This window comes from Membranihabitans maritimus (assembly GCF_021729145.1).
Classification (GTDB): Bacteria; Bacteroidota; Bacteroidia; order Chitinophagales; family Saprospiraceae; genus Membranihabitans; species Membranihabitans maritimus.
This window is the reverse complement of the sequence record NZ_JAJSLW010000017.1, coordinates 1-57,671: the sequence shown is the minus strand read 5'-3', so window position 1 is coordinate 57,671 and position 57,671 is coordinate 1. Positions and strand designations below refer to the sequence as shown.

Here is a 57,671-nt window from a genome sequence, read left to right as displayed (position 1 = left end):
ATCCTATTAACAGCCCTGGAACAGGCTGGTATTGAGACTCAATCCCTTTCACAAAATATCAGTCTACTAATCGGAGGGTTAATTTTTGCATTTGCCATAGGTTACGGTTTGGCGTCAAAAGATATTTTCGCAAATATTCTCAACAGTTTTTACAATAGAGAGTTATTCCAGGTTGGTGACTACATTAGATGGAATAATTACCAGGGACAAATTGTAGACATGGATCGGTCGCGATTAACTCTCAGAATGGACGACTCTGAATCCGTCATAATTCCCATGAACAAATTAGCAAAAGAAGAAATTGTACTCATATATCCTTCAGGCGAAAGCAACGAAGAATTATAACAAATATATCGTCAAAAAAAAGTACCATGACCAAGGAGAAAAATCTATATATACTTGATGGGCACGCACTTGTATTTAGGGCTCATTACGCTTTTATCAATCGCCCCCTCATGAATTCGAAAGGCATGAATACCTCTGCGATTACAGGTTTTGTAAGGTCGCTATGGGATATTATTGTCAATCGACAACCTACCCATATTGCCGTTTCTTTTGATGTAAGTAATATAACATTTCGAAATGAAATGTATCCCGAATATAAAGCAAACAGGGATGAGACACCGGAAGATATCCGCAAAGCACTTCCCTACATAAAAAAAATTGTAGAAGGGTTTAATATTCCAATATTCACGTTAGAAAACTATGAGGCTGATGACATTATAGGGACTCTTTCAAAACAAGCTGAAAAAAAGGGATTTAATGTTTATATGGTTACCCCTGACAAGGACTTTGGACAATTGGTAACCGAGCATATTAAAATATACAAGCCTTCCAGGCAGGGAAACGGTGTAGAAATACTTGGTATTCCTGAAGTTCTCAAAAAATGGGACATCTCCTCCGTTGATCAGGTAATCGATATGATTGGTCTTCAGGGTGATAGCGTAGATAATATACCAGGTATTCCGGGTGTGGGACCCAAGACGGCATCCAAGCTTCTTAAAGAGTACAAGACTGTTGAAAATTTATTAGAACATACCGATGAAATCAAAGGAAAACTCAGGGAGAAAATTGAGTCAAATAAAGAACAGGGCTTACTTTCCAAAAAATTAGCCATTATAAATACGGAAGCTCCCATTGTTTTCGATGAAGAGGCAACGGTAATACAAAATGCTAATCGCGAAGAACTGGCAAAAATTTTTACAGAACTTGAATTCAGAACTTTATCCAATACCATTTTGGGAGAGCACAAAGACGGCGTGCAACAAGCACTTTTTGGTGTAGAACCGGTTGAGGCCAAAGATTTGCCCGTAATTGATAAAATTGCACCGAAAAATTATCAAAATGTCAATAAAGAATACCTTTTAATCGAAAATAAAGAAGATAGAGCCGATTTAATTACAACCTTAGCTGGTAGCGAGGCATTCTGTTTTGATACTGAAACTACCTCCCTTTATCCAAGGGCTGCTCAACTAGTGGGAATAAGCTTTTGTATAGAACCCAACAAAGCTTACTTTGTCTTGATACCTGAAGATCATAATGAAGCACAAAAGATTGTATCAGAATTCAAATCAATATTGGAAAATGAAAAAATTATAAAAATTGCTCAAAACATAAAATATGATTCCATTGTATTAAAAAACTATACTATTGATGTTAAAGGAATTTTTCATGATACCATGCTTATGCATTACCTCGTACACCCTGAGTTGAGGCATAATATGGATTATCTGGCCGAAACCTACCTTGCCTACAAAACCATTTCTTATGATGAAATGACAGAAAAGAAAGGGAAAAACCAACTCACCTTGAGACAGGTAGCAAAAGATAAACTCAAGGATTACGCTTCTGAAGACGCGGATATTACCTATCTACTCCACGAAAAACTATATAAGGAATTAGACGAATCAGGCATGAAAAACCTGTACTTTGAAATCGAGGAACCCTTAATCAAAGTATTAGCACAAATGGAATTTGACGGTATTCGTCTTGATTCAGAATTTCTAGGAGATTATTCTAAAGAATTAAATGAAAAAATTCTTAATGTCAAGGACGAAATTTACAAAATGGCCGGCACTGAATTCAACATTGCCAGTCCCAAACAAGTTGGTGAAGTACTTTTTGACCTACTCAAGATACCCTACCGATGGAAAAAAACTAAAAGTGGGCAATATTCAACTAATGAAGCTAAATTGAGCGAACTTTCGAAGGATCACGAAATTGTGTTAAAAATTCTGGATTATAGAGAGTTAACTAAACTTAAATCAACATATGTGGATGCACTCCCCAAATTAGTTAACAAAACATCGGGAAGGATCCACAGTAGTTTTAATCAGGCGCTTGCTGCCACCGGAAGATTGAGTTCTAATCACCCGAACCTTCAAAATATACCAATACGTACTGAGTCCGGACGAAAAATTCGCAAAGCTTTTATTCCGGAAAATGATGATCATGTATTACTGGCTGCTGATTATTCTCAAATTGAATTGAGGTTAATCGCACACATGAGTAATGACGAAGCCATGATTGAAGCTTTCAATAAAAACCAGGATATTCACCGCGCTACAGCCGCCCGGGTGTACGATGTTCCCTATGATGAGGTTACTGACCACCAAAGGCGCAATGCAAAAACCGTAAATTTCAGTATAATTTATGGAGCAGGATCAACGAATTTGTCCCAACAACTTGATATCAAGAGATCTGAAGCCAAAGAGTTAATCGATGCCTATTTTAACCAATATAAAGGTTTAAAAAAGTACATGGATGACACGGTGAAATTCGCCCGAGAAAATGGGTATGTCGAAACTCTAAAAGGTCGAAAAAGAACACTCAGGGATATAAATTCAAAAAATCGAATGGCTCAAAGCGGAGCAGAAAGAATCGCCATCAACACCCCAATTCAGGGCACAGCGGCAGATATGATCAAAATAGCGATGATTAATATCTATGACGCAATGAAAGCAAAAGAATTTAAATCCAGAATGGTTTTACAAGTTCATGATGAATTAGTATTTGATACGTTGAAATCAGAATTGGATGAATTGAGAGACCTGGTAATAAAGGAAATGAAAAATGCAATTCCCGATTTACAGGTACCTATCCTTGTAGAAACGGGTATTGGTAAAGACTGGTTGGAAGCGCATTAATATAGTAAGAATTTACCTTTTTTTATTGCGCTTTCGCTCTATTCCCAATCCGAATAAGGCAAAATCATATTTTACCGGATCTTCCGGGTCAAATTTTTTCAAGTTTTCTGTCAATTCTTTTACCGCTTTCCAATCAGGCTGTTTGCGTTTTAAGAGACCAAGATCAGTCGCTACCCTATGCACGTGTATATCTAACGGGATATATAATTGAGCAGCTGAGTAGTTGGACCAGATTCCAAAATCTACACCATTTTTTTCTGATCTCACCATCCATCTCATAAACATATTAATTCTTTTGCATGCAGAGTTTCTGAGGGGAGATGGTACATGTTTTTTTGTACGTTCTAATGCATATTCCGAATTAAAAAAACGCTGTCTAAAAGAATTCAGTCCTTCCTCCACACTTTCATACTCCTGATTTTGGTTGGAAAATGCCCATTCCAGACTTTCATGTGCTTGATAATATTGGTGAAAAAAATGGATAAAGTATAAGGCATCGGCAGGTTGAAAGGTCCGATGCTTAAATTTTTCCATTCTCTTAAGATCAATATCGGTGTGATTGAGGATAAAGTCGTAGGGTGCATTATCCATCCATTCCATCAATTGGCTGCATTTCGCAATTATGGTTTTTCTAAGTCCCCATGATAATATGGCAGCAAAAAAACCTGCGATTTCAATATCCTGCTTTCTCGAAAATTTCCGCGGAATAAGGATAGGATCATTTTCGCAAAAAGATTTTTCCTCAAATCTAGCGGAATGATGATCCAAAAAGTTTTTTATAGATCTTTCAGGAGATATAATTTACAACGTTTGTTTCACTTCAATTACCTCGTAAGCCTCCAGGTGATCACCAACTTTGATATCATTATAATTCTTTATGGTAACACCGCATTCCATTCCGGATTTCACTTCCCTAACGTCCTCTTTATATCGCTTTAAGGAACTAATTTCAGCTACTTGACCTTCCTTGGAAGGATAAACCACTATACCATCCCTGACGACCCTGACATAATTATTCCTATTAATATTTCCTTCCATTACAAAACATCCGGCCACTGTACCGATTCTTGAAACCTTGAACGTTTCTCGGACTTCTAATTGGGCTGTGATCTTTTCTTCCTTGGTAGGCTCTAGCATTCCTTCCATTGCCATCTTGATCTCCTCGATGGCATTGTAAATAATAGAGTAGGTCTTAATTTCAACACCCTCCTGTTCTGCCAACTTACGCGCCCCCAGAGAAGGCCTTACCTGGAACCCTATAATAATAGCATCTGATGCCGTAGCTAATAGAACGTCAGATTCAATAATTTGACCAACGCCTTTATGAATAACATTCACCTGAATGGACTCAACACTCAACTTAATCAAACTATCGGCCAGGGCTTCTACAGATCCATCTACATCACCTTTGACTATCAAATTCAATTCTTTGAAACTTCCCAGCGCTAATCTTCTACCGATTTCATCAAGACTGATTCGCTTAGAAGCCCTATTTGTTTGTTCCCGAATAATTTGCGCCCTTTTAGCGGCCAATTGCTTGGTCTCTTGCTCAGATTCAAGCACTTTAAATTTTTCACCTGCCTGCGGAGCGCCACTCAATCCAAGTACAAGAACCGGTTGCGAAGGTCCCGCTTCTTTTACACGCTTTCCGAATTCATTGAACATTGCTTTGACTTTTCCGCTATGCTCTCCGGCGACCATTGGGTCACTAATTTTCAGGGTTCCATTTTGCACCAATAATTTAGCAACATACCCTCTACCTTTGTCCAAAGAGGCTTCTACGACAGTCCCATATGAAGGACGATTGGGATTGGCTTTGAGCTCAAGCAACTCAGACTCCAAAAGAATCTTTTCCAGAAGGAGTTCGATATTAGTTCCGTGTTTGGCTGAAATTTCCTGAGATTGATATTTGCCTCCCCAGTCTTCTACGAGGAAGTTAAGGGATGCTAATCCCTGCTTAATACGCTCAGGGTCAGCACCGGGCTTATCAATTTTGTTGATAGCGAATACGATAGGTACTCCGGCAGCTTGAGCATGACTAATTGCCTCTTTAGTTTGTGGCATTATCTCATCATCTGCAGCCACTATTACTACCGCTACATCTGTAATTTTAGCACCCCTGGCCCTCATGGCAGTAAATGCTTCGTGCCCGGGTGTATCCAAAAATGTTATTTTTTTATTTTCTTCACCCACTTCTACTTCGTATGCACCTATATGCTGGGTAATACCGCCCGCTTCCCCACCGGCAACGTTTTGTTTACGTATATAATCAAGTAAAGAAGTTTTACCGTGATCTACATGCCCCATTACCGTAACGATCGGCGATCGATCTTCCAGGTCTTCCGGTTTATCTTCATATTCGTCTTCAATATCAATTTTCTCCTCTGCATCTACAAAAGTAATTTCATGCCCATATTCTTCCGCCACCAACTCAATGATTTCCGCATCCAATCGCTGGTTAATGGAAACAATTACTCCCATGTTCATACAACTGGTAATTACCTCAGTAGCTGAAACATTCATCAGATTAGCCAGTTCTTGAACGGAAATAAATTCCGTCACTTCCAACTTGCCATCTTCTTCTTGCAGTTGCTTTTTCTCTTCCTTCTCCCGTATATTATCGCGTTTGTCACGTCTAATTTTCTGGCGCTTATTCTTGCCACCTTTATTTAGACGGGCCATAGTAGCCTTAATTTGATCTTCAATCTCTTTGTGTGTAACCTCCTTCTGCTCTTCTTGCTGTTTCTTACCTTTCGCAGGTTTTCTGGATTTACTTTGTCCTCTCTTCCCTGATTTTACATTGGAAGCAACCACTTTCGTTCTACGGCGGCGCTTACGTTTTTTAGAACTATCGTCAGCATCCGAACTATCATCACCACTACCCGCTTTTTTGGGCCTGGCATCTTTCTTTTTATTGTCTTTCTTACTTTTCTTTGGCCTTTCAAACTTATCGGTAGAAATTTTACCTAATATTTTCAGCCCTTTTAATTGAGGGGCTTCTGCTTTAATCGTTTCATTGGATTTCGCATCTTCACTTTCTTCATCACTTTTATCACTTTTCCCTTTGGCCTCAGAAGTTTTCTCACTGGAAACAGGCTCCACTGGTTTCTCTTCAGAAGGTTTTTCTTTTTCAGTTATCTTCTCCTCACTAGGTGCTGGTTCCCCGGGTTCTTTGCTTTCCGGTTTTTTCTTTTCTTCTTTCTTATCGTTTTTCTCCTCCTTTTTGGGTTCTTCTTTTGCTTTTTTGGGCTTTTTCTTTTTATCCGACAGATCGATCTTCCCTACTACCTTTATTCCCGGTTTTTCTTCCGTACCTATGTTTTCCTCCTCTTTTTCCGGTTCTTTCTGAGATGCGGGTTCATCTTCGACCGTACTTTCCTTGGATGTTTCCACCTCCGGTTTTTCAACCTCTTCTTTTACTTCTTCTACCGGTTTTTCCTCTTTCACAGGTTCAGGAGCTTTTTCCTCCTTCTTTTCGACTTTTTCTTCTTCTGAAATTGCCTTAGAAGATTTTTCTTCCTCTACTGACTTAGAGGCTGGAGGAATTTCCGAAGATTTAGGTTTATCTACCTCTTCCTCATCTTGCTTGGATTGCCTGCTGGTACCAATAATTAATTGATCCGCTTGTTCTTTAACGGCAATAGAACCTTGAAACTCCTGGACGAGCATAAGGTACATTTCATCGGAAACTTTTGCCGTAGGTCTGTTATCAATATCAAACCCTTTATCCGACAAAAAGTCTACAATGGAACCGGTTCCAACATTTAATTCCTTAGCAATTTTTACTAATCTCTTAGACATTCAGTTATTTATATTTATCCTACAAATTTAACAAAGCAGCGGGAATATCCAGATCATTCTTCTTCAAATTCTGCTTCTAATATTTTTATTACATCTTCCACTGTTTCCTGCTCCAAATCCGTTCGACGTACTAATTCTTCAGTACTCAGGTTCAATACGCTTCTGGCAGTATCACAGCCAATCCCCTTAAATTCATCAATTACCCACTCTTCTATTTCATCTGCAAATTCATCCAAATCTACATCATCTATTTCAAATTCTTCAACATCTCTGTATACATCTATTTCAAAACCAGTCAACTTTGACGCCAATTTTATATTGTATCCACCTCTTCCAATTGCGAGAGATACCTGGTCTGGTTTCAAATAAACCGAAGCTCTTTTATTTTCCATATCAAGATCAATACTTGTAATCTTGGCAGGAGTTAAAGAACGCTGAATAAACAAAACGGTATTATTGGTATAATTAACAATATCAATATTCTCATTTCTCAACTCACGGACAATGCCGTGGATTCTGGATCCTTTCATCCCTACACAGGCCCCAACTGGATCAATCCTATCATCGTATGACTCAACTGCAACTTTTGCCCTTTCACCTGGAAGTCTCACAATGTTTTTGACCGTAATAAGTCCATCTTCTATTTCGGGCACCTCCTGTTCCATCAAACGCTCCAAAAACATATTATCAGTACGTGAAACAACAACAACGGGGTTGTTGTTCCTCACATCTACTTTTTTCACAACAGCCTTTACGTTATCACCTTTGCGAAAATAATCTCCTTTTATCATTTCACTCTTAGGCAAGACGACCTCATACCCCGTAGCATCATCCAAAATTAGCAATTCGCGCTTAAGAATTTGATTCACTTCGCCATTCATCATATCTCCTACCCGCTCTTTATAACGGTTGAAAATATCGTCCTTCTCAAGCTCCAGGATTCTGGATATAAGTGTTTGTCGGGCTGCCATTATAGCCCTTCTGCCGAAATCTATCAAATGAATTTGCTCATAACATTCTTCTCCTATTTCGTAATCTTCCTCAAAACTACGCGCTTCGGTAATTGAAATTTCTTTTTGTTCATCAGTTACCTCACCATCCGGTACAATTTCCCGTACCCTCCAAAGTTCGAGGTCACCTTTAGTCGTATTGACAATTATGTCAAAATTCTCATCTGATCCATACTTTTTCTTAATCAAGGTTCGAAATACATCTTCCAATACCCTCACCATAGTAGGCCTGTCTATGTTTTTTCCTGTTTTAAATTCGGAAAAAGTATCAACTAAATTGACCATTTTTTTAAAATTTAATTTGTACTAAAGATTTTTTAATCAATTCAAATGGTAAAACTTCTTCTACCGATTCCTTTTTTGACTTCTTAACGTTTAACACTACTTCGTCTTCACTTACCCTAATTAATTCTCCGGTTTTTGTATCACCGTTGGTCATAATTACGTTGAGCTCTCTACCAATATTTTTTTTGTATTGTCTCACCATTTTCAATGGCCGCTCCACTCCAGGAGACGATACATCCAACCCGTATTTCTCACCAATCAAAAGTGAATCATCTAAATACGATTCAATGTGACGACTAAAAACCTGACATTTTGCAAGAGTCAGCCCAGAATCACAATCTATATATACGGCAAGATGATTTTTTGAAGTATTGTACACGATCTCGACAATATAACAATCATTATAATCATCTTCACCAATCTTTTGTTCAACTACTTTTCTAACTTTATCTTCAACCATAATATATAATTAAAAAGAGGGAACCTCGGGTTCCCTCTCCTCATATGGTGCAAAAGTACTGAAAAACAATGAAAACCAAAAATTAAATACATATGGAACTGGTTATTAAACTCAACTTAACGAAAAAATATCTGGAACCCATGGTAGACCAATGGCCAGAATATGCTATTATTTTGGGTTCCGGTCACAAAGAGGCCGTCAACCATTTCCACATTCACAAAAAAATTCCCCTTAAAGATATTCCTCAAACACCATCGAATACCCTGCCACATATGGACTCTACCCTTTACCTGGCAACAGTCAACAATCGTCCGTGCTGGATCGTAGGAGGCAGAGTACATTATTATGAAGGCTACTCTATGGAAGAGATAATATACACTGTCCGGTTTTTATCATTTTGCGGGGTTGAAAATTTCCTTTTGACCAATGCTTCTGGAAGTGTCAACCCCGAATTGGTCGAAAGTAGCTTGGTAATTATTAAAGATCATATAAATTGGTCCTTACCCAGCCCGCTCATTGGTGAAAATGAAAAATTCCTGGGCCCCAGATTTCCTGAAATGATTCATGCTTACGATCAACAATACATAAAGGCAATCAAGGACTTCTGCAAAAGCATCAATATTCAAATAAATGATGGCATTTACCTAGGTGTTTCAGGACCTCAACTAGAAACAACGGCCGAATACCGACTATTTCGTCAATTGGGCGCTGATATTATAGGAATGTCTACAATACCAGAGGTAATAGCTATCAAACATATGGGCAAAAAATGTACTGCCATTTCCACAGTCTCAAATAGTGCCTCTAACTTTGAAAATATTCAATCCATTTCTATGGACCACCTTATGGCCAATATTTCTGCAAGAACTGGGGATTTGAAAAAAATTGCCGATTATTGGGTAAATATATGACCGGAAAGGAATTAAAATATAACAACTACCTGCCGATTCTTTGGTTATTGTCAACAGCTTTTACCTACTTACATCTCCCGGTAAATATTCCTTCCAGTATTCAGCTTCCGGAAATAGTATTTTTGTTTTGGCTCCTTTTTGATTTCAGGGCATTGTTGGATCAGAAAAAAATCATTTCCTTTATTACCCTGGCATGGCCTATTCTTTTACTGGGAATATATATGCTAATCAATAGCTTCTTACTGACTAAAGAAGTAAATGCTTTATATGACAGCTTAGTACTCTTTTATTTAATTACCGTTTCGTTTCTATTGTTTTCCCGGGGAAATTTCATCCGGAAAACTCCAAATTTGTGGTTTTATTCTTTACTTGCTTTAGTATTTTTGAATGGTATACCAGCAATAATTGGATTCGTTCTTAGTCAATTCAATATTCCCAATTCTTTAGCTTTTAGTAAATCTAGCCCCTACCCCATTGTTGGAGCATTCGGTCGTCCCCTTGGATTTCATTACACACCAACTATGCTATTTAATAATTTAGTCCTTCCCTTTCTAGGGTTAATTTTTCTTAAAAATCCACCTGAAAAAAAATTAAAATCTATTGGACTTGGGATTACGATTACCGTTATCTTATTAACGTTGAATAAGCATATCTTCACCCTTATAATATCAGTTATTTTTGTTTTATACTTCACCCGTCAATTGACCTTAAAAATGAGCCTCTTCATAGGAATAGGATTACTTTTGTTCCAACAGTTCAATATCTATTTTACCACTATCCCTTCCTCCCAGGAACCACAAGAGCTCCAAACAAATTTAGGTGGGGTCCCAGATTGCGCTGATAGCCCCATTGTATCAATAGGAAAATGGAATCTATATCCCACGTATTACTATGCTATGAGAACAAACCAAATTCCACTTTTGCAAAAGCATTGGTTAACAGGAATAGGACCCGGACAATATATTAGACACCAGGAAAAAATAAATAGAGAGAATCCAGACCAGCCTTGCTTCAGGTCAATAATTTCAGAACCTCATTCTATGTGGGTGGGAACTTTACTAGAAAACGGAATACTAGCTTTTTTGCTGCTAATAATTTTTTTCTACCAATCCCTTCAAAGAATCAGGAATATTCCTGATAGCAATTTCCAGTCAAGGTTCATTGTAGGAATGATCATTTTTATTCTATTGGCAGGTTTGGTCACCGACATCCTTAATTTTAGGCCATTTTGGTTTGTCATTGGTATTTTGTATGCATTGTCCGGAAACAAAAATATCAACTCCTGATTTTCACAAAGTATTCCGATACCAGCGGGAAGAATTACAGGTTAAAAAACACTACCTTAATTTCACAATTTTGCCTATATTATTCTTAAAATACCCTCCATTTTCCAATTCACTAATATTATATTTTTTATAATTCTCACCTTCCGAATCTCTTGAAATGACTTTATAAAGGTAAACACCAGGAGCCAATTCCTGATGATGTTCATCCTTTCCATCCCACACATAATCGGATAAATGCCTACCCGTCCTCATGGGTCCAAATTCCGCTTTGGTTATTTCTCTAACCAACCTTCCATTAGGAGTATAAATCATTATCCGAAAAATCTCAGGTTCTATGGCACCTGTCAACGTATATGCAAACCGCATAGAGGTCGTAAAAGGATTGGGATATGGCAATATTTGGCTAATACTACTTTCAGTGATTACTTCAAAATTCACTGTATAATCGACATTTTCTCTGTTATTGGCAGCATCCCTTGCATTCACAGATAGTTCGTAAATCCCATTCTCCGTAAAAGACGAGTGATAGATCAATTGGACTTTATCGTCCTCCCTGACTAATTCAAACTGTGGGTCCGTTTCCTCTAAACTTGTAATATCCCCGGATGGATCTCTAATTTCAAATGTATAGCTCGGAGGATCAGCTAGATTATAATTTACTAAATCTACTATTTCTGCCACAATTTTTGCCTTAGGAGAAACTATATCGCCATTGAGGATCACCTGATTATCAAATAATACTTCCAACTTAGGAGCTATTTGGTCCTGATCAATATCCACTACAGAAAGAATAGAATTATTGTTTTCATTTACTTCATTGTACTCGTTATCCGGATCAACTGTTATTTTGAAAATAAAGTCACTACTTAAGTTTTCGGGTACCGGGAAGCTAACTTCTTTAATTATTTCAATTTCATCAATCCCTATTTTAGCAATCTTGGTCCAATTAAACCTTTGACCAATAATTTCATATAAAACTGCAATTGAATCACCTTCTATATCCCCTTCAGTATTGACAATAAATGTTGAATTAATCTCTCCTGCTTTTAATTCATCCTTATTTACAATAGGTAATTCATTTGCATTTGAAAGGTACAAATCTGGCTTATAACTCCCGAAAACCCTCCAGAAATCAATCTCCGGAGCTGTTCTTATATCCTCATCAAATAAAGATGCTTCCAGTTCAAAACTCTCTATATTTGATAAACTTAAATCTTCCTGATATCCAATATCGTTCCATGAAAATTGATCATTATTTACTTCACCTTCTACTTTTAAATCAAAGTGAATAGAGTCCTTCCCTTTAAGACCAGAACGGGTCTGCACCTTCGAAATACTCTTCAATGAATGAACTTCTCTGGAATTGACTTTTCCATTGGTCAAATTTGCAGAAAGGGTAAAATCAAGGATCGTTCGGGTCTGGGCATCGAGTAATACTTCAGAAATAACACTCCCTCCTTCTTCGTATATAAATGAATACGTCCTCCTGTCATCTGATGCTAACTCCCGAATTTGGCTAGCTCCTTTTGATTCAAAAAAATTAAAAATATTCACACCATTATTTTCTATAGAATCCTGTGCCCATTGCTGACCCATCGGGTCTGTGCCCCCATTAGTGGTATTCCAAAAAATGACGATATCCCCTTCATCTGCTTCCATATCAATTAATTCCAACATAGAAATTCTATGATTCTTATTTTGGGGCCTGTATGGAAAAGTTTTTAATATTCCATCCCTCGCAATGGTATGGACGCTATTATATCGCCCCGGATATGGATTTTCAACAAAATCGTTTTTTTGGGGTTTGAAAATCGAAACATTAAATCCCGGAGAAACACCACGTGCCAGCACAGGTCCACCCACTTCATTATAGGCCACTGCAGGCTTTCTATTGCCATGAAAAACCGTTACGGTATTTTCGAGATTATCAAAGTCCCAGATTCCATTTTCAACACCCAGTTGAACCAAACTATCTCTTACAAATTGCCCATAATGGGACTGGTTCCATCCTGTTTGGCCATCGATGTAAATAAATGAATTAATGGAAGTATAGATAGAATCTCCTTTGATTTTGGCTCGCCAAAAATATACTACGTTCTCATCAAAATCCACCTCAGGATCAATTTCTACCTTTGCCAGTACTGTAGTTCTTTCGCGGGTAATACCCCCCCCTGAATTAAATGTAGGAACGGTATCTATCTCTATAACATATGTCCTGGCTTCTTCCTCTATATTACCGTTAAAAATTTGGAAAGATGGAGAAGGCATTGGGATAATAGAATTATTATAAGGATACACAAGTTGCATGGAAGAATTGCTGACATACACCTCCAAACCAATCTGGCCGGGAAAAACCAATTCATTGTTTTGCTCCGCTATTCCCGAGGGATATTCGTTAATACTATTATTGGGGTCAGCTTTTAAATAAAAAATATTGCTCCCCTCCATATCATCTCTCATTGGAATTCGGACGTTAAATTCCTTTTTGTAATTATTTACAAGTACCTTAGTTGTATCAATCGTAATTCTCTCCCCAGATGGTAATTGTTGTTCGATAAGGACTGGAACCGAATCAGTAAATTTCCTTCCCAAATTCTCTATGTTAAATGTCATCGATAAATAATCATCCAATAAAGAAGGACGCTTTGGCTCTACCTCATATTCTGTGGCACTAAACCGGAAATCCGGACCATCTGAATGATAAGCCGAAATAGCCGGATCACCGCAAAAAGTAAAAATAGATATTAACTGGTCCTGGGGTCTACCCATTTCTTCATGAGTACTTTTGAGGATTTTACCAACTGGCATCCCATATTCATCCCCCCCTAATTTACCATAAAAAATTCTTGCCAGTTTTTGCAAATTCGTAAGGTATTGTGAACTTGCAGTGCTCAAGAACATGATCGATCCCTTTCCCGGCGCCAGGACAAAACGTTCGGAAAGATTTACATTTGTAAGGAAAATATTACCACTTGAACACCCTAAAGCCATAAATATGGGTAATTTACCTTCATTTTCATATTCTGTTATATCATCAATTTCAAAATCCAGGGATGACGAGGCACTATGCCCCAGGAATGTAATCATAGCAGCGCCTTCATTAATTTGCTGAAAAATCTCCTCTCTTTCGGGAGAATCAGTAGTACCGAAACTACTTTTGTAGTAAGAAACTAAATCCGCAGCAAAAGTATCCTGGACAATGTCTTTTCCAATCCCATCCATAAAATTTGCAATATTGGCATAAATGCTCCGGTCACCTCCATTGAAATGAAGGATTTTTTTCATCCATGACCGATCAGATTCACTACCCGGGTCTGCTTGCACCATTTCATAATTTTTCACCTTTTGCAGGTAGTTTCTAACTTCCTCTGAAGTAGTGGCCGGGATCCGGCCAATAGCTATACGTGGTGAAGGATTCCATTGTTCTGCCACCAGCAAATTATCGGAGCCGTAGTAACCAAATGTGGGAACAAAATGCGAGGTATTCACAAACCTTTTGTAATTCTCTGCAGATCGTAGAGCTCCATAATTTATCCCTTTTCCAATTATATTGACAAATTGAGGGGCCTTGTTTTCGCTTAGAAGTTTGTCTATAAAGTTTTTAATGGCAAACGGATGTAATTCAACGCCAAAAATAAATTGATCTCTCAGTTGATTAATATCCGCAATAAGTACTTTATACCCTCCACCTTGCTCAGAAGATCTATAATTAGCATATTCCTGAACCGGATCACTCTCTTCCTGTTGCCTCAAAACCGAATTCGAAATTATCAGATAATTAAATTCTGAACTAAAATAGTCTTCAAATTGATGGTTTTCCATTGCACTTACCGGCTTAATATTCATCGGAACAGAGAATATCGCATTTTCAGTGTTTTGTACAACCGCTTTGGAAGTTTGATCACTATTATTTATGGGGTACCTGACCCCTGATTTAATATCGTATATATAATTATTCATTGTTAGAGGCAGTGACAGTTCCAAAGAAGAATTACTTTCTTCTTCAATCTCAAAAGTCTGGAATTGATCAACGCCAAATTGGTCCGAAACCACTAAAAATGTAGCCTGGACAAAAGGGATTGATACTTTTTCAGAACCTTTTTCACACTTTACACTAATCTCTATGGGCCCATTAATCGCCTGGACGGGTAAGCTGTATTCCAAATTTCTGGCTAATTGAACGTTTTCATTTTCCACATGTCGAATTACATTCCCGTTAATTAACAGATCAAACTCTCTTGTTCTTAAATCAGCGGCTGTACGAATTTGTAAATGAATACTATCTCCCACTACTTCTTCAGGATTAATTTCCAATGTTTTGCTTACTTCCTGATTAAAGGCGCCTGAAAATCCTTCAAGGTCATTAAAATCCGGATTTATAACGGCAGAAGGGGCTTCGCTATAAAAAGCACTGGAAGAAACTATGTTTTTCTTCACTAAAATACGATCTGTACTGTTTCCATTAGCAGATAAATTTCCAGCATTTTCAAACCTAACTCCTGTTCCTTCACTGGTAAATGTCAAAAAATAAGCACTCGAATCAGTAAACATACTGTACATTGGATTCAATAACTGATTTTCGGGATTTTTAAACATAAAACCCTCTAATTCTGACCTGTTTTTCACTCCATAAAAAAGGATGTTGTCATTTTCTCCAAACAGATCATTCGTAGATACTACTAATGGTACTTGGATACCATTATGATAAACACGGATATTGGACCCGATGATTTCCTCCGGCTCAACACCCGAATTGACCAGGGCAGAAAAATCTATAGAATACCATCCATCCTCGGCAATTAAAAAACGATGGTATTCATTTTCATAATTAATCCACTCATTTCCATACACCTGACCTCCGCCAACTCCGGGAATTTGAGAAAAAAGAACAAAAGATTTCAACAGAAAAAAACAAGCGAAAAAGTATCTGGCTTTTACCATCAAAAATATTTTTATCCAAAAAAGTATTATTATCCTGTCAACATAATTCTAAACCCAGATGGATACATTTTAGTATTAAGACTCTTATTAAAAATTTAGGTTTATTACATGTTCAGGATCAATTAATATAGAACAAAATTACAATATTATTAACTCTTGATTTAATAATAATCAGTATCTTAGGTAATCAACTAATGGGAGATATTGTTATGAAAAGCGATTAAAATGTTGAATTCATTGTCTTCCACCAGACGAATCGCCTTGTTATGCGTTGTTTTTTCAAGGTACAAATGCATTATATCTGCTCATTTGCGTCATCTTCTTTAACATTCATTTTATGAAATTACTTCCAATTATTACTTTCATTTTTTTGTCACTTGGCGCAAATTGCCAGACAGAAAACAAAAAAATTATCTATAATCAACATTTTACCGACCTGGTAAACCTATATAAAGTACATATTGATCTGGACTCATTAGAGAATTATGTACTTACAGATAACATTCAGGACTTTGCCCAGGACTGGGACTTATCCCTTGTTAATCTTCAGGATAGATCCCGAATTTTGATTAGGTTTAAAGAATCCCCCACATTTCCACATATAACTTTTTCCTCTTCAATAACCAATCTAATGAACAATAGTATTGATCATGCAGTAGCCTTTTATTCACTCGACCCTTATTTTGTCGTTTCCGAATTGAATGCTGATTGGGCTGCTGATTGCTCATTTGTGCCAAAAGGAAAAGAGGCTGCCATGGGATACGGTCGAAGTTTTTATAATGAGGAAAGAAACGTTCAGATTATAACTATCATAATTGCTCAAGATATACCTTTGCTTAATACACCAACCCCAATAAATGCCCTTCGATTTTAAAAACAATTAAAATCTACTTCCCGGCAAATAACGAACAGACGTAATCATACCTTGTGATGTAAAATCAATGATCCGGTAGCCAATTTTGTAGTGATCGACTTGAAACTCCTCAAAAAAAGGATGGATTTGCATATACAACGAAGGTGTTATAAAAATATTTATATTCTTACTTATGATTGTTCTATCGACATGATAATGACCACAGAATATATTCACTGTATTTTCGTACTCGTAAAAAATACCAAGCAAGGATCTATACTCTTCCAATTGATACCTTTTATCCATATGAGGCACTCCCGCCTCTATCGGAGGATGATGAATAAAAACCGTTAATTCACTACCATTCGCTTTTTCAACTTCCCCTTTAATCCACTGAAATTGATCTGGTGATATTTTTCCCGAACTACTATCCAAATACAAGATCTGACGTTCTTGAATTTTATCCGAGAAGTAATATTCTCCTTTTTCATTCGTCAAATCCTCACCCAATAAGGCTGTCGTCATCATGGCAGTATTATCGTGATTACCGCTTATAATCTCAAATGGAATTCCGAGGTTTTCAATTTGAGGTTTGATCCAGTTATAAATATTTAAATCGGGCTCTTTCAGACAAAAATCTCCGGTAAATACAATTAAATTGGGATTAATGCGCTCTACATCTTCTAAAATATTTTGGATATTATTTCGCAAATGAACCCCTAGTGGAAAATCAGTATCACGGCCGGTATGCATATCGGTGACCTGTATTATTCTAAAATCTACTGTCATCTCATTTATTTACTTTGAAGCTAATAATGTAAATTTGCTACAACCGTTAATTTAGTACTATATCTTTAAATGGTAAAAGATTTTAAACAATGAAAAAATTTCTTGGATTTATTTTTGCCGGTTTGGCAGGAGGGCTGATCGTTCTTTTGGGATACCACTTCATTGACACAAATGAAGCAGAACCTCAAACAGTAGTAGAAAAACCGATTCTTACGCCAGTGACATCCAGAACAGAAATTGCCTCATCCGTAGATTTGACAATTGCTGCAGAAAAAACAATGCCTACGGTAGTGCACATAAAAGCCGCTGAAAGTACTGACAAAGCAAAACAACGTTATTTGGAAAACAGAAGGCAACGGTATAATGATCCATTCAGGTTCTTTTTCTCAGAACCATTCAGAGGGCCTAAGGTAGGCTACGGATCTGGTGTCATCATTCACAAGGACGGTTATATTGTCACGAATGACCATGTTATTGAATTTGCAGACCGCTTCGAAATCACCATGAATGACAAAAGCACCTATGATGCCACTATTGTAGGCCGTGATCCTGACGTAGACCTCGCAGTGCTGAAAATAGAAAGTGATGAAAAATTTGACTACATACAAATCGGTGATTCTGATAATGTAAAAATTGGTGAATGGGTTCTCGCTGTTGGCAATCCATTTGATTTAACTTCCACAGTCACTGCGGGTATAGTGAGTGCCAAGGGAAGAAGTAACATTATTGAAAGAGAAAATGCTATAGAAGATTTCATTCAAACCGATGCAGTCGTCAATAAAGGCAATTCTGGAGGAGCTTTAGTTGATGCCAACGGGAGTCTGATAGGGATCAACACCGCGATAGCTTCTCCGGATGGATTGTATGCAGGATATGCATTTGCCATACCCGTTAATATAGCCAGACAAGTAGTAGAAGACATTATCGAAGGGAGGGCTCCCAAAGTAAACACTGGTAATACGGACGGACGTCCCTATATTGGTTTTGAGTTGGAGCCTCTTAATGCAGATATTAGTAGTTATTACGATTTAGCGAGTGACTACGGGTTATTGGTTTATAAATTGGATAATGGTGGTCCCGCTGATAATGCCGGTGTCAAAATAGGAGATATTATTATTGCAGTTAATTCCAATAAAGTGGAGACTACAAATGACTTCCTAAAAGAATTAGACAGCACCAATGAAGGCAATCTGGAATTAATTATTAATCGGGAAGGAGATATTATGAAGATTAATATTCCGATATAATGAATTTTCCCGGTTCCATAGATGCGTCTATTCTCCTGGATGTCTTTTTCCCTAAAGAATGTTTGGTCTGTAACGATTATTTACAATATAACAAGCGCGAATTATTTTGCCCTTTATGCAAAGCCAAAATGGTTATTTCAGATAGCCATTTAACGTACCATCATCCATTGAAGCAAAGACTCCACGAATGGTTCCAATTCAAGGAAGTATATAGTAAATATCGCTTTCCGAATGGAAGTATGGTTCAAAAAATAATCCACCATTTCAAATACCACAATTTAAGATATATTGGCTATGAAGAAGCAAAGGAATTTGGAGCTGTTATCAAACCTGAATTAAAAAGAGCAGGCATCAATTTCCTCGTACCCATCCCGCTCCATTGGTATAAAAAATTCAGCCGGGGATTTAATCAAAGCCTGATTATTGCCCAGGGGTTGTCCCAGACAACAGACACTCCCGTACTAAAAGGTTTTTTACAAAGGAGAAAATACACCAGGTCACAAACCAAACTCGATAGGATTTCGCGATTGAAAAATATGGAAAATGCCTTTTCCGTATATCCCAAAAAGTTAACTGAATCCGGAAATTTACATTTTTTATTAATAGACGATGTAATTACAAGTGGTATTACTCTTGGGTCTGCGGCCAAAACGATACAGGGAAATTCCCTTTTTTCCAACTCCCAAATAAGTGCTTTTTCCCTGGCTTACAAAGATTATAATTAGGTATACTTTTCAAATATTTTTGATATTTCTTTCGACAGCGTCAGGTCTTTTTCGGTTACCACATCCCCGGCATCATGTGTAGATAAATGAAAGGTAACAGTGTTATACACATTGGACCAATTGGGATGGTGGTTCATTTTTTCCGCTATTATGGCCACTTGTGACATAAAACCAAAAGCTTCGACAAAGTCAGAAAATTCAAAAGTAGCTTGCAATGTATTATCTTCTTCTTTCCATTTCATATTTTTTCCTTTTCTGATAAAATACTAAATCTCCCCGAGACATAAAAAAAGGAGATCCTTTATTTAAAAGACCAATCGTACGTATCCAGATTTTCTAAGCCGAGGATCAACAGATTGATACAAGCTTCAACATCCTCTTCCTGAACCGTCTCAATTACTTGATGCATATTTCGAAGGGGAATAGATATCGCACCTGTTATCGCGCCATTTTTACCATACCTTTGAATACCGGCTGTATCCGTACCCCCTGCCGGTAATATCTCATTTTGCCAGACGATTTTGTGTTCATCAGCGAGTTTTTTTAAATACCGGACCATTCTATAATCACTTATGGCACTACCATCCATGATCTTTATAGCTGCCCCTTTACCCAACTGTGTGACCATCTCATGCGGTTGTGCCCCGGGAACATCATAAGCAATGGTGACATCAAGATTAAACCCAAACTTTGGATTAATATGACCAGCAGCATTCATTGCACCGCGTAATCCCACTTCTTCCTGGACCGTAAAAACAGCATATAAATCATACGGAAGTTGCTTATCTTTCAATGCTCGTAAAGCCTGAATTAGGATATAGACTGAAATTCTATTGTCAAGCGATTTCCCGTTATAACATTGCCCCATTTTTATAAGGGATCGCTCACGGGTAATAGGATCCCCGATAGTTATTTTTTCTTTGACCTCCCCTACCGGCATTCCTGTATCAATAAAATAATCTTCAGTTTTGGGTGCCTTTTTACGATCTTCGGGATTCATAATGTGTATCGGCTTTGTCCCCATTATCCCGATTATATCTTCTTTCCCATGAATAACAACCCTTTGGGAAGTAAGAGTTTTTGGATCAAAGCCTCCTAGTGTATGAAATCTTATAAAACCCTGGTCATCAATATGAGTAACGATAAATCCTATTTCATCCATATGGGCTGCCACCATCACAGGTTCTGGTGATTTTCCCTTTTTAATGCCTACTACACTCCCCATAGAATCTATCCTTACTTCATCCACCAGGCCTTCAATCTCCTTAATTACCAACGAACGTATGGGTTGTTCATAACCAGGAACCCCCGGACATTCAGATATATTTTTTAGCAACTGAAAATCTGCCATTATTATTTAACATTTTTATTTATGGTAATATAAAACCCCAAATATAAGAATGATATTGTTTTGTCAATGAAATACTATATTCGCATTGCATGGTAATTTAGATTTTATGGCAACAATTAAGCGATTGGCCGGGGATACCGTATGGTATGGACTGAGTAGCATTGTGGGAAGGGCTATTAATATCCTCCTGCTACCTGTTATTACCAACACCATTAGTCTTGCCCAATTCGGCAATTATTCCCTTTTGTACTCTTTCGTTGCTATTGCATTCATCATGTATACGCTGCGGATGGAAACCGCATACTTTCGATTCGAACAAAATAAAGAAGACCAATCAAAATCATTTAGCCAGTCATTGGTAATCGTCACCATTACGTCCTTACTCTTTAGTACCTTATTATTTATATTTTCCAATTCCCTATGCCGGATTATTGATCTTGAAAATGAATATTCCACCTATGTTAAAATGCTGGCAATGGTATTGTTCTTCGATGCGGTCAACGAAATTCCTTTTGCCAACCTAAGATTGGAAAACAGGCCCAGGAAATTTGCTGTAATAAAATTATTGATGATAGGGGTAAATGTAGGAACGATCTGTTTCTTTTTTCTTATTTGTCCTTTCTTTATCCAACAGGGATATTTGTTTTTCCACAAATTATATCAACCTGAATTGAATTTATTTTACCTTTTTGGGGCCAATGTTCTTTCCAGTCTTATTGCTTTTTTACTTCTTCTTCCCCAATGGAAGAAATTTCAATTTCAGCTAGATAAAGATCTGATATCAAGAATGGTCAAGTATTCTCTGCCCCTTACCATAGTGGGATTAGCCGGAATCATTAATGAAACTATGGACCGGGTGTTCCTTAAAAAATTGCTGCCTTACGACGCAGTAAAAATTGACGAATTATTAGGGATCTACAGTGGAAACTACAAAATAGCTATGTTTATCGCCCTTTTTACCCAGGCATTCCGATATGCAGCTGAACCCTTTTTCTTCAAACAAGACCGCGAAAAAGATTCCAACATTCTCTATGGCAAAATCACGACGTATTACACTGCCTTTTCTGCATTTGGATTCCTGGCCATTGGACTTGGGTTACCCTGGCTGCAAGATTTCTTTCTTAGAGACCCCGGCTACAAATCGGGGTACTGGGTAACACCTGTAATTTTAGGCGCCAATTTGTTATTGGGCATTTATTACAACCTCAGTATTTGGTATAAACTACGAGATAAGACCAGTTTTGGGATGGGAATTTCAATTACCGGAGCGATCATAACCATTTTGGGAAATCTAATTTTTATTAGGTATTACGGATATATGGCATCGGCCTGGACTACATTATTTTGCTATGCAGTAATGACCTTTTTAAGTTATATCATAGGACGAAGGTATTACCCATTTAGGATAGAATTTGGAAAAATAACAGTTATTCTTATTATTACTTTAGGAAGCTACCTGATGTATGAAATAACCTGGCACGATAATTCCGTAGATTCCGGCTTGCTTTCGATTGTAATGAGAATTATCTTTTTTGCCGTTCCATTTATACTTTTTGTCTTATGGGATAAAAAGGAACTACTCAATATTTTCAAGGGAAAACTCTAATCACGATTTTCTTTTGACAATCTAATTATTGCAATTATAAACAACTTTTCACTATTTACAATATTCCTTTCGAGGTAGGTTCTATGCGCATAAATACCTACTCCGTGCTAGAAGTCCTTGTGCCGTTCCCAGTAATTTTGTTCCTCTATATTATCGAGAATCATTAAGTAATTTTCATATCTTATCATCGAAATTTCTCCTGTCTCAATTGCCTTTTTCACAGCACATCCCGGTTCATTTCGATGTGTACAGTCCCTAAATTTGCAACTGTGAGAATGTTCAAAAAACTCCCGAAAATTATGAGCAACATCCTGAACTTCCAGATTGTTAAATCCAAGTGTTTTTAGCCCCGGTGTATCAATAATCCATGCGTTTCCCTGTCTGTCTTTGTCATTATCCATTTCAAAATGCAAAGTATACATTTCTGCAAAAGTAGTAGTGTGTTGTCCTTTACCGGTATAGTCGGATAAATCGCCGATTTTCAATTCTTTTCCTGGTTGAATAGCATTGATCAAAGAACTTTTTCCTACACCGGATTGTCCGTTTACAGCTGTCGTCTTATCTACTAACAGCCGTTTTAAATGATCAATACCCTCACCTGTCACTGTCGAAGTTCGAAGGGTTTTGTATCCGATTCCTGAATACACTTCCTCCAACCTCTCCAAAACGCTTATATCTTCTATTGAATACAGATCCGTTTTGTTAAATACAATAATCACAGGAATATCATGTGGCTCTGTAGTAAGTAAAAATCGATCAATAAATCCAGGTTTCAACTCTGGTTCCCTAATGGTAACGATCAGTAGAGCCTGATCAATATTTGCAACCATCAGATGCATATAGTGTTTCTTGCGGGGGCTCTGTCGGAGGATATAGTTCCTTCTTGGTAAAATCTCCCGGATCGTACCCGTTCTTTCTCCTTCATCTTCTATTTCTATTCCTACATTATCACCTACCGCCACAGGATTGGTTAATTTTACTCCATCCAACCTGAATTTCCCCTTTATTCGACAAGAATATTCACCGGATTCAGTTCTTACAGTGTACCAACTTCCGGTCGACTTGACGATAATACCTTCCAACATAGATTACAAATACGTGTTAATTTTATTATAGGACTGAATTTTTAAAGATATATCTTCAATGACATCATAATCTCCTTCTATTGCATTGCCAACCACTATTGTATCTGCTCCCGCTTCACATAATTTAAAAGCCTCATCTCCACTTCGTATTCCCCCTCCTACTATAATCGGAGCATCTATTTCTTCCCTCACTTTCCGAACCATACCAGGAGGAATACTATTTTTTGCCCCACTTCCTGCATCAAGATATATCAATTTAAGTCCCAAATAGGTGCCGGCCAATGCCGTACATGCAGCAATTTCAGGTTTGTCCCTTGGAATGGGGAGAGTCTGGCTAATATAGTGGACAGTTGTTGTTTTCCCTCCATCTACAAGAATATATCCTGTAGGTAAGACCTCCAATTTACTTTTCTTCAAATATGGTGCGGCTATTACTTGTTTCCCAATCAACAAATCGGGATTCCTACCCGAAATTAAAGACAGAAACAAGATACCATCGGCATCCGGATGCGCCTGGTATGTATCACCGGGAAATAAAATAACGGGTATATCGGTAGTGGCTTTTATGATCTTTAGACACAATTCAATATTATTCTTCATAACAAGGCTCCCACCCAGAAAAAAGAAGTCTACTGGATAATCCTTTGCTTTGCTGACCAAAAGCTCTAAACTCTTTGGATTCAATTTATCCGGATCAAGAAGAATTGCAAAACTTTTCTTCTGACTTTGCCTCGATTTAATGAGTTTCTCCAGTATCATACACTTCTTTGTTACCAAATATAAATATTATTAATTAAATAGAAGTTTCTCAAATTGGAGTGCTTAAAACAATAACGACTCAAAATAAAAGTTATTTCTATCCCGTAAAATTTGGATGGTACTCAGTTAAAAAATAAGTAAATTCTATTTCTTTTCTCCTGCGTTAAAAGATAAAATTTGATCCGAATCTTTATGTATAAAGGGACGATCATATGATCCTGCGCCAGATAGGTGTAGGATGTGTGACCGCCGGAGGATTAACCTGGTAGACCATCACCTCATATGAATATGATACCAAAATGAACGGCCTACCTCCCAATAAAAAAAAATGTCCACCTTCAAACACATTTGGGTGGACATTTTTTTTCATTTCAACGACCTATTGGTCGCTGGCATTTTCGCCAACAAGTGACCGCGGGAGGATTCGAACCCCCAACCCTCAGAGCCGAAATCTGATATTCTATCCAGTTGAACTACGCGGCCTATTTTTTTTTATTCGACAACAAAATTAAATAAAATTTACTTCTTATTGCCTTATCCGTTTTTACTCTTTTTTATCTCAAAATCGTCTATGCTTCCCGTTGCATTCGTTGCTTTTCTAATTGCTAGTCCAACAATGGAAGGACGATCTCTATCTCCCTCATTCATACTCAGAACAATTTCGCGGGAGATCCCGTACTCTTACGGGATATAATTCGAATTGACCACGTTACACAAAGCCTCAGAGCCGATCCCGTATACTTACGGGAATATCCAGTTGAACTACGCGGCCTATTTTTTTTTATTCGACAACAAAATTAAATAAAATTTACTTCTTATTGCCTTATCCGTTTTTACTCTTTTTTATCTCAAAATCGTCTATGCTTCCCGTTGCCTTCGTTGCTTTTCTAATTGCTAGTCCAACAACGGAATGACGATCTCTATCTCCCTCATTCATACTCAGAACAATTTCGCGGGAGGTCCCGTACTCTTACGGGATATAATTCAAATTGACCACGTTACCCAAAGCCTCAGTGCCGATCCCGTATACTTACGGGACTATCCAGTTGAACTACGCGGCCTATTTTTCAAACTGGAAATATCCAGCTTTCAAAATTTGCAGTGCAAAAATAGATAATTTTTAAAACAAATTAGAATGGTTATCTCAAATAATTTAAAAGAAGCTGTAAATTCGATCTTAAGGCTTCATAACGGTTAACCGCTTTGTAATCATTCGCCGGCCATAAGAATCTACTAATGCGTATAAATATGGCCCTTTTTCAAAATTGCCAACTTCGATTTGAATCGTCTTATCAGAAATATAATCCACAGAAGTCCTGTATTTCTCACGTCCCAATATATCGTATATTATAACTTTATATTTTCCCGGTTTCAAGTTATTCAACTCTACATTCAGTACACTAAACGCAGGGTTCGGGAAAGCATAAATATCAGGTTCTGATACTACGGGTTCCCTATTATACCGGTTTAAATGCTCTCTTACATGGTATTCCAGGAAAACCGGCTCTCTATCGAGAGAGTTCACTTCTACAGATGATATTGGCAATGCCAATTCTTCACTAAAAAAATTAATATTATAGACAGTTGATGGGCCGAACAACTTCACCAAATCCATATAAGAGGTAAAATTTTGCCAGGGTTTGTCACCTACCCTCAGAAAAAATTCATATTTGAATTCTCTCCTGTGGAACTGACGAACAACATCATCATATGTAATTACATATTTCAAACTACCGGAGCCGTCAATATCCCAAAAATCCTTAATTTCAAAATCTACCCGTACACTATCGGCCACGATGGGGAACTGCGACTGAATCGTAGTATGTAAATATTGAACGGGAAAGATTACGGAAGCAGATGAAGAACTTTCTCTTCGATTCCCTAATCGCAAAGGATATTGCGCAATAGGGATAGGCTCGCTAAATCTCACGATGGCCGGAACAAACCTATTATTCATAAAGAAACCATATTCTCCCAGTTTATAAAGCAGGTTACCATCTCTTCGGTAATATATCTCCCGATTATCATACGATTTAACTACTAAATTCGCATCCTCGAAATGATTACGGGCACTGGAATTCTCTAAAGAAATTACAGCCTTTGATCTTAGAAAAGGTGCCCGCATCAAACTTACATCGTAAAGTGATTGCTCGCCCTCTTCATCGATCATTACGTTTTGTGGAATTCGGTCAACCAGGCAAAACATCGAATCTCCAATATCAGGTATGGCATATTGGGCCATGCCCGCACTGGCTTGTAAGAGAAAAATAATAATACCTACTATAAAGTTCGACTTTATCAAATCTAAAAACTCTGAAGTTCTACAAATCTGCGATACACTCCGTTGGAGTCTATCAATTCGCTATGCTGCCCCTCCTCAATCACAACACCATCATCCAAAACGATGATCTTATCTGCATTTCGGATAGTTTGTAAACGATGCGCAATAATAATAATTGTTTTGTCACTTCCCAGGTTTTCAATCGCTTCCTGAATAGAATTTTCAGATTCACTATCCAAAGCACTGGTTGCCTCATCAAGCACCAGTATCGGTGCATTATAGTATAATGCCCGTGCCAGAACAATTCGCTGTCTTTGCCCACCACTTAATTTTCCTCCACCTTCTCCTACTATAGTATCAAGACCCGATTCAAAACTATTCAAAAAAGGACTGACATTGGCTTTATGACAAGCAGATAATATCCTTTCTTCATCGTGGTCGACATCATTAAGACATATATTATTGCGAATACTGTCGTGAAACAATACCGGCTCTTGAGATACTATACTTATATTTTTACGGAATGAATCTTCGGTAAATTCCTTAATATCAATATTGTCAAACCGAATCGTACCGGATGTCGGTTGCAAAAACCGACAAATCAGATCTACTAAAGTAGTTTTACCTGACCCCGAAGCACCTACAAGTGCTACGCGATCCCCTTTTTTGATCTCAATATTGATATTACTCAACACATTGGACTCCTCGCCGGGATATTTAAAATTCAATCTTTCAATTACAATGGATTCCCCCAGAAATTCCATTTTTTTGGTTCCGCTAATCAATTGAACCTCCTTATCGGAATTAATCAGGCTTTGAATGCGAGAATACGCCCCCATTCCTTTTTGAAGATTGTAGTAAGCAGATGAAAATGACTTTGCGGGATCAATAATATTGTAAAATGCAAAAATAAAAGTCAAAAAAGTACTTGCATCCATTTCTTCAGAAAACACCTGATTGCTCCCCAACCACAACAAAACGGTAACTACGGTCACTCCCAGGAACTCAGACATGGGTGATGCCAAATCCTTGCGAAATAAGATCTTATTTCGCAACCTTCGAAAACTATTATTGAATTTAGAAAATAGCTTTTTTACATAATCCTGGGCATAAAAAGCCCGGATTGTCTTAATGCCGTATACCGCCTCTTCAGTAATTGAAAGGGTAGAACCAACTAAATCCTGTGCTTCCTTGGAATTTTTCTTGAGCCGTCTGCTCAAACCTCCTATTACCACAATGGTAAAAAGCATCAATAAAAGGACATACAAAGTAAGTTCAGGACTGACATATAACATATATCCCAAACTTCCAATTATGATCAATGGAGATCTAATAATAGTCTCTAATACGGACAATACACTGGACTCAAACTCCATTACATCACTACTCATGATCGTCAATAGATTCCCTTTGCGTTCTTCTTTGTAAAATGAAAAAGGTTTAATAAGCAAAGTGTCAAATAGCTTATTTCGCAAGTCCCTTACAATCCCGTTTCTCAATACCGCCATAAAAACTAAAGAAATATAGCGGAAGATATTTTTAAGCAGGAAATTAGCTACTATAAAAAGACAAACGATTAGGAGGGCTTTTTCCTTCCCGTTGTTATTGACAAATTCAAATAAATAATAATTAATAAAGGGTTCGATATTATTAAAGGAAAAAGCTACAGGGCCCTCAATATCAGACTTATCTGATATTTGATCAAATAATACATCAAAAAATGGCTTGAGAACCGGAATACTGACTACCGTAAAAATAGCAACTAAAATGTTGGAAAAAATATTTCCCGTCAGTTGCCAACTATATGGTTTGAGCCAAGTTAATATTTCTCTCCAGTCACTTTTCAATGATATTTATTTTCTCGACACCTTATTATTCCTCGCTATCATCTTTTTCCAATTCAAAAGTATTCATAAATCCGGTATCAAAATTTCCGGATTTAAAATTCTCATTTTTCATAAGTTGTTGATGAAATGGAATAGTAGTATGAACCCCCTCTACAATAAACTCGTCAAGGGCTCGCTGCATCTTTTTGATACATTCTTCCCGGGTCTGGGCTTTACAAATCAGTTTTGCTATCATTGAATCGTAATACGGGGGTATAATATATCCTGCATAAACGTGCGTATCAACCCGTACTCCCTGTCCTTTGGAACTGTGAAATCCGGTGATCATGCCCGGTGAAGGTCTAAAATCACGAAATGGATCTTCGGCATTAATCCGACATTCAATGGCATGTAGCATAGGCGTCAGATTCTTTCCTGAAATCTTTTCCCCATTTGCCACCTTAATTTGTTCTTTTATTAAATCGTGGTCTATCACCTCTTCCGTTACAGTATGCTCTACCTGAATCCGCGTATTCATTTCCATAAAATAGAAATCTCTATTTTTATCTACCAGGAATTCTACCGTACCCACGCCTTCATAATTAATAGCCTTGGCTGCTTTGATCGCAGCTTTCCCCATCTTGTCCCTCAGTTTCGGTGTCATAAAAGGGCTCGGACTTTCTTCTACCAACTTTTGATGTCTGCGTTGGATCGAACAATCCCTTTCACTTAGGTGTGATACTTTACCATGTTGGTCTCCAATGACCTGAATTTCAATATGTCGGGGTTCTTCGATAAACTTTTCTATATATATACCATCATTTCCAAACGCTGCTCCAGCTTCTTGTTTTGCTTTGTTCCAGTTTTCTTCAAATTCTTCGGCAGATTTTACTATTCTCATTCCTTTTCCACCCCCACCAGCAGTTGCTTTGATAATTACCGGATAGCCTATATCTTTTGCTATTACTATGCCCTCTTCAATGCTATCAACCAGCCCTTCAGACCCCGGGATACAAGGGACCTTTGCTTTTTTCATAGTATCTTTTGCCGTTACCTTGTCTCCCATTAAGCGAATATGCTCCGGAGAAGGGCCTATAAACTTGATCCCGTATTCTGTACAAATCTCAGCAAAATCTGCGTTTTCAGCTAAAAAACCATAGCCTGGATGTACAGCATCTGCATTGGTTATTTCCACTGCGGCCATGATTTTTGGGATATTTAGGTAGGATAAGTTACTTTGGGGAGGCCCGATACAAACAGCCTCATCAGCAAAGCGAACATGCAAACTTTCTTTATCTGCCGTCGAATATACTGCAACCGTATTAATTCCCATCTCTTTACAGGTTCGTATAACACGCAGTGCTATTTCTCCCCTGTTCGCTATCAAAATTTTATTGAACATACCCGGATATTATGTTTTAGTAAAAATTCAGAAATCGAAAAAAAATTGAGTCCCCTTAACTGGGATCAACTAAAAATAAAACCTGATCATATTCTACCGGAGCGGCATCCTCGACTACCACTTTTACTACTTTTCCACTAATTTCAGATTCGATTTCATTAAATAGTTTCATAGCTTCTACAATACAAACTACAGAACCTTTTTCTATTTGATCTCCTACTTTCACAAAAGGAGGTTTATCCGGAGCTGATGACCGGTAAAATGTTCCGACCATTGGAGATTTTATTTCCAAATATTTATCTTCTTCTTTTTCCTGTACATCTTCCTTTTCCTTGGGATTAGCTTCTACCTGCCCCCCTGAAGGTGAAACGGGTTGCGCTACTTCTGCTGCCCCCGGTTGAAGTGCCTGGGTGCCCGGTATCTGTATGATTTGATTTTTGTCTTTTGACTTTTTCTGGTATTTATCGGTTTTCACTGACAATTCAAAATCCCCGTCTTTCATTTTAAATTCCGAAAGATGCGAGTCACTGATAAGTTTTAGCAATTCCGTAATTTCCTTATAGTTCATTTCTATTATTGTTTTACTCTTTCAATATAATTTCCTGTCTCCGTATCAATTTTCACCAAATCACCTTGATTGATAAATAGTGGAACCCTGACTTCTGCTTCGGTCTCTACCTTGGCTGGTTTAAGTGTATTTGTTGCCGTATCTCCTTTCACACCAGGTTCTGTATAGATCACTTCCAAAACTACATTCTGGGGCAATTCGACTACCAAAGGTCGTTCCTCAGCTGCATGAAATAAAATTTCAACATCAGACCCTTCTTTCATAAATTGTGAATTCTCTACCATTTCTTTATTTACACCTACTTGCTCATAGGTTTCATTGTTCATAAAATGATAGGCAAATTCATCTGCATATAAATATTGGAAAACCCTCCGTTCTACGCGGACCGGGTCAATAGAGTGGCCGGCAGGAAAGGTATGATCCAGTACTTTCCCCGTTGTAATACTCTTTAGTTTCGTCCGAACAAAGGCATTTCCTTTTCCGGGTTTTACATGTTGAAATTCAATGATTTGAAAAAGGTCATTATTAAAATCGATACACAAACCTTTTCTAATATCAGATGTGTTCGCCATAAATCAGCTTTTATTCTAATGGTTACAAAATAATAAATTAATTTGAATCATAGGACCAGGTCAAATATACGGTACCCCAGGTAAATCCTCCTCCGAAAGCTGTAAATATCAATTTATCTCCCTTACTGAGTTTTTTCTCGTAATCCCACAAACATAATGGCAATGTGGCAGCCGTAGTATTCCCATATCTTTCAATATTGGTCATCACCTTTTCCTTGGGCACTTCAAGATAATCCGCCAAACTGTTAATAATTCTCATATTGGCCTGATGGGGAACAACCCAATCTATATCATCTTTTGTAATATTATTTCGATTCAATACTTTAAGGGTCGTAGCACGCATTCCGCTCACTGCAGCCTTGAATACCGGTCTACCATCCTGAAATACATAGTGGTCTCGGTTCTTGACAGTGTCTTCTGAGGCCGGATGGAGAGACCCACCAGCTTTCATATTCAAGAACTTTGCTCCACTCCCGTCTCCGTGTAAGTCCGCATCCTCAAAGCCATATTCATTTTTACTGGGTTCCAACAAAACACATCCCGCTCCATCCCCAAATAGTATACACGTTGTCCTATCTTTATAGTTTATTATAGAAGACATCATATCTACGCCAATAACCAATACTTTCTTATAAGCTCCTGATTCTATAAACCTGGACCCTGTGGTCAAACCAAATAGAAATCCGGAACAAGCCGCCCCAAGATCAAATCCCCATGCATTTTTCGCACCAATTTTAAGTGCAATGGTATTTGCCGTATCCGGAAATTGCATATCAGGCGTTACCGTAGCACAAATAACTACGTCGATTTCTTCGGGATTCGTCCCTGTTTTTTCAAGGAGTTCCTTAACTGCATAAGTTGCCATATCTGATGAAGCTTTACCGGGCTCTCTAAAGATCCTGCGCTCCTTTATTCCGGTCCGGGAGACGATCCACTCGTCATTGGTCTCAACCATTTTTTCGAGATCAAAATTCGTTAATTTTGTCTCGGGAACAAATCCCCCTATTCCAGTAATGGCTGCTTTGTATTTAGCCATAATATTTTTTCAGTTTAAATTTCCGGGTGCAAGGTAAAAAATTTAGTGCATAGAACATTGATAAAATCGAGTGAAGACGATCGAATACTATTAATTAATTTTGCCAACACATTCACATTAAGATAGTTATATATCTATAATCATCTATTTTAAAACAATTTAAATGTCCATTAGAATCAAATCCCATGTAAAGAACCAAATTTTCAATTCTTCGTATTAAAACCTGTCATTTTCGTACTAAAGATTTGCGAAAGGCGTTTCTTAGTTAGTTCAGTACAAACTATTGATCTATATTTGTGCACTCAAATACTTGATATAAACTGTATGAAAATATATAACAAACTAATAGTCATACTATTAATTTCGTTAAACAGCCTATTCGCCCAACAACCGGAATTCATAGCACCCCGAGAAACACCAAGCATTGGTACACGAGCAAATTGTACACAAATCAATGCAGGCAACGCAGCTTTGAGACCATTTTCCAATGGAGCTTCATTGGATAGTGAAGGAAATATTACGCTCTGCTATGGGCAGGGAGTCAGTGTCCAGCACGATGGGGATTTCAACCTGGATGAGGACCCTGATGCCTCGACACCTGCCGGAATTCGGTACGCTGTCTTTACAAATCAGCCGACTACATCCCCGGAAATTGTAAATTCCAATGCATTATTCGATTTGGAAAACCTCCTCACAAACGAAAGCGGAGCCATGATCGTAGCACAGGCAGATGCGAATGGCAATTTCACAGCCGTCAATGACGGTTCTTTCCTCACTGCGGCTGGTCTAAATGCTCCACAAACCCTTTGGTTTGTACCTATTACGGTACATAATGCCAATGCAGGATCATCCAATCCCGAAGATTTTTTCGAGGCAACAGGAAACGATGCCTGTACCCATGTCAATACCGGAAGCGCATTTGCGATCACTTACCTGGGGCCATTGACTTACACGGTCAATAAAACATCAGAGACTGCCGGGACTATTGACATAACGGGTGGTTTACCCGCATTAGATGGTAGTGAATACACAGTTAATTTGTTGAACACATCAACAAATGAAAGTATAAATTTATCAGGCTCTGGTAATAGTTTTGATTATTCTGACATTGATCCGAATAACGGTTACCAATTAACGATCTCTGATAATCAGGGGTGTGCAAGAACCTTTAATTTATCGTTTGCAGCCGGTGCGACAACCGTAGAAATCTCATTCCCAGATACTACAGTGGAAGAAGGCAGCCAAATTTGTATACCTGTACGGGTTTCGGATTTTACTAATATTGGAGGGTTTCAGTTTCCTATTAAATGGGATCCTTCCGTACTGGAATATAGTTCGATTATGAATAGTAATCCCATCCTTTCGGATTTTGCACCAGGTAGTAATTACAATGAAAATTTTGCTGATCAGGGCATTTTAATTGCCCTCTGGTTTTCGACGGGGGTAGGAGATGGAATCGACATTGAGGATAATGGAATTTTGTTCGAAATGTGCTTTAACGTAGTGGGAAGTGTAGGCGAATCAACCGAATTATTTTTTCAAAAATACTCAACTACCAGTATTGATTTTGCAGATGGGGATATACAAAACTTACCATTTACTACAATTCCTGGAATCATAACCGTTGTTCCATCGGGAGACCTGGACTTTGCCTATTCCAGTTGTACGAACGAAGCAGGCAATTCATCGAGCTTAAACATTAATATATTTGGCGGAAAGGCTCCTTATACATACACATTAAGAGGACCGGACCCAAGGAATGGTACCACGCAAAACGATACTTTTAATATAAATAATCTGGCCGGGGGTAATTACACATTAGAAATTACAGATGATAGTAATATCTCTATATCGAAAAACATTACTATTGGAGGTGAAAATTTCGAATATAGATTAGCCTTCGAACGAAATACCTGTAGTTCTTTCGACCCCAATGGAAAAGTATACATTGAAGATATTAACACGGATAACTTTGATATAGAATGGACCTATAATAATCAGAAATATTACAATATTGATACATTAAACAATATAGCAGGCGGAGAGGTAGCTGTAATTATTACGGACCAAAATAATTGTTCTAAACCGCTGAACCAGACCATGCCGACAGACAGGCAATTGTCTATAGCACAAACGATAACTACTGACCCCGGATGTAGCGGGACCCCGGGAGAAGCTACCATAAATATTTCGGGAGGAAATGGTCCTTATACGGTTACCAGGTCCGGATTTGAAGAAACAACAGACAGGGAAATCAACCTGGAATTTTTACCCCAAACGTCCTACATTGTAACAGATGATGCAGGATGTTCGATACCCGTAAATTTTGATGTGGATATGGCCATGCAAAGCTTTACTTTCAGAGATACTACGCATCGCGATATTGGATGTAATAATTCAGAAGGTGGGGAATACAGGATTTATGTAGAAAGTGAAAATACACCCGTCTGGGAAGATGTCGAAGTATACTACAATGGCAATATTTTTACCGGCGCCTATATAGCTAATCAAAGCCAGGGACAAATTTGGCTTCGGGAATTGGATCCGGGTGATTACACAATACAAATAACGGGCGATTGCGGTGCCTTTAACCATGATTTCACCATCGAAAATATAAGCGAAAACCTATTACTTGATGCTACTGTCAATCCTGTAAGTTGTGATGCCGGTGGAACAGGTTCTATAGATTTAACAGTCACACCCACTACCGGCAACTACGATTTTGACTGGAGTAGCGAAGACCCAAGTGACTTTTTCCCCAACACCGAAGACTTAACCGATTTGGAACCGGGCACTTATTCCGTTACTGTTACCAGCCAGGGAACGGGCTGTAGTATTACGAGTGAATTTACATTATCACCTGGTGTAGTGTACTCCAAAATCGAAAGTGAAATTCCATGTGACCCGGGAAGTTCAGTAGAGGCGGGAATCAGTATCCAAAGCGATTATGAATCCCTGGAATGGGATACGGGAGAAGACACGGAAATAATTACCGTCACCAGTCCCGGATACTACCCTTTCACCCTCACTTCAACGGATGAAACATGCGAACCTATCCGGGATAGCATTTATGTACGATCTCAATCAGGAGGAGTATATATTACCCGGTTCGAATCAACCGTCGTCGATGAATGTTCTTCACCGGATGCTATTGTAATAGCTTATTTAAACCAACCCATTAATAATTATGACTTCTCGTGGGACAATGGTCCTTTGCAAGTGGGACAATCAGACTACAGGGTATTTGACGACGAAACCCACAACTTAAAAATATATAACGAAGATTGCCTGGTAATAGATACCAATTTCAATGTTGATTTTCAAAGACTTGTACAAATAGACACTACTGTAACAGATATTAGCTGTTTTGGTGAAGATGACGGTTCTATTTTAATTGACATAGAAGGAGGTGGAGGAGCAGGTTTCAACTTTGATTGGGAACACATTTCCGGTCCACCAAGCCAATTCGCCAATAGATTGTATGACCTTCCGGCTAATAGTTACAGGGTCATCATTACAGACGAAACTGACCCTGCATTTAACCCATGCCCTGCCATTGAACTCAATTTCGAAATTGAAGAACCCGAAGAACTCAGTGTAGCGGTCCTTGAAGACCAAATAGTGCTTCCCTCCTGTGAAGGAGACTCCAATGGTGTCATTGTCCTGGATATGATCGGTGGCACACCCGGGGATATTGAAGTCCGATACTCTTATAGTGGAGGTGCCAACACTACCGATTCACTGGTGATAGAGAACGCCGTAGCCGGGAATTATAATTTTGCTTTAACTGATGACCGGGGATGCCGGGCCACCACCCAATACCAATTAATGGAACCGGAACCCATCTCATTTACTGTTCCTCCAATAGAAGAACCTGCCTGTTTTGGGTATACCACTTCCCTGACGATCCAAAATGCCAGTGGAGGGACCAACACTCAATATCAATTTTCCGTTGACGGCGGTGTACCCAGTCCTTTGGGACAATCCGTCGACATTTTGGGAGGAAGCCATACGGTGACTGTGTTTGATGAAAATTTATGCTCAGCTTCCACAGCCATTACTGTGCGTGAACCCAACCCGATCAATATTCAGTTCGACCAACCCGATACATTGCAGGTACCCTTGGGACAAACAGCCGAAGTTTCTGCCCGCATTAACGGCGAAAATTCAATAGTAGAATACATCTGGTCTCCCGATGGAATTGCAGAACCGACGACCCGGGAAGAACTGGAATTTACCGCGGTAGAAAATATGTTTATCACACTGGAAGTCACTGACTCACGTGGATGCTCTGCAGCCAATGATATATTTGTATTAGTCCGTAAACAAAGGGATATCGGTATACCAAATGCCTTTACTCCTAATGGCGATGGAAACAATGATTTACTAACAGTAATACCAGGTCCCGGAGTGCAGTCCATTCAATCATTTCAGGTGTACGACCGGTATGGTGGATTACTTTGGCAACAAGAAAATATCAACCCTGCCGAAGCGCAAATAACGGGGTGGGATGGTTCTGTAAAAGGGCAAAGAGCTAATCCGGGCTTATATCTTCTCCTGGTAAAAGTCCAATTTATTGACGGGCTCGTAGTCCAAAGACGAGAAGATGTATTGCTAATAAAATAAACAAGAAAAAGATTTTCAAATTTTACGGACTGTTGTACACAGTAAATATTCTTTCTAATATTTAAAGAGGCCGGTTGTTTGTTAAACCGGCCTCTTTATTTTGATTATGCGCTGAGGCAATACCTTGCTGGTATCCTTCCCTTTATCCCGTAATATTCATCACAACATTTTCAAGCTACACACCTGCACAAAGCTAATCTTATGTATAAATCGGGGAAACCGAAAAAGGATACAAATATAATTATTAACCCAATGGGATGCCCATGACATAAAGCTAAAAGGGCTAACAAGAATATAAAAATAGCACCCCATTGAAATCCTCCCAGGGAGTCCGTGAGACCTACGGGAAAATGCATAATGATTGTCCAGTGAACACCCCAATGTATTTGGAGTGCGATTAATTCGTGTATTCGGGACCTATAAAACCGTTACGGAATTGTATACCGCGCCCCCAAATAAATATTCCTTCCAAAAACCGGGCCCCAGACCATCGTCCCGTCGAAAAAATCACTAAAAGGATCTTCACTCGCTATAATTGGATTCTCCTGCACATAATTCAATATGTTTTCTCCTCCGATATAAATCTCAATATCCGAATTAATTATCCGGGTAACCTGGGTATTGATGGTATAGAATGCCGGGGAATATTCTGGCAACCTGTATTCAACCGGATTGATCTCCGTATCCGGAATCCTCTTTTCCCCTTGCCAATTCAATGTAGCATCAAATTTCCAGTTTTCATCCCAGGTAGAATAAGCAAGGTTTACAAAAGCACGGTTTTTCGAATTTAATGGGATTTCCCGAAGCCCCGACTCGAATCGGGTCCTGGCATCTATCCATCGGTATGCTATTCGCAAATCCAGATTGCGTACCAATTCATAGTCCAATTGTGCCTGAAACACATTGGAAAAAGATTTTCCTTCCAGGTTATAAAAATGAATTTCCCCTGGGCTTTCATCAAAATCTGCTATTATACGATTTTGAAAATCCGTCCTGTACAAATCAAATGTCATACTTCCATCCCGGTAATCCAATTTGAATCCTTGTGTAAAATTAATACCAAAATTCCAGGCTACTTCAGGTTGAAAACCCAAATTATACCCGGTTGCATTTTCGAATATCCATTGACGTGAACTCGATAAAGCACCGAAATTTTCAGCTATGACAGATGCTGTTCGCTGGCCCCTGCCTACAGATGCCCGCAACACAGATTGATCTGTAATAGCATATCTCAAATGAAGCCTCGGCGTAAAAAAGGTACCGTAACGATTGCTATGGTCCCACCTCATCCCTGCGACCAAATCAAAATTATCGAGTGCTTTATAGGAATACTCCCCATACACGCCCGGGACCCATTCCTCGCGAAGTAAATCTTGAGCCAATAGTTGTTCATCCTGCTTGTCATATTGGAAGCTGGCTCCTAGTTTGATGCCATGGTTGGTATTCCATACTATGGATTGAAAAATATAATTGGCATAAAGAGAAGTTTCTTTTCCCAGATACTCTTTATTACCAAAAGTACTTTCCTGATCGTGATAAGAGGCCGATAACTGAAACCCCATTGATTGCCAGGGTAACGGGGATAATATTCCAATTTTTGCCCACCCCTCCAGGCGATTGACCCTATTGGTCATCCCCCAACTATTGGAAGCAACCGGGCTTTCCGGATCAAATGTTGATTGCCCACCAATATTATCTATATAGGTGGCCTTTACCCCCATTTGCATTCGCACATTTCCTGTCCCATTATACTTCCATCGGTTTAATCCAATCAAGTGATCACCGACAGGTTTGTCCAGGAATCCATCATTATTCCTATCGTTTTTCTGATGGTTTATTTTACCGTGTAAAAATAGAGCTGTGGACCATTTTTCACCAATGGATTGGGAATACAGGGCATTGCCTTCCATACGACCACCTTCATTTCCATAGACATTCAGGTGCAGCTTTTCCATATTTTCAGGCTTTTTCATTTCGACATTAATTTGCCCTGAAATACTTTCAAAACCATTGATAGCACTTCCCGTTCCCTTATTCAATTGCATAGAACTTACCCAGGGCCCCGGTATAAACGTCAATCCATAGGTACTACTCAGCCCCCGGACATTGGGCATACTTTCACGGGTAATTTGTGCATAGGCACTTGCAAGCCCCAACATCTTAATCTGCCGGGTACCCGTAACAGCATCGGTAAATGACACATCTACGCTCGGACTGGTACCGAAGCTTTCACTCAAATTACAGCAAGCTGCTTTTCTAAGTTCCTCTTCGGATATATTCTCCATTTTGACCGGATCAATCATCGATACTTCTGAAGACTTTTTCCGGTATTGAACTTTCACTTCATCCAATGTAACAGCGGAGGACAACTGAACTGAAATTTTATCCAGATTGCCCACTTTAATGGTATCGGACTGGTATCCTGTATAACTAATGACAACAGTTTCTACCTCCGTATTCTTCCTCAGGGTAAACGCACCATTTACATCCGTAGCTGTACCGGAATGGTCGCCTAACCATACCACATTCGCCCCTATCAAAGGAATAGTGTCTCTGGTATCTGAATCCAGTTCATAGACCTTACCGATAATGACATCTGTGTTGCTTTGCCCATAGGAACAGACCATTCCCAGGCAAAGGATTGCAAAAGCTATAATTTTCATTACCCTGGTTTTAATGTACTTCCAATTCACTGTTGCGATAGGCACAGCAGTCAGGTAGAGAAGCATAGGCCTCCTCGGTAGCTTTGACTTTATCAGTATCATGTCCCACTTTGGCTACAGCAGCACATATGGTCTGAAGGTTTGTCTTTTTTGGCTTGTAAAGGACTGTCAACTTCTGGGCATATTTATCCCATTCAGCCATTTTCACTCCTTTTATGATAGCCGCTTCTTCAATTCGGTCTTTGCACATATCACATACACCATTTACAGTAACAGAGTCTGTCTGGATGTTTTTACTTTGGGCCTGCCCTATGGAAATAGCGAAAAAAAATACAGGTAGGATTAATAAACTTTTATATAATAATTTCATGATTTTTAGTTTGATATTGAAAAAATGATCAGACAAAATGATTGCCTGTTGGTTCAGATTCTTTTTTCAACATCTATCAATCATAAAACACCAAAGCGCAATTTTGGATATAAGAAGGAACCCTTACAGGCGGTCCATCGGAAAGCACCTGGACGGATTCAAGGTCTGAATAAAATACGGTAGGTTCACACTCATCACCGAAAACAATGTTCCTTCCCCCGTCGAAAGAAAGATTATTTGTACTCTTTAGTAATACCCGTTCACTCGCAAAATCAAGTGAAAATAATTCCGTATCACAACAAGGTTTTTCATCGGTATTCTCTTCTGCTTCCTTACAACATTTGGATGTACTACACTCATCCGATTTTTCAACATCAAATAATGATATTGAGACAAATTGTTCACTGCAATAGTGTACGGCACCGTACAAGCCGGTCGACACCAGCAAGTAGGTCATTAAAAGCAGATATGCTGTGATTTTTTTTATCATTGCGCTTACGAAGCGTACAAAACCTATACCAAAATTAACAAAAAGGTTCCTAAGAATTAAGCTTTGGACTGCTGTACAATATGCTCTTTGAAAGTAAAAGCTATTGTCTTTTTTATACGTGGTGGAGTATTAACAAATGTGGTTTTTTGTTTTAACTCATTTATACTCCATTTATTCAAGAGCTTAGCAAAACATTCATCAGCAAAAGAATGCGAAATAAAACGAACCCCTTCGAAATCAAATATGATAATTTCCTCTCCCTTTAGCATTGGTTCTACCTGATGTCGAATTTTAGCTCCCAATACTCGCGTACCCAAACTTTCTCCTATATTTTTAAATTGCAGTAACATAGTTTTCATGCTTATAATGTGTTAACTATTTAAGTATTCAAAAAGTTCTTTTATTTACCAAAGACTATCAAGTTCATCAAGAAATTCTTCCTTAAAATCCAGAAAATTATTTCGTTGATCCGATCTATCAAAAATAAGTTCATAAGACACAGGCATATTAGTATTCAACCTCAAAAACACATAGGTCCCTTTCCAGTAAGCAGTCTCATATATAACTTCTTCGGAAGAGCACTGCAATTGATAGTTCCCTGAATGGATAATTAATTCCCCTTTATTTTCACGTATCAATGCAGCCGTAGCCCATAATCCAAATCCTTTACCTGCGCTATTTGAAATCCCTTTTTTTATACAACTACCTACAGCTTGAGCTTCATTCAAATGCTGATATTTACTATCGGGATGCTGAGTTAAAGAGCTATGGATGCCAATACCATTATCCGCAATCATAATACGCACTTCATTAATAGCAGGAAAATATTGACAACACAAATAACCATACCCGTTACCATATTTATATTCAGGACCAGCATGATTCAATGTATTATCTATCACCTCCCAAAGGCAATAGTCCAAAACGATCAACATATCTTCATTTACTCCATTAGATATTAAGATTTGCACTATTTCCCTTTGTAGTTGGAGTGCATTGTTTTCATCAAACTTTTTGATTTCAGTAAATCGTCCTATTGGGTTTTTCCTTGAAAAATCTTCTATATATGGAACTCGTAGATGTTTGAAAAAATTTAAACGACTAGCATAATTTACACTCTTTGAAAAGTGATTAAATTCTATAAAGTTTATCTGAACATCCACTCCTTCATTTCTCAAATTATTAATTGCCGTGACCAATAATAAAAGCTGATCGGACCACAAATATTGAGTGTTTGAATTAACGTGAGCTCGACCATTAATTAATTCTGTCATTATTTTTGCTGAAAATGCAAAAATCAATGCCAGAATCGAAGATTTAACTAGTTTTTCACCCTGGGTTGGCACCCAGGGTTAGCAATATTTCGCCCCTTCAGGGCTCTTATCTTCTGTGTCGAACTCACGTTAAATTAATATGGATATTAACAAGGCATTTCTGCTTTATCGTATATAAATGGAGCTAATGCAAATACCAAATCTTGATGATTATTAATGGAATTGAAATCAATTTTTATTTGAATCTCTTCCATTCTTTATACTTTTAGTTTATAACCATCATTGTCTTTTCCCCGACACCAATTACATCCCCATATCTTCAATTCAACAACAAAACCTCCCCGGTATTGACTTCTACATTACCAGAACACTCAAATCGAATTTTATACAAGAATACCCCCGGGTTCATTACTTCCCCCTGAAAAGTGCCATCCCAGGCCCCTTGCGGGTCTTCGGTATAAAAAACCCTGTTATTCCATTTATCGTAAATTTCAAAGGAAATTAAATGATCTACCGAAGCGGGGACAGTAATAAAATATTGATCATTCAGCCCATCCTGATTAGGGGTAAATGCCCGCGGCATCGGGATATTACCACAGTCAATCTCATCACTATTGACCACCCTTACCTCCATACTGTCAATCACGCTGCAATCAGAATAGTCAAATTCTATTTCCAGGGTAGTAGTTTCATCAACATCCACGAGGGTTTCAATATCACCGGGCAAACTGACTGCAGATGAGGGCAACCAATTTACCTGGGAAGCACATGTATGCGCTACCTGGGGCATAAAAACATCTCCCATAGCAATTACTGTATCTTTGGATATCAATTCATCCACCGGGATTCGCAATCGTTCTATTTGCAAAGGATTCAAAGGATGGTTATACACCCGCAATTCATCAATATACCCCCGGAAAGGTTCATCCAAAGAGGAGGAACATCCCCCCATACCTAAAGTAAGAGGCGTACTATTTTCAATATTGACATTTCGCAACCCATTGTCATCCTGTGCTATCAATTCTCCATTTTCATACACCCGCAATACAGTACCGCTTCGAACAATGACCAGGTGAGTCCAACAAGTACGTCGATTAAGCCTCGCATTAATAGAATTCTGTTCACCCTCTACACCTGTCAGCTGAACAGCTACCCCGCCATTCCCGTACCTGACCATAATCCCGGTTTGATCACTACAGTTGGCGACCTTGGATAGTAAGACCGTATTGGGAGAAGAAGAAACGGGCCGGAAATAAAAGCTAATTGTGAAATTATTTGCCCGAAAATACTCATTCACATTCCCATTAAACAATATCCGGTCATCCTGGCCGTCGAAGAAGAGAGATTGGCCATCAACACCACACCTGCATTCGGTGCCTGTCAGGGTTCCAGTAGAATTATTTCCGCTATCATCAGTTCCATCACAATTATCAAATGTGTAATAGGCCTTTAGATATTGGTCGGATTCCAATTGCCCAAAAACCTGGATACCAAATAGTGTCGTAAAAAATACTATCCCTATAGATCGGATCATATTCTATTGCTGCATTATTTACCAAAGAGATTCCCTAATCCCCCGAGTCCCGGAGGCATTATTTCACTGATTAATTTTTCTGATTCATTCCTTTCAGCTTCGGATGCCATGGAAATGACATCATTGACCGCCGTTACCAACAAATCCTGTAGCTGCTCATTGTCATTTACATCAATCTTTTCACTGTCAATCAGGATATCTAATATCTCCCTTTTGGCATTGGCCTTTACTATAATGGCCCCATCCATAACAGAACTTTCCAATTGGATACTTTCCAACTTTTTTTTCAACTCTTCCTGCCTTTCTTCAAGGTTGCCAAAAATATTTCCTAGCATAGCATTTGTATTTAATAGGATTTAACTAAATTATACATCAAATTATTATATGATGTTGGTAGACATTTTATAAATAAAAAATACATAGAGTAATAATAATACCAGGCCTTCATATCTATTCACCCTGCCACTAATACATATTAATGCAAATAGCAATGTAACAGCGATCATAAATGGCACCGCAAAAGTATTCGTAGAAGCCGGAATATCTAATGCTGTAAAAAGTGCAGGTATACCCAGTACGGCATACGAATTGAATATATTTGAACCTAATACATTGCCTATAGCCATGCCGGCTTTTCCTTTTCTCGCTGCCGTTACACTTACCACGACTTCAGGCAGTGAAGTTCCTAAAGCGAGAACGGTAAAGGCCAATACTTCACTTCCAATTCCCAAATTGCCGGAAATTCCCTGAAGCCCATCCACCGTATAGACTGATCCCATATATACCAATACCCCACCGACGATTAGCATCAGGTAATCCCTAATACCAGCATTGACTTCTTCGTCCGGTTCGAATTTATCAGCTTTTACCGAATTAATAATAAAACCTATTAATGCAGCAAGGAAAATCAGCGCCTCAAACTTGGAAAAAGTATGATCCTCTACGGCAAAATATATAAAGATGGCTGACCCCATCAACAAAGGCATATCGACATCCATGATATTATATTCCAACGGGACGACATTCCCGATAAGTGCCACTATTCCAAGAACAAGGAGAATATTAGTTACATTGGATCCGACTACATTTCCTATCACGATTTCTGACTCTCCGGAGTTAACGGCGGCTATCGAAGAGGCTAATTCCGGCAGCGAAGTACCCATAGCCACTATGGTCACCCCAATCACAAAAGAATTAATTCCCAACGACAAACCTATCTTCTCCGCAGAATCAACAAACCAATCCGACCCCTTGATCAAAACCGCAAGGCTGACAGTAAATACCAAAAAATTTATTAAAAGTCCAGATTCCATATTACCAAATAATTCGTTAAAGATGACTTTTACTTTTTGCAAGTGCAAAGATATCTATCTTTTTTCCATCTAATTGACTAATTTTGCTTTTCAATTATAATATATGATATTGCACCATGCCACTTGACCAAATAGATGTAGACAAAATAGATCTTGATCCGAAGAAGAATGACAAGAAGGAAATGTCCTTCCTGGATCATTTAGAAGAACTGAGATGGCACCTAGTCAGGTCCTTGCTAAGTATCCTGGTAATCGCCATTGTGGTTTTTGTAATGAAATCTTTTGTATTCCAGAATATAATTTTTGCTCCGAAAGAACCTTCTTTCCTGACATACAGGATCTTTTGCTCACTAAGCGAAGTATTATGCCTCACCCCACCGGAATTCCAGGTTCAGGCGTTTAAAATAGAAGAACAATTCGTTACCCACCTAAAAGTGAGTATCGTTCTTGGCTTTATTGTCGCTTTTCCCTACGTGTTTTACGAAATTTGGAATTTTGTCAAACCCGGACTTTATGACAAGGAAATAAAAGCAGCGAGGGGGATCGTAGCCGTCTGTTCCATACTATTTCTCTCAGGGGTCCTTTTTGGATATTATATTATCACCCCATTCGCACTGACTTTTTTAACCAACTACAATTTGGCGGACACGGTCGCCCAACCGACTTTGACCTCCTATGTCAATAATCTGACAATGTATACACTCCCTACGGGATTATTATTTGAATTACCCATAGTGATGTTTATGCTGGCAAAAATCGGTTTGATTACCGCAGGAGACTTAAGAACATACCGGAAGGTTGCATTCGTAGTGATTTTAGTTGTTTCTGCTATTATTACTCCTCCCGACATTATGACCATGCTTATGATTACATTCCCATTGTATATGTTGTATGAAATGAGTATATATATCGTGGCAAGGGTAGAGAAAAAGCAAAAAATCAAAGATGAAGTATCCGAAACGAATTAGTTCCTCGATAACGTTACTCCTTAAACTTTTTGTACCTATTTTCTGGGTTGTATTCTTCGGATCCTTTGCGATTGGTTTGATATTTTTCACCCCGGAGAACATGGCTATCTTTCGCACAACCCCATTTAAATGGGGAATGTCTATTTTCTTCATTACGGGGATAGTTTTCCTATATTTCACCTTCTTTCAACTAAAAAGAGTGGAAATAGACCCTGACTTCATTTATGTAACGGACTATTTCAAAAACTATCGATATCCCTTTCACAATATCCAATCGATCAAAGAAGTAAACCTCTTTTTGTTTTATTTGTGCACCATTCGTTTTAAGGAAAAAGGGAGCTTTGGCCGAAAAATACATTTCCTGGAAAGTAGGATAAAATTCAAGGATGCACTCGAAAAAATTGTAGACTTTAAAATCGTCTATGAGAATAGTAAATTGGAATAAGCGGAAGGCCACTTCCAGATCTGTGCGGCCTGTAATGTAAAACTACCAACCCTGGTTGATTATATTTAAAAACTCCTTTTTCTTCCTACGTGATAAGGGAACAAAGTTTTTATTTTGCAGCTCTATCTGTCCACCATCCCCCCGGAGATATCTTCTAATGTAATGTAAATTAATGATATGAGAATGATGCGTCCGATAAAAATTCTCAGAGGGTAACAAATCTTCAAAGTCTTTCAATGTCCTGCTCGCCAGCAATTTAGGATAGTCCTCAAAATAAATCATTGTATAATTGCTTTGGGCTTCCAAATGGATAATTTCCAGGGTATTAAAAAACAACAGACCTTCCTGGGTAGGAATAGCTATTTTCCCCAGGGTCGGACGGTTTTGCAGATTTTTGTGAAGCGCATCCAGCTTTTGATTTGTAACATGTCTTGATTGACTATTCACCCTTTCTACAGCAGACTTTAATTCTTCGATATCTACAGGTTTCAACAAGTAATCAAATGCCGAATATTTAATGGCTTTGATAGCATAATGGTCATAAGCCGTAGTAAAAATAAGATGGAAATCCATTTCTTGAAGCGCCTGTATCATTTCAAATCCATCCATTCCCGGCATTTCAATATCCAAAAAAACGACGTCGGGATGATATTCATTAATAATTTCCACCCCTTCAAACCCATCAGATGCCTCCCCTACAATTTTTACCCCCTTACAATAATTCCTAATTTTCTCCCGAAGTGCTAATCGGCCCTTTTGTTCATCATCAATTATTACTGCTGTTGTCATAGTTTTTTAGTCTGGTAGTTTATTAGTCTATTAGTCTGGTAGTTTATTAGTCTTTTAGTCTGGTAGTTTATTAGTCTATTAGTTTGGTAGTTCTTTAGTCTGGTAGTCTGGTAGTTCTTTAGTCCTTTAGTCTGGTAGTCCTTTAGTTTATTAGTCCCTTAGTCTGTTAGTCACTTAGTCTGGTAGTCCTTTAGTTTTTTAGTTTGGTAGTTTATTAGTCTATTAGTCTGTTAGTTCTTTAGTCTGGTAGTCCTTTAGTTTTTTAGTTTGGTAGTTTATTAGTCTGTTAGTTCGGTAGTTTTTTAGTTTGGTAGTTTATTAGTCTATTAGTCTGTTAGTTCTTTAGTCTGGTAGTTTATTAGTCTGGTAGTTTATTAGTCTGTTAGTCACTTAGTCTGGTAGTCCTTTAGTCTTCTAGTTCTTTAGTTTATTAGTTTGGTAGTTATTTAGTTTAATAAAAATTTATCTAAAATCAAACCGCTCAATTACCTAACTAACTTACTACCCGACTAACCTACTACCCTACTAACCTACTATCCTACTATCCTACTACCTAACTACCCGACTATCCTACTACCCTACTATCCGACTCCCCAACTATCCTACTATCCAACTACCCGACTAACCTACTATCCGACTCCCCAACTATCCTACTATCCTATTACCCAACTAACCTACTATCCGACTCCCCAACTATCCTACTATCCTATTACCCAACTAACCTACTATCCTACTACCCTACTACCCTACTACCCTACTACCCTACTATCTAATCATTTTCCCTTCAAATAATTCTTATACGAAGTTATCATTTTACAAAGTTCGACGATCAAAGCTCTATTCTCTTCATCCACTTCAGCTGAAATATATCCTCTGCGCCTTGATTTAGTACTACAAACAACACACTCATGAGCACTATCCCAGGCAATTTGCAAATATCGGTTAAAGCTCGCATCGGAACCGGCTGACCCTTCAGCAATATTATTCGCAATGGAATCCGCAGCCCTTATAAATTGCGACGACAACCCGTATCTTTCTTGCCGGGGAAAAGAGCTAATTTGTTTATTCACTTTATCCGCAAAAGCAAGTGCCTTCTGATACATTTGTAAATCTTCAAATTTAAAATGATACTTACTCTTCATAATTGTTTTTTAGTTTGGTAGTTTATTAGTCTGGTAGTCTGGTAGTTCTTTAGTCTGGTAGTTTATTAGTCTATTAGTCTGGTAGTCTTTTAGTCTGGTAGTTCTTTAGTCTGTTAGTTTATTAGTCTGTTAGTTCGGTAGTTTTTTAGTTTGGTAGTTTTTTAGTCTGGTAGTCCTTTAGTCTGTTAGTTTATTAGTCTGTTAGTTTATTAGTCTGTTAGTTTATTAGTCTGTTAGTCCTTTAGTCTGGTAGTTTTTTAGTCTGGTAGTCTGGTAGTTCTTTAGTTTGGTAGTTCTTTAGTTTAATAAAAATTAATCAAAAATCAAACCGCTCAATTACCCAACTACCCTACTACCCTACTATCCAACTACCCTACTACCCTACTATCCAACTACCCTACTACCCTACTATCCAACTACCCAACTATCCTACTACCTAACTATCCGACTATTTCAAATCCAGTAATACCTCTACCCGGGTACCCGAAGCTTCCCCGTCTTCCATTAAATCCGTGATCACTACCGATGCATTCTCTTCCCCATTAAAGTACTTAACCCGATCGCTGCTCATTTTCATGCCATAGGACGTTTTATTCTTTGAGACTCCATTCTTTATACCATTCCTACCTACACCATTATCTTCAATTATATATTTAATTCTATCGCTCAATTTTTTGGCTGTAATTCTCAATACCCCGTCATGGCCGTGTTTGTATTTTAACCCGTGGAGTATAGCATTTTCCACATATGGCTGTATTAATAAAGGCGGGACTTTGAAATCATCTTGCAACAGGATTTTATCCGCATAAAGGATAGTTGTAAATTTATTCTCATTGCGAAGCTCTTCCAATTCCAAATATAGCTTTAGCGTCTCGAAATCCCTGGAAAATGTCACCGTATCCTGTTTGGAGCTGTCGAGAACATTTCTCAACAACTTGGCAAACTTATTCAGGTACATCGTTGCCTGGTATTTGTCATTACTTTGAATAAAGGCGTCAATACTATTAAGACAATTAAAAATAAAATGAGGGTTCATTTGGGCCCGTAAAGCCATCATCTCCGTTTCATATATTCTTTGCTTTAGTTCTGCCTTATTCCTAATACTGGTAATCCTTCGCTTGATGAGCAGATAAATCAAAAATCCGGATACCAACATTAATAGTAATAAAAACCACCAGCTTTCCCACCAGGGTGGAAGAATTACAAACTCAAATTGGGCCATATTCGACGACCATACACCGTCGCTATTCGCTGATTTCACCTGAAATGTATAACTACCCGGAGGAATACTATTAAAGCTTGCAAAGTGGTCATTTCCATTATCCACCCATTTTTCAGACAATCCACTGATACGGTATTTGTATACATTACGCTCCTGGTTGGAAAAATTGTTTGCGGTAAATTCAAAAACAAAATAATTTTCCCAATGCGGGAAAGACATGGGGTCTCCATTCGACGGGACCCTGGACTTATCATTTACCCGAACACCCGTAATTATCGGGTCCGGACTAAATGTATTATCCAGTATTTCTGAAGGATTGAATATGGTAATGCCACCCACTCCCCCAAATACAAGGGTGCCATCCTCCTCTGCCAGGGTACACGCCGTATTATACTCCAGGAACTGTAGGCCATTTCCAAGGTTATAAATCTGTATTCCATAATCTCCGGGAGATATTCTAACCAGGCCAAAATTGGTGCCTACCCAAAAATCACCTGTGTTTCCTTTCCGGATACTGTAACAAACGTTGGATCGGTTAATATCACCAAAAGAAATGTGCTTTACAATGGTATCCCGGATATAGTCATAAATCACAATGCCATTGTCAGTGGCAATCCAGAAATTACTTCCGTCTTTTAATAAGTAGCGGCTGTTGTTGGAAATATTTCTTACCTTTTCTATTACTTCATACACCTGCCTTTTATAATCCAACCGGATCAAACCACCCCCTTCCGTACAAATCCACACCATTCCATTTTCTCCTTCATATATATGTCGCCCTATGTAAGCTTTTTCCCCAAAGAAATCAGGAAGACATGGATACCAGGTTTGCTTTTCCAGAGAAAAAAACATAGTACCATTCTCCCCGGTAATTAATAGACTATCAGCATATTTCAATGGATGTAAAGCATATAGGTTTTGTGTAGCCGGATGGTCTTCCTCTACATATTTTTTAAAAACTCCCGTTCCCAGATCAAAATGGATAAGCCCGCCCCAGCTGGCTATCCAGAGCGAATTCATAGTACCATCCACTATATCATACACCGTATTTTCAGGAACACCCGGATCAGCAAAAAAAGGATATTCATAAAAAGTCCTGTCTTCAAAATTCCATTGTATTAATCCTTTATTCTGAGTACCGATATAATGTTGGCCGGTAGCACTTTCAAACACTTCAAAAACCATATTTCCAGGTAGCGAAGTAGGATGTAAAGGATCGTTTTTCAGATTCTCGAATTGGTATTTTAACGGATCATATTTTGATATACCTCCCCCGCTGAGTCCACACCAAATAATACCCTGCCGATCCTTAAAAATTGACAAAATAAAATCTTTACCAAGAGACCTGGTATCAAACTTGCTATACCTTGCCTCCCATATTCTTTTATCATCGGGATTAAAAACAATAATTCCATTCCCTCTTGTACCGATCCACAGATTGCCGTTCCTGTCTGCCTGGAATGTTCCAATTCCCCCCACACTCGCAGGTTCAAACCTTTTTACCGTACCTTCCCTTCCAAAGCCTTCCATATAGAAACATCCCTTTGTATAGGTACCTATCCACAGGCGGTCGCGAAAGGAGTACAGTTCTTTAATTTCAGAAAAATTCACCCCTGTATTGAGGACTTCGATTTCAAAACCGTCTGGTTTGGGCATCAGCCAATACAAACGATCACCTACGGAAGTCACGATTTCACCCTGGTGTACGGCAAACCCGTTTACCTGGGTACGTACGCCTGGTCCTGTGAATAAACGGGAAATCGCCTTTGTTGCCAGGTTCACATATATCAATCCGCTATTCTGTGTTACAACCCAAAATTCATCGCTTCCTGATTGGTATATTTTCCTGATGGGTAAACTTTCCAACCCGGATGCAAATGGGAATAATTTGGAAATTGGCACTATAGAATCTATATCTTGTCGATAAAGGCTTAGCCCCCGGACCGTCCCTATCCACATAACCTTTCTATCCGGATCAAAATGCAGGCTTGATATATGGTTCGAAGGCAATGATCCGCCTTTTTCCCCACCCGGGAGGTATACCTGAAACTCCTTGCCATCATACCGGTTGAGCCCGTCCTGGGTTGCAAACCACATAAAGCCATTAGCATCTTGCGAAATAGCGTAACAGGAATTTTGTGACAATCCTTCATGCGAGCTGTAATTGTCAAAATATAAATTCTGATTCTGGGTCCACAGCTGCTGTGAAGCCATGAGTATCAAAAAAAATGAAAAAATATGTAAAGGGGCCTTCTTCAAGTTTTTCCTTTAAAATACTATAATTTTTTCTGTATGCATTTCATCATCCTTGAATAAGCATGAATACGATTCGGATGATTTTCAAGTAATATAAAATATAGTATGGGATGCAGCCTAAATTTGAAAGGGATTTTTCTAAAAGTGAGGCAAAAACCGTAGTCATAGCGGAGCTAAAGCAAGGTCTTTTACCGAAGCTACCGCTGAAAAGACTTACCATTTACCTACCATTGTATAATCTAATTGGTAGTAAGATGGATATCCGGCCAAATGAAAACAAGAAGGCTACCAGCAATAATAAAATTTTTCCCCGCGGCCGAAAGATGACATTATTTTCTTCAGTTTCAGGGCATCAATTCTGGGTAAAAATACGTGAAAATAAAAATCATCCTTCCCGGGGAAAAGTTCATGGTATGTATGTTCTCTTGTTAGTATTGGATACACTCAGGTATTTTTTTCGCCAGCGGAGTGTCCACTCCTTTGTTTTACCCCCATAGTGATAGCGCATAAAGGTCCATTTACAGATGGAATTCGCCTTGATTTCATCAAAATTATGGTTTGCTTTTCACCTATGGTTCAAGGGAGCCCTTACTTGTTAACCCATCATATTAAAGTTTCAGGCAAACCCCTGCTTTCAACCAGCCATAACTGTTTCCCAATTCTGCGCTCACGCCAAAGTTTTCCGAAAAGTAATATCGACCTCCAATATGAAACCCCGGATAAATTCCGCTTCCTATCCCAAATGAAAACCCGGAATAGCTAAAATGCCTGTAATACAAACTCAGTCCGGCATAAAGGTCGATTTGCTCATTTTCTATGTTCAATAATTCATTAAAATGATAATACCCTTTGGGCCCTACATAAATCGCTGTCAGACCACCACCGGATACAAAACCAATCTCTCCGCCTACTCCAATGGCGTCGGTGATTCCAAATTCAACCCCACCTCCCAACGGCAGGCCAAGGCCCCCGGCAAACGTAAAAGTTGATCCCAATCCTATCCCGGCATTGATTATCACATCCCCTTTTTGAAAGGATTGAGCATGAACATTTTCTGAAACGCCCAGGGTTAAAAAGAAAGCAAATAAAACAAGTAAAAAATTTCTCATTTTTAATAATTATTATGGGTGATTTTAATTCAAGATTTTATTGGCACAATTGATCTATTTCCATTTTGGCATCTCGGACAGACTGTTCATACCCCTCTCTTAGTGGACCGACGACACATGCGGTAATGGCATTCAAAGCATTGAGATAATCCGTATAGGAATTTTTATAATTAAGGCAGTTCGAAGGACTAGGGTCGGTACTATACGCGGTACTGGCTTCGATCAAATCATTATACTCTTCCGATACCAGGTTGGTCCAGCTCAATCCATCGCCACAATTACCCGGTAATCCGGATGAATCTTCTTTTTTACACGCCAGGCCCAGGAGTATAATCAGCCCCAGGGCCGACAAAAGGGTAAATATATTCTTTCGCATTTTTAGACATTTTAAATTATAAACTTTTACAATATCCGGAATCAGGGAGGGTTTTGCATGGGACTTTTAGTAAGTGGTAGGGATGAATGTGTAAATGGTAGCATAAAAAGATATTTTCTTTACAAGCCTTTCAACCATTTATTGTATGCACTGCCCAAAAGCGGTAAAGGCTTTTCTTTTCCGAGAAAGGCATTGACCAGTCCTGTAAACCACATACATAATATAATTCCTCCACCGGTAATACAGAGTATCGGGGTCGACAGAGGTAATAACCCGATAAGGGTCAAAACAATGGCTGTGATGGTCAATCCTATTGCCTGCCTGATATGGTAGGTGGCAAATTTGGTCATACTATTATAATTAATAACAAACGCAATCATGAGCCCGATAATCGTGAGATAAGCTATCATAGCCACTATCCTTCCCGGAACTTCATTTCTCTTACCTGGAATGTTGCGGCTACCGTCCATAATCCAATTCATTTTCACCCTTACATTCAACGGGGAATTAATAAAATACGGGCTATCCTACTGCCCGCAGGAGAGCAATGTGCTCCCGTCCATCACCCGGGCCACCAGTACTACTACCCAGGAGAAGTATACACTGAAAATGACGATTATTTACAAAACAATGAGCCTGCGGCTGCCCCCATTGAGTAACCGGAAGAATTCATTAACCTGATAGAATGATAATGAAAGGCTGCTTTGTACGAATGAACTGGTACGCTAAAGTATATAGGGAAATATAGGGTTGTGAATGGCTTTTAAAATTGGAACTTATTCCGGAATTCGCAGGACTATATTCTCAAAGTCCTTAAAATGCATTTTTGAAAATTCTTAATTTGGCTATTATTATTCGTTGTATCTTTATTTATAAGATATCGTTCCCGAAAGCCCCTGAAACCATTCAAGCTTTCGGGTTTTGAATTTTATAAGGATATTACTTTACTCCTTCTCCCTATACCTAACGTGGGTTCGACGAATAATTGATTCTGTCATAATTTTTGCGAAAAAAGCAAAAAATCAATGCCAGAATCGACGATTCAACTTGTTTTCCACCCTGGGTTGGCACCCAGGGTTAGTAATATTTCGCCTCCCGACAATTTCATGTCGGGACAGGCTCTTCAGGGCTCTTATTCTCTCTGTCGAACTCAGGTTAAATTACGGAAGCCGGAATGTTGAAAACAAGTCAGCAAGCAAATAACTTCACTAGGACAAAGTGAATAAGCAGAATAATTGACATGAAATTGAGCCTCTTTCGCTACCAGTTGGTCAGTTTCAAGGCAAAAATCATCAACGATACAATAAATTTCAGTAATTTTATCGGGTGTGAGCATCTTTTATATATTTGGTTTGCTTACTTTAATATACGAAATATTGCTCACATATTTCTACATATCAATCATATAAATATTAATTATTTTAATATTTATTGCCCCAAAATCTCATCGAGCTCACGTTAAAATACGAATTATCCAGAAGATAATCAATATATGCTTGGACCTCATCAAAAGAATAGACAACTAATGGAGTCGGCAGTTCTGCGTGTTTTTCTTCTTCTGCAAAAGTTTTGAAGTGCTGGTATTGTCCCACCTGATTTTTGATATCGATATCGTAAACGGGCTTTCTTTTTTCATCCGGGTAAGTAGAAATTCGTAAATGATACATATCAACTTCCAATTTGGGGGCCATGAAAGTAGATAGCGGTTCTTGAAAGATCAGTTGCAAATAATTCGTGTCATTGGGATTGAACCTTTTGGTTTTGAGCGGATTTTCCACATCGCGAAAGAAGAAATCGTGCTTGCCCAATAAGAATGAACATTCATACTACGCTTAAGAAATGTAAAACTCAATTATTTATTTTGGGAGGCGATAATTTTTAAAAATGAACTATTCTAGATTGAATTTGATAATTCAAACAATTTTTCATATATTTATAATGAATCTGAAATAAAGCCAGTCTTTAAAGTAGGATTCCTCCGGTGGTTTCGGCCACCTTTTTTTATTTATATTTCAACGATACCTAAATCATTACTTCTGCTAACAGCCCTGGTGGTTACATTATTAAGTCGTTTGTAGAAGTTGTGTCCTCCTTTTTTCTTCATATAATTATTCGGTTCGTATTTTTGTCTAACACAATAGGCAATTACGTCATTCATTTGATGAATGAAGGAATGTTGAGAATCCCTAAATATTGGATCCTCTATAATATATTCGAGTTTAATATTTCTATAACCACCTGCATAGAATTGTTGAATATTGGGAATCGTATTGAAATGTCTCATTTTCCTAATTAGCTTTCTAAGTTTTTCTCCTTCGGTATTATCAGAAAGTATCATTCCTCTATCATCCGGGTTTTGCGGACCGGAAAAGTTATTATTCCTAATTGTGTTTTCAAATCGCATGACTAAAGTGTTCCAGGCTAATTCAAATATATCATCTGTTCTTCCTGCTTTGTTTATCACTACACTGTATACATTGAGATGTTGTTGACTATTAATCCAATCAATACATTTTTTAAGTATATCAAGCCTGTCATTCCGCTTAATTCTTTTTAAATCCCCCGGTTTATTTATAAATTCATTTGCATGAATTTCCTCTCTTAACTTTAGCCCTTTAGTATCTCTCAACATCCGTCTGAAATCAACCAGACCGCTTAAGGTGTTTTTCCATCTTAATTCATGTAAAACAATGGCCGAAAGTATGAAGTAACTGGTAGGACTATTATTTAGTCCAACATCTCCACTTTCATCCACATACATTAAGTACATTTTATAATACTTTTTTTTTAAAAATTTAAAACGGCCAATTTTGATTCTACAACAGCTCTCGGTTTTTTTGATGCAAAAATCTATAAAACCTTATGTCTTTATACCCTATTCCTGTGACTTATCTAATCAAGTTGGAATTTCGAAGAAAGCTATTTTCGATTATGGTTATACATCCAGGGTTCACAAATACACATCTTAATGTAAAAAATAAAATTCAAAAACTAACCTGTATTCAGAAATGTTTAAACAATATTATCTGAATACATGAAGTGATTATTCGCAATTAGTAGGATTATGCCAAATAGAATAGGGCGATTTTATAGGTGAGAAATAAAACTGTTATAACCTTCTCCTTAATTCATAGTGACTACTTTATTAATTTTTTTATCACCGGTCGAAAAGAACTTTTTCGAATATGAGAGGACCAGGATTTGCTGAATTTTAAAGTTAATAAGGAGGGGCAGGAAGAGGGAGCGGTTTGACAGCGTTTCAGTCATGTAACCTTACAGGATATCAACCCAGGGGGTCAACGGACCGGATTGTTATTAACACTCCTCTTTTTTTGGGGCGTAATCCTATTATCTTCCTTGTGATAGGGCATCTTTTTTTCCAAACTCCTCCTCCCCCGAGGCTTCGGCGGAGGTGTGCAAATCAGACCATGAATCCAGATTATTCCGTATTTTCTGTGAGTAATGGGTTGGCTGTATCTGTTGTATAATATTTCTGATTCGGACTCTTTGGCTTATCTGGTATGGTCATTGCCAGTAATCCGGTTTTTAGCATAGGGTTTATATATTTATTCCTGAATTTAGTTCTGTTACTCCAGTTCATTAATGACATAATTGCGGGTAAAGCTTGTGGTTCCATGCATAGTTTTAATATTTGCTTTACTTCGTCAATACTTAGTCCCAACTTAGTCCCGACTTGGTCCCAGCTTAGTCCCGACTTGGTCCTAATTTGCCTTCGACTTTTAAAATAAAAAGTAGCTTTGGTATAATCCTGCCCCTGGTCAAATTCAGGAGGAGAACCGGTGTATTTCTGCCAGCCGCTAATCATTTTGTCAAAACCGTATCCTGCATTTTCAGCCAATCTTACAACCCTGAAAAATTTGGCAATAATAGGGTTCCGGGGAAGGGAAATATCTTCTTCCAACAGTTTTGTTAGGGGTTTAGGCAAGGCGCCTGGATTGAAAAATTCGATCCGGTCATCAAATACCCGAACTCTTGGACAAGCTGCGCTGAAGTAGTCGCTGTGCATAAGCATGTTCACCAATGCTTCGCGCAATGCATCTAACTGCGGGTAATCTTCTGAGGCAAATCCTTCCTGGGTCAATTTGAATGGCAGGTCAAGGTGTCTGCGGAGCCGGTCAAATACGGCAAAGAAGTACTCCCACAGGTTTTCCTGCTCGTCTATCCGGTAGGTATATCGTGGTTTAGCGTTCGTATAACTCGTTCCGGGAATTTCAAGATAGTCCACCCGGAAACCTGTGATTTCTTTTTGTATGGCATCTTCCGTCCCCAGACAAAGCAGGCCCCCGTATGAAAGCGTTCCGTCCTCCTGTTGGCGGATTCGCAGCTTTTGTAGAAAGTCTTCTTTTTTCAGGCGGTTATACGAATGCGAAGGATGAAAGCGGGAAAGGTATTCCCGGTATTGTTCGTAGGATGATTCGTTAATATCTGCGATAGAAGTACCGGTTACATTCCTGGAAGTATGCGTACCAAAGGCCTGATCACGGTACATCGCGTCAATTTCTTCTTTGGTGGCTTTCTGGTCGCCGCTGGCGGTACGGATAAAGGTATTGGCCAGTGTGTTGTAGTAAACCGGCTTTTTGTCAGAAAGGGGAATGTAAAAAGCCAAAACGGTTCCTTCCGGAAAGTCGTACTTCTTGCATTCCGGTACGATCTTCACATTAAATTTGTCGCCTCTCAATGTGTTGGTAAAATCCTGCTCGATCTTTTCCGCATTCTTCACTCCAACGATCTCATAGTACTTTCCCACTTTTTTCACCCCAAAGACCAACCATCCTCCGGCAATATTGGAAAAACCACTTACGGTCGCCCATACATTTTTGGGTATTTGTGAACGGGCTTCTTTGACTTCAAAGTCCTCCCATTCCAAATTTGAAAGTCGGTCAATGAGTTGGTCTTTATCCATACCCCTCCAAATTAACGATAATACCGGAGTTATGAAAATGCCCTGCCGGATGCAAACGGACGCACTCCTTTAAAAGGGGGCAGTACCCCTTTGCCGACTACTTCCTTGCCCTGGCTCAGCAGCTCACAACTTCACAAACTATTAAGAGGGGGGCATCCTGGTGATCCCCAGAGTTCCCGGGGTCTGCCGAGATACATGCAGGCTGATAGTGCCTGTACAAGCTAGCCCGG

At 38.5% G+C, this 57,671-nt stretch carries 45 protein-coding genes and 1 tRNA gene (1 of these 46 running past the window's edge); 12 read left to right on the top strand and 34 right to left on the bottom strand.

Translation table 11 applies throughout. The features are described from left to right. Positions 1-345 carry the 3' portion of a mechanosensitive ion channel family protein gene (locus LVD47_RS17960; RefSeq protein ID WP_236979385.1) on the top strand. The gene continues 519 nt to the left of window position 1, outside the view, so 345 of the gene's 864 nt are visible here — the last part of the coding sequence; its start codon lies off the left edge, out of view; it ends in the stop codon at positions 343-345. A gap of 26 nt (positions 346-371) precedes the next feature. After that, positions 372-3,146, top strand: a complete 2,775-nt coding sequence (gene polA / locus LVD47_RS17955) for a DNA polymerase I (RefSeq protein WP_236979383.1) — start codon at positions 372-374, stop codon at positions 3,144-3,146. 12 nt (positions 3,147-3,158) lie between these two features. Here polA and LVD47_RS17950 read toward each other — a convergent pair whose 3' ends face one another. The 4 genes from LVD47_RS17950 to rimP are packed head-to-tail and all read right to left on the bottom strand — an operon-like array spanning position 3,159 to position 8,702. Beyond that, positions 3,159-3,914, bottom strand: a complete 756-nt coding sequence (locus LVD47_RS17950; RefSeq protein ID WP_236979382.1) for a TIGR02757 family protein — start codon at positions 3,912-3,914, stop codon at positions 3,159-3,161. A gap of 33 nt (positions 3,915-3,947) precedes the next feature. Next, the gene (gene infB / locus LVD47_RS17945) at positions 3,948-6,947 is read right to left on the bottom strand and encodes a translation initiation factor IF-2 (protein WP_236979381.1); all 3,000 of its coding nucleotides are present in this window, start codon (positions 6,945-6,947) and stop codon (positions 3,948-3,950) included. A 53-nt stretch (positions 6,948-7,000) separates the two neighbouring features. Then, positions 7,001-8,242: a transcription termination factor NusA gene (gene nusA, locus LVD47_RS17940; RefSeq protein ID WP_236979380.1), complete on the bottom strand. Its 1,242-nt coding sequence runs from the start codon at positions 8,240-8,242 to the stop codon at positions 7,001-7,003. Positions 8,243-8,246: 4 nt separating this feature from the next. Beyond that, on the bottom strand, positions 8,247-8,702 hold the full coding sequence (gene rimP, locus LVD47_RS17935; RefSeq protein ID WP_236979379.1) for a ribosome maturation factor RimP: 456 nt from the start codon (positions 8,700-8,702) through the stop codon (positions 8,247-8,249). A 92-nt stretch (positions 8,703-8,794) separates the two neighbouring features. On the opposite strand from rimP, the gene LVD47_RS17930 reads away from it, so the two are divergent. Further along, the gene (locus tag LVD47_RS17930; RefSeq protein WP_236979378.1) at positions 8,795-9,613 is read left to right on the top strand and encodes a purine-nucleoside phosphorylase; all 819 of its coding nucleotides are present in this window, start codon (positions 8,795-8,797) and stop codon (positions 9,611-9,613) included. Next, positions 9,598-10,899, top strand: a complete 1,302-nt coding sequence (locus LVD47_RS17925; protein ID WP_236979377.1) for an O-antigen ligase family protein — start codon at positions 9,598-9,600, stop codon at positions 10,897-10,899. Before LVD47_RS17930 ends, LVD47_RS17925 begins: the two co-directional genes overlap by 16 nt. Positions 10,900-10,950: 51 nt before the next feature. Here the strand turns inward: LVD47_RS17925 and porU2 are convergent, their stop codons facing one another. After that, positions 10,951-15,840, bottom strand: coding sequence for a putative type IX secretion system sortase PorU2 (gene porU2 / locus LVD47_RS17920; protein ID WP_236979375.1), 4,890 nt, complete (start codon positions 15,838-15,840; stop codon positions 10,951-10,953). 337 nt (positions 15,841-16,177) lie between these two features. Between porU2 and LVD47_RS17915 the strand changes: the two genes are divergently transcribed. Then, positions 16,178-16,714 (top strand): hypothetical protein, encoded by a 537-nt coding sequence (locus LVD47_RS17915; RefSeq protein ID WP_236979373.1) that lies wholly within the window; start codon positions 16,178-16,180, stop codon positions 16,712-16,714. Positions 16,715-16,720: 6 nt separating this feature from the next. Here LVD47_RS17915 and LVD47_RS17910 read toward each other — a convergent pair whose 3' ends face one another. Further along, positions 16,721-17,482 carry a metallophosphoesterase family protein gene (locus tag LVD47_RS17910; protein ID WP_236979371.1) on the bottom strand — a complete coding sequence of 254 codons (762 nt, stop codon included), beginning with the start codon at positions 17,480-17,482 and terminating at the stop codon, positions 16,721-16,723. A gap of 89 nt (positions 17,483-17,571) precedes the next feature. On the opposite strand from LVD47_RS17910, the gene LVD47_RS17905 reads away from it, so the two are divergent. Then, entirely contained in the window at positions 17,572-18,729 is a 1,158-nt protein-coding gene (locus tag LVD47_RS17905) for a S1C family serine protease (protein ID WP_236979369.1), read from the top strand. Continuing rightward, positions 18,729-19,454 carry a ComF family protein gene (locus tag LVD47_RS17900; RefSeq protein WP_236979367.1) on the top strand — a complete coding sequence of 242 codons (726 nt, stop codon included), beginning with the start codon at positions 18,729-18,731 and terminating at the stop codon, positions 19,452-19,454. The genes LVD47_RS17905 and LVD47_RS17900 overlap by 1 nt, the downstream gene beginning before the upstream one ends. Here the strand turns inward: LVD47_RS17900 and LVD47_RS17895 are convergent. Together LVD47_RS17895 and LVD47_RS17890 are read right to left on the bottom strand one after the other, a co-directional pair. Further along, positions 19,451-19,696, bottom strand: coding sequence for a 4a-hydroxytetrahydrobiopterin dehydratase (locus LVD47_RS17895; RefSeq protein ID WP_236979366.1), 246 nt, complete (start codon positions 19,694-19,696; stop codon positions 19,451-19,453). The two genes, LVD47_RS17900 and LVD47_RS17895, sit on opposite strands and share 4 nt — an antisense overlap. A gap of 59 nt (positions 19,697-19,755) precedes the next feature. Beyond that, positions 19,756-20,805, bottom strand: coding sequence for a M42 family metallopeptidase (locus tag LVD47_RS17890; protein ID WP_236979365.1), 1,050 nt, complete (start codon positions 20,803-20,805; stop codon positions 19,756-19,758). Positions 20,806-20,911: 106 nt separating this feature from the next. Here LVD47_RS17890 and LVD47_RS17885 point away from each other — a divergent pair, with 106 nt between their 5' ends. Further along, the gene (locus LVD47_RS17885) at positions 20,912-22,411 is read left to right on the top strand and encodes an oligosaccharide flippase family protein (protein ID WP_236979364.1); all 1,500 of its coding nucleotides are present in this window, start codon (positions 20,912-20,914) and stop codon (positions 22,409-22,411) included. A 107-nt stretch (positions 22,412-22,518) separates the two neighbouring features. Here LVD47_RS17885 and rsgA read toward each other — a convergent pair whose 3' ends face one another. The 9 genes from rsgA to LVD47_RS17840 all read right to left on the bottom strand — a co-directional run bounded on the left by rsgA (position 22,519) and on the right by LVD47_RS17840 (position 31,940). Continuing rightward, a complete protein-coding gene (rsgA, locus tag LVD47_RS17880; protein WP_236979363.1) occupies positions 22,519-23,496 on the bottom strand; it encodes a ribosome small subunit-dependent GTPase A in 978 nt (325 codons plus the stop codon). 3 nt (positions 23,497-23,499) lie between these two features. Continuing rightward, the gene (locus LVD47_RS17875; protein ID WP_236979362.1) at positions 23,500-24,255 is read right to left on the bottom strand and encodes a phosphoglycerol geranylgeranyltransferase; all 756 of its coding nucleotides are present in this window, start codon (positions 24,253-24,255) and stop codon (positions 23,500-23,502) included. Positions 24,256-24,664: 409 nt separating this feature from the next. Continuing rightward, a tRNA-Arg gene (locus LVD47_RS17870) sits at positions 24,665-24,738 on the bottom strand. 694 nt (positions 24,739-25,432) lie between these two features. Next, the gene (locus LVD47_RS17865) at positions 25,433-26,557 is read right to left on the bottom strand and encodes a T9SS type A sorting domain-containing protein (RefSeq protein WP_236979361.1); all 1,125 of its coding nucleotides are present in this window, start codon (positions 26,555-26,557) and stop codon (positions 25,433-25,435) included. A gap of 2 nt (positions 26,558-26,559) precedes the next feature. After that, positions 26,560-28,383, bottom strand: a complete 1,824-nt coding sequence (locus LVD47_RS17860) for an ABC transporter ATP-binding protein (RefSeq protein WP_236979359.1) — start codon at positions 28,381-28,383, stop codon at positions 26,560-26,562. A gap of 25 nt (positions 28,384-28,408) precedes the next feature. Next, positions 28,409-29,764, bottom strand: a complete 1,356-nt coding sequence (accC, locus tag LVD47_RS17855; RefSeq protein ID WP_236979357.1) for an acetyl-CoA carboxylase biotin carboxylase subunit — start codon at positions 29,762-29,764, stop codon at positions 28,409-28,411. A 55-nt stretch (positions 29,765-29,819) separates the two neighbouring features. Then, positions 29,820-30,332 carry an acetyl-CoA carboxylase biotin carboxyl carrier protein gene (accB, locus tag LVD47_RS17850; RefSeq protein WP_236979355.1) on the bottom strand — a complete coding sequence of 171 codons (513 nt, stop codon included), beginning with the start codon at positions 30,330-30,332 and terminating at the stop codon, positions 29,820-29,822. A 5-nt stretch (positions 30,333-30,337) separates the two neighbouring features. Next, on the bottom strand, positions 30,338-30,904 hold the full coding sequence (efp, locus tag LVD47_RS17845; protein ID WP_236979353.1) for an elongation factor P: 567 nt from the start codon (positions 30,902-30,904) through the stop codon (positions 30,338-30,340). A gap of 37 nt (positions 30,905-30,941) precedes the next feature. Then, on the bottom strand, positions 30,942-31,940 hold the full coding sequence (locus LVD47_RS17840; protein WP_236979351.1) for a beta-ketoacyl-ACP synthase III: 999 nt from the start codon (positions 31,938-31,940) through the stop codon (positions 30,942-30,944). Positions 31,941-32,264: 324 nt separating this feature from the next. Here LVD47_RS17840 and LVD47_RS17835 point away from each other — a divergent pair, with 324 nt between their 5' ends. Next, complete coding sequence (locus LVD47_RS17835) at positions 32,265-36,566, top strand: T9SS type B sorting domain-containing protein (RefSeq protein WP_236979349.1); 4,302 nt, start codon at positions 32,265-32,267, stop codon at positions 36,564-36,566. A 428-nt stretch (positions 36,567-36,994) separates the two neighbouring features. On the opposite strand, the gene LVD47_RS17830 is transcribed toward LVD47_RS17835, so the two are convergent. The 8 genes from LVD47_RS17830 to LVD47_RS17795 all read right to left on the bottom strand — a co-directional run bounded on the left by LVD47_RS17830 (position 36,995) and on the right by LVD47_RS17795 (position 44,210). Continuing rightward, on the bottom strand, positions 36,995-39,229 hold the full coding sequence (locus LVD47_RS17830; protein ID WP_236979347.1) for a TonB-dependent receptor: 2,235 nt from the start codon (positions 39,227-39,229) through the stop codon (positions 36,995-36,997). A gap of 10 nt (positions 39,230-39,239) precedes the next feature. After that, the gene (locus tag LVD47_RS17825; RefSeq protein ID WP_236979345.1) at positions 39,240-39,599 is read right to left on the bottom strand and encodes a heavy-metal-associated domain-containing protein; all 360 of its coding nucleotides are present in this window, start codon (positions 39,597-39,599) and stop codon (positions 39,240-39,242) included. Positions 39,600-39,675: 76 nt separating this feature from the next. After that, positions 39,676-40,089, bottom strand: a complete 414-nt coding sequence (locus tag LVD47_RS17820) for an HYC_CC_PP family protein (protein WP_439652032.1) — start codon at positions 40,087-40,089, stop codon at positions 39,676-39,678. 56 nt (positions 40,090-40,145) lie between these two features. Continuing rightward, entirely contained in the window at positions 40,146-40,448 is a 303-nt protein-coding gene (locus LVD47_RS17815) for an STAS-like domain-containing protein (protein ID WP_236979341.1), read from the bottom strand. Between the two features lie 45 nt (positions 40,449-40,493). Next, positions 40,494-41,363: an ATP-binding protein gene (locus tag LVD47_RS17810; RefSeq protein WP_236979340.1), complete on the bottom strand. Its 870-nt coding sequence runs from the start codon at positions 41,361-41,363 to the stop codon at positions 40,494-40,496. 319 nt (positions 41,364-41,682) lie between these two features. Next, positions 41,683-42,897 (bottom strand): LamG-like jellyroll fold domain-containing protein, encoded by a 1,215-nt coding sequence (locus tag LVD47_RS17805; RefSeq protein ID WP_236979339.1) that lies wholly within the window; start codon positions 42,895-42,897, stop codon positions 41,683-41,685. Positions 42,898-42,911: 14 nt separating this feature from the next. Next, complete coding sequence (locus tag LVD47_RS17800) at positions 42,912-43,232, bottom strand: YbaB/EbfC family nucleoid-associated protein (RefSeq protein WP_236979338.1); 321 nt, start codon at positions 43,230-43,232, stop codon at positions 42,912-42,914. 45 nt (positions 43,233-43,277) lie between these two features. Beyond that, positions 43,278-44,210 carry a calcium/sodium antiporter gene (locus LVD47_RS17795; protein WP_236979337.1) on the bottom strand — a complete coding sequence of 311 codons (933 nt, stop codon included), beginning with the start codon at positions 44,208-44,210 and terminating at the stop codon, positions 43,278-43,280. Between the two features lie 116 nt (positions 44,211-44,326). On the opposite strand from LVD47_RS17795, the gene tatC reads away from it, so the two are divergent. Beyond that, the gene (tatC, locus tag LVD47_RS17790; protein ID WP_236979336.1) at positions 44,327-45,178 is read left to right on the top strand and encodes a twin-arginine translocase subunit TatC; all 852 of its coding nucleotides are present in this window, start codon (positions 44,327-44,329) and stop codon (positions 45,176-45,178) included. Beyond that, entirely contained in the window at positions 45,156-45,623 is a 468-nt protein-coding gene (locus LVD47_RS17785) for a hypothetical protein (RefSeq protein WP_236979335.1), read from the top strand. Before tatC ends, LVD47_RS17785 begins: the two co-directional genes overlap by 23 nt. 42 nt (positions 45,624-45,665) lie before the next feature. On the opposite strand, the gene LVD47_RS17780 is transcribed toward LVD47_RS17785, so the two are convergent. The 3 genes from LVD47_RS17780 to LVD47_RS17770 all read right to left on the bottom strand — a co-directional run bounded on the left by LVD47_RS17780 (position 45,666) and on the right by LVD47_RS17770 (position 50,990). Then, on the bottom strand, positions 45,666-46,412 hold the full coding sequence (locus tag LVD47_RS17780; RefSeq protein WP_236979334.1) for a LytR/AlgR family response regulator transcription factor: 747 nt from the start codon (positions 46,410-46,412) through the stop codon (positions 45,666-45,668). Between the two features lie 773 nt (positions 46,413-47,185). Next, positions 47,186-47,554 carry a four helix bundle protein gene (locus LVD47_RS17775; protein ID WP_236979332.1) on the bottom strand — a complete coding sequence of 123 codons (369 nt, stop codon included), beginning with the start codon at positions 47,552-47,554 and terminating at the stop codon, positions 47,186-47,188. A gap of 448 nt (positions 47,555-48,002) precedes the next feature. Next, positions 48,003-50,990 carry a ligand-binding sensor domain-containing protein gene (locus LVD47_RS17770; RefSeq protein WP_236979330.1) on the bottom strand — a complete coding sequence of 996 codons (2,988 nt, stop codon included), beginning with the start codon at positions 50,988-50,990 and terminating at the stop codon, positions 48,003-48,005. Positions 50,991-51,142: 152 nt separating this feature from the next. On the opposite strand from LVD47_RS17770, the gene LVD47_RS17765 reads away from it, so the two are divergent. Further along, positions 51,143-51,529 carry a hypothetical protein gene (locus tag LVD47_RS17765; protein WP_236979328.1) on the top strand — a complete coding sequence of 129 codons (387 nt, stop codon included), beginning with the start codon at positions 51,143-51,145 and terminating at the stop codon, positions 51,527-51,529. A gap of 111 nt (positions 51,530-51,640) precedes the next feature. Here LVD47_RS17765 and LVD47_RS17760 read toward each other — a convergent pair whose 3' ends face one another. From LVD47_RS17760 to LVD47_RS17735, 6 genes are all read right to left on the bottom strand, one after another. Then, the gene (locus LVD47_RS17760) at positions 51,641-52,141 is read right to left on the bottom strand and encodes a hypothetical protein (RefSeq protein ID WP_236979326.1); all 501 of its coding nucleotides are present in this window, start codon (positions 52,139-52,141) and stop codon (positions 51,641-51,643) included. A gap of 37 nt (positions 52,142-52,178) precedes the next feature. Continuing rightward, on the bottom strand, positions 52,179-52,517 hold the full coding sequence (locus tag LVD47_RS17755; protein WP_236979324.1) for a hypothetical protein: 339 nt from the start codon (positions 52,515-52,517) through the stop codon (positions 52,179-52,181). Between the two features lie 119 nt (positions 52,518-52,636). After that, entirely contained in the window at positions 52,637-52,987 is a 351-nt protein-coding gene (locus LVD47_RS17750; RefSeq protein WP_236979322.1) for a hypothetical protein, read from the bottom strand. 951 nt (positions 52,988-53,938) lie between these two features. Continuing rightward, complete coding sequence (locus LVD47_RS17745) at positions 53,939-54,325, bottom strand: hypothetical protein (protein WP_236979320.1); 387 nt, start codon at positions 54,323-54,325, stop codon at positions 53,939-53,941. Between the two features lie 197 nt (positions 54,326-54,522). Continuing rightward, positions 54,523-55,287, bottom strand: a complete 765-nt coding sequence (locus tag LVD47_RS17740; RefSeq protein WP_236979319.1) for a DUF3800 domain-containing protein — start codon at positions 55,285-55,287, stop codon at positions 54,523-54,525. A 669-nt stretch (positions 55,288-55,956) separates the two neighbouring features. After that, a complete protein-coding gene (locus tag LVD47_RS17735; RefSeq protein ID WP_236979318.1) occupies positions 55,957-57,441 on the bottom strand; it encodes a DUF8451 domain-containing protein in 1,485 nt (494 codons plus the stop codon). Positions 57,442-57,671 lie beyond the last annotated feature (230 nt).

What these genes read in the sequence shown, in the direction of transcription:
- polA (WP_236979383.1), top strand. Translation starts at nt 372, where the DNA reads ATGACCAAGGAGAAAAATCTATATATACTTGATGGGCACGCACTTGTA.
- infB (WP_236979381.1), bottom strand. Translation starts at nt 6,947, where the DNA reads ATGTCTAAGAGATTAGTAAAAATTGCTAAGGAATTAAATGTTGGAACC.
- nusA (WP_236979380.1), bottom strand. Translation starts at nt 8,242, where the DNA reads ATGGTCAATTTAGTTGATACTTTTTCCGAATTTAAAACAGGAAAAAAC.
- rimP (WP_236979379.1), bottom strand. Translation starts at nt 8,702, where the DNA reads ATGGTTGAAGATAAAGTTAGAAAAGTAGTTGAACAAAAGATTGGTGAA.
- LVD47_RS17930 (WP_236979378.1), top strand. Translation starts at nt 8,795, where the DNA reads ATGGAACTGGTTATTAAACTCAACTTAACGAAAAAATATCTGGAACCC.
- porU2 (WP_236979375.1), bottom strand. Translation starts at nt 15,840, where the DNA reads ATGGTAAAAGCCAGATACTTTTTCGCTTGTTTTTTTCTGTTGAAATCT.
- LVD47_RS17915 (WP_236979373.1), top strand. Translation starts at nt 16,178, where the DNA reads ATGAAATTACTTCCAATTATTACTTTCATTTTTTTGTCACTTGGCGCA.
- LVD47_RS17910 (WP_236979371.1), bottom strand. Translation starts at nt 17,482, where the DNA reads ATGACAGTAGATTTTAGAATAATACAGGTCACCGATATGCATACCGGC.
- LVD47_RS17905 (WP_236979369.1), top strand. Translation starts at nt 17,572, where the DNA reads ATGAAAAAATTTCTTGGATTTATTTTTGCCGGTTTGGCAGGAGGGCTG.
- LVD47_RS17900 (WP_236979367.1), top strand. Translation starts at nt 18,729, where the DNA reads ATGAATTTTCCCGGTTCCATAGATGCGTCTATTCTCCTGGATGTCTTT.
- LVD47_RS17895 (WP_236979366.1), bottom strand. Translation starts at nt 19,696, where the DNA reads ATGAAATGGAAAGAAGAAGATAATACATTGCAAGCTACTTTTGAATTT.
- LVD47_RS17890 (WP_236979365.1), bottom strand. Translation starts at nt 20,805, where the DNA reads ATGGCAGATTTTCAGTTGCTAAAAAATATATCTGAATGTCCGGGGGTT.
- LVD47_RS17885 (WP_236979364.1), top strand. Translation starts at nt 20,912, where the DNA reads ATGGCAACAATTAAGCGATTGGCCGGGGATACCGTATGGTATGGACTG.
- rsgA (WP_236979363.1), bottom strand. Translation starts at nt 23,496, where the DNA reads ATGTTGGAAGGTATTATCGTCAAGTCGACCGGAAGTTGGTACACTGTA.
- LVD47_RS17875 (WP_236979362.1), bottom strand. Translation starts at nt 24,255, where the DNA reads ATGATACTGGAGAAACTCATTAAATCGAGGCAAAGTCAGAAGAAAAGT.
- accC (WP_236979357.1), bottom strand. Translation starts at nt 29,764, where the DNA reads ATGTTCAATAAAATTTTGATAGCGAACAGGGGAGAAATAGCACTGCGT.
- accB (WP_236979355.1), bottom strand. Translation starts at nt 30,332, where the DNA reads ATGAACTATAAGGAAATTACGGAATTGCTAAAACTTATCAGTGACTCG.
- efp (WP_236979353.1), bottom strand. Translation starts at nt 30,904, where the DNA reads ATGGCGAACACATCTGATATTAGAAAAGGTTTGTGTATCGATTTTAAT.
- LVD47_RS17840 (WP_236979351.1), bottom strand. Translation starts at nt 31,940, where the DNA reads ATGGCTAAATACAAAGCAGCCATTACTGGAATAGGGGGATTTGTTCCC.
- LVD47_RS17835 (WP_236979349.1), top strand. Translation starts at nt 32,265, where the DNA reads ATGAAAATATATAACAAACTAATAGTCATACTATTAATTTCGTTAAAC.
- LVD47_RS17830 (WP_236979347.1), bottom strand. Translation starts at nt 39,229, where the DNA reads ATGAAAATTATAGCTTTTGCAATCCTTTGCCTGGGAATGGTCTGTTCC.
- LVD47_RS17825 (WP_236979345.1), bottom strand. Translation starts at nt 39,599, where the DNA reads ATGAAATTATTATATAAAAGTTTATTAATCCTACCTGTATTTTTTTTC.
- LVD47_RS17820 (WP_439652032.1), bottom strand. Translation starts at nt 40,089, where the DNA reads ATGATAAAAAAAATCACAGCATATCTGCTTTTAATGACCTACTTGCTG.
- LVD47_RS17815 (WP_236979341.1), bottom strand. Translation starts at nt 40,448, where the DNA reads ATGAAAACTATGTTACTGCAATTTAAAAATATAGGAGAAAGTTTGGGT.
- LVD47_RS17810 (WP_236979340.1), bottom strand. Translation starts at nt 41,363, where the DNA reads ATGACAGAATTAATTAATGGTCGAGCTCACGTTAATTCAAACACTCAA.
- LVD47_RS17805 (WP_236979339.1), bottom strand. Translation starts at nt 42,897, where the DNA reads ATGATCCGATCTATAGGGATAGTATTTTTTACGACACTATTTGGTATC.
- LVD47_RS17800 (WP_236979338.1), bottom strand. Translation starts at nt 43,232, where the DNA reads ATGCTAGGAAATATTTTTGGCAACCTTGAAGAAAGGCAGGAAGAGTTG.
- LVD47_RS17795 (WP_236979337.1), bottom strand. Translation starts at nt 44,210, where the DNA reads ATGGAATCTGGACTTTTAATAAATTTTTTGGTATTTACTGTCAGCCTT.
- tatC (WP_236979336.1), top strand. Translation starts at nt 44,327, where the DNA reads ATGCCACTTGACCAAATAGATGTAGACAAAATAGATCTTGATCCGAAG.
- LVD47_RS17785 (WP_236979335.1), top strand. Translation starts at nt 45,156, where the DNA reads ATGAAGTATCCGAAACGAATTAGTTCCTCGATAACGTTACTCCTTAAA.
- LVD47_RS17780 (WP_236979334.1), bottom strand. Translation starts at nt 46,412, where the DNA reads ATGACAACAGCAGTAATAATTGATGATGAACAAAAGGGCCGATTAGCA.
- LVD47_RS17775 (WP_236979332.1), bottom strand. Translation starts at nt 47,554, where the DNA reads ATGAAGAGTAAGTATCATTTTAAATTTGAAGATTTACAAATGTATCAG.
- LVD47_RS17770 (WP_236979330.1), bottom strand. Translation starts at nt 50,990, where the DNA reads ATGGCTTCACAGCAGCTGTGGACCCAGAATCAGAATTTATATTTTGAC.
- LVD47_RS17765 (WP_236979328.1), top strand. Translation starts at nt 51,143, where the DNA reads ATGCAGCCTAAATTTGAAAGGGATTTTTCTAAAAGTGAGGCAAAAACC.
- LVD47_RS17760 (WP_236979326.1), bottom strand. Translation starts at nt 52,141, where the DNA reads ATGAGAAATTTTTTACTTGTTTTATTTGCTTTCTTTTTAACCCTGGGC.
- LVD47_RS17755 (WP_236979324.1), bottom strand. Translation starts at nt 52,517, where the DNA reads ATGCGAAAGAATATATTTACCCTTTTGTCGGCCCTGGGGCTGATTATA.
- LVD47_RS17750 (WP_236979322.1), bottom strand. Translation starts at nt 52,987, where the DNA reads ATGGACGGTAGCCGCAACATTCCAGGTAAGAGAAATGAAGTTCCGGGA.
- LVD47_RS17740 (WP_236979319.1), bottom strand. Translation starts at nt 55,287, where the DNA reads ATGTACTTAATGTATGTGGATGAAAGTGGAGATGTTGGACTAAATAAT.
- LVD47_RS17735 (WP_236979318.1), bottom strand. Translation starts at nt 57,441, where the DNA reads ATGGATAAAGACCAACTCATTGACCGACTTTCAAATTTGGAATGGGAG.